36 protein-coding genes (2 of these 36 only partly in view) are annotated in these 57,671 nt (G+C 35.7%); 23 read left to right on the forward strand and 13 right to left on the reverse strand.

Annotation, left to right across the window (positions count from 1 at the left end):
* The 4 genes from EDB96_RS16525 to EDB96_RS16540 form a co-directional block, all read right to left on the reverse strand.
* A protein-coding gene (locus EDB96_RS16525; protein ID WP_134142021.1) for a PQQ-dependent sugar dehydrogenase crosses the window boundary here: on the reverse strand, positions 1-681 show its 5' portion. It extends 552 nt beyond the left edge of the window; only the first 681 of its 1,233 coding nucleotides appear in the window; the start codon lies at positions 679-681; its stop codon lies beyond the left edge, outside the window.
* Positions 682-1,035: 354 nt separating this feature from the next.
* Positions 1,036-1,329 carry a DUF3861 domain-containing protein gene (locus EDB96_RS16530; protein WP_134142023.1) on the reverse strand — a complete coding sequence of 98 codons (294 nt, stop codon included), beginning with the start codon at positions 1,327-1,329 and terminating at the stop codon, positions 1,036-1,038.
* Positions 1,330-1,347: 18 nt separating this feature from the next.
* On the reverse strand, positions 1,348-2,079 hold the full coding sequence (locus tag EDB96_RS16535; protein WP_057116120.1) for a LytR/AlgR family response regulator transcription factor: 732 nt from the start codon (positions 2,077-2,079) through the stop codon (positions 1,348-1,350).
* Positions 2,076-3,125 carry a sensor histidine kinase gene (locus EDB96_RS16540; protein WP_134142025.1) on the reverse strand — a complete coding sequence of 350 codons (1,050 nt, stop codon included), beginning with the start codon at positions 3,123-3,125 and terminating at the stop codon, positions 2,076-2,078. The genes EDB96_RS16535 and EDB96_RS16540 overlap by 4 nt, the downstream gene beginning before the upstream one ends.
* A 264-nt stretch (positions 3,126-3,389) precedes the next feature.
* Between EDB96_RS16540 and EDB96_RS16545 the strand changes: the two genes are divergently transcribed.
* The 3 genes from EDB96_RS16545 to EDB96_RS16555 are packed head-to-tail and all read left to right on the forward strand — an operon-like array spanning position 3,390 to position 9,149.
* Entirely contained in the window at positions 3,390-4,550 is a 1,161-nt protein-coding gene (locus tag EDB96_RS16545) for an efflux RND transporter periplasmic adaptor subunit (RefSeq protein WP_134142027.1), read from the forward strand.
* Between the two features lie 6 nt (positions 4,551-4,556).
* The gene (locus EDB96_RS16550; protein ID WP_134142030.1) at positions 4,557-7,724 is read left to right on the forward strand and encodes an efflux RND transporter permease subunit; all 3,168 of its coding nucleotides are present in this window, start codon (positions 4,557-4,559) and stop codon (positions 7,722-7,724) included.
* A gap of 18 nt (positions 7,725-7,742) precedes the next feature.
* A complete protein-coding gene (locus tag EDB96_RS16555; RefSeq protein ID WP_134142032.1) occupies positions 7,743-9,149 on the forward strand; it encodes an efflux transporter outer membrane subunit in 1,407 nt (468 codons plus the stop codon).
* A 468-nt stretch (positions 9,150-9,617) separates the two neighbouring features.
* On the opposite strand, the gene fucP is transcribed toward EDB96_RS16555, so the two are convergent.
* The 7 genes from fucP to EDB96_RS16590 form a co-directional block, all read right to left on the reverse strand.
* Positions 9,618-10,922, reverse strand: a complete 1,305-nt coding sequence (gene fucP, locus EDB96_RS16560) for an L-fucose:H+ symporter permease (RefSeq protein WP_134142035.1) — start codon at positions 10,920-10,922, stop codon at positions 9,618-9,620.
* Positions 10,923-11,036: 114 nt separating this feature from the next.
* Positions 11,037-11,477 (reverse strand): MaoC/PaaZ C-terminal domain-containing protein, encoded by a 441-nt coding sequence (locus EDB96_RS16565; protein ID WP_134142037.1) that lies wholly within the window; start codon positions 11,475-11,477, stop codon positions 11,037-11,039.
* 109 nt (positions 11,478-11,586) lie between these two features.
* Entirely contained in the window at positions 11,587-12,660 is a 1,074-nt protein-coding gene (locus tag EDB96_RS16570; protein ID WP_134142039.1) for a Gfo/Idh/MocA family protein, read from the reverse strand.
* A 33-nt stretch (positions 12,661-12,693) separates the two neighbouring features.
* Entirely contained in the window at positions 12,694-13,950 is a 1,257-nt protein-coding gene (locus tag EDB96_RS16575; RefSeq protein WP_134142041.1) for an extracellular solute-binding protein, read from the reverse strand.
* Positions 13,950-15,089 carry a CaiB/BaiF CoA transferase family protein gene (locus EDB96_RS16580; protein WP_134142042.1) on the reverse strand — a complete coding sequence of 380 codons (1,140 nt, stop codon included), beginning with the start codon at positions 15,087-15,089 and terminating at the stop codon, positions 13,950-13,952. The genes EDB96_RS16575 and EDB96_RS16580 overlap by 1 nt, the downstream gene beginning before the upstream one ends.
* A complete protein-coding gene (locus EDB96_RS16585; RefSeq protein ID WP_134142043.1) occupies positions 15,086-16,237 on the reverse strand; it encodes a CaiB/BaiF CoA transferase family protein in 1,152 nt (383 codons plus the stop codon). Before EDB96_RS16585 ends, EDB96_RS16580 begins: the two co-directional genes overlap by 4 nt.
* Complete coding sequence (locus EDB96_RS16590; RefSeq protein ID WP_134142044.1) at positions 16,234-17,382, reverse strand: ABC transporter substrate-binding protein; 1,149 nt, start codon at positions 17,380-17,382, stop codon at positions 16,234-16,236. Before EDB96_RS16590 ends, EDB96_RS16585 begins: the two co-directional genes overlap by 4 nt.
* A gap of 400 nt (positions 17,383-17,782) precedes the next feature.
* Here EDB96_RS16590 and EDB96_RS16595 point away from each other — a divergent pair, with 400 nt between their 5' ends.
* From EDB96_RS16595 to EDB96_RS16610, 4 genes are all read left to right on the forward strand, one after another.
* Entirely contained in the window at positions 17,783-18,637 is an 855-nt protein-coding gene (locus tag EDB96_RS16595; protein WP_134142045.1) for a fumarylacetoacetate hydrolase family protein, read from the forward strand.
* Positions 18,638-18,820: 183 nt separating this feature from the next.
* Positions 18,821-19,834 (forward strand): zinc-binding alcohol dehydrogenase family protein, encoded by a 1,014-nt coding sequence (locus tag EDB96_RS16600; RefSeq protein WP_134142047.1) that lies wholly within the window; start codon positions 18,821-18,823, stop codon positions 19,832-19,834.
* Between the two features lie 201 nt (positions 19,835-20,035).
* Positions 20,036-20,833, forward strand: a complete 798-nt coding sequence (locus tag EDB96_RS16605; RefSeq protein WP_134142048.1) for an SDR family oxidoreductase — start codon at positions 20,036-20,038, stop codon at positions 20,831-20,833.
* 6 nt (positions 20,834-20,839) lie between these two features.
* Positions 20,840-21,670 carry an amidohydrolase family protein gene (locus tag EDB96_RS16610; RefSeq protein ID WP_134142049.1) on the forward strand — a complete coding sequence of 277 codons (831 nt, stop codon included), beginning with the start codon at positions 20,840-20,842 and terminating at the stop codon, positions 21,668-21,670.
* A gap of 241 nt (positions 21,671-21,911) precedes the next feature.
* On the opposite strand, the gene EDB96_RS16615 is transcribed toward EDB96_RS16610, so the two are convergent.
* The gene (locus EDB96_RS16615; RefSeq protein WP_134142050.1) at positions 21,912-23,588 is read right to left on the reverse strand and encodes a glycoside hydrolase family 28 protein; all 1,677 of its coding nucleotides are present in this window, start codon (positions 23,586-23,588) and stop codon (positions 21,912-21,914) included.
* Between the two features lie 558 nt (positions 23,589-24,146).
* Between EDB96_RS16615 and EDB96_RS16620 the strand changes: the two genes are divergently transcribed.
* From EDB96_RS16620 to EDB96_RS16635, 4 genes are all read left to right on the forward strand, one after another.
* Positions 24,147-26,609, forward strand: a complete 2,463-nt coding sequence (locus EDB96_RS16620; RefSeq protein WP_243839368.1) for an L-rhamnose mutarotase — start codon at positions 24,147-24,149, stop codon at positions 26,607-26,609.
* 211 nt (positions 26,610-26,820) lie between these two features.
* Positions 26,821-27,885 carry a Gfo/Idh/MocA family protein gene (locus EDB96_RS16625; RefSeq protein ID WP_134142053.1) on the forward strand — a complete coding sequence of 355 codons (1,065 nt, stop codon included), beginning with the start codon at positions 26,821-26,823 and terminating at the stop codon, positions 27,883-27,885.
* On the forward strand, positions 27,882-29,462 hold the full coding sequence (locus tag EDB96_RS16630) for a sodium:solute symporter (RefSeq protein WP_134142054.1): 1,581 nt from the start codon (positions 27,882-27,884) through the stop codon (positions 29,460-29,462). The genes EDB96_RS16625 and EDB96_RS16630 overlap by 4 nt, the downstream gene beginning before the upstream one ends.
* Before the next feature lie 108 nt (positions 29,463-29,570).
* Complete coding sequence (locus tag EDB96_RS16635; RefSeq protein ID WP_166669316.1) at positions 29,571-30,491, forward strand: hypothetical protein; 921 nt, start codon at positions 29,571-29,573, stop codon at positions 30,489-30,491.
* A gap of 44 nt (positions 30,492-30,535) precedes the next feature.
* Here the strand turns inward: EDB96_RS16635 and EDB96_RS16640 are convergent, their stop codons facing one another.
* Positions 30,536-31,744, reverse strand: a complete 1,209-nt coding sequence (locus EDB96_RS16640) for an MFS transporter (protein WP_134142057.1) — start codon at positions 31,742-31,744, stop codon at positions 30,536-30,538.
* Between the two features lie 101 nt (positions 31,745-31,845).
* Between EDB96_RS16640 and EDB96_RS16645 the strand changes: the two genes are divergently transcribed.
* The 12 genes from EDB96_RS16645 to EDB96_RS16700 form a co-directional block, all read left to right on the forward strand.
* Entirely contained in the window at positions 31,846-32,664 is an 819-nt protein-coding gene (locus tag EDB96_RS16645; RefSeq protein ID WP_243839369.1) for an AraC family transcriptional regulator, read from the forward strand.
* Between the two features lie 358 nt (positions 32,665-33,022).
* Complete coding sequence (locus tag EDB96_RS16650; protein WP_134142058.1) at positions 33,023-35,209, forward strand: family 78 glycoside hydrolase catalytic domain; 2,187 nt, start codon at positions 33,023-33,025, stop codon at positions 35,207-35,209.
* A 123-nt stretch (positions 35,210-35,332) separates the two neighbouring features.
* Entirely contained in the window at positions 35,333-37,009 is a 1,677-nt protein-coding gene (locus tag EDB96_RS16655; protein WP_134142059.1) for a hypothetical protein, read from the forward strand.
* A 153-nt stretch (positions 37,010-37,162) separates the two neighbouring features.
* A complete protein-coding gene (locus EDB96_RS16660; RefSeq protein ID WP_134142061.1) occupies positions 37,163-38,287 on the forward strand; it encodes a glycosylase in 1,125 nt (374 codons plus the stop codon).
* A 148-nt stretch (positions 38,288-38,435) separates the two neighbouring features.
* Positions 38,436-41,765 carry a glycoside hydrolase family 2 TIM barrel-domain containing protein gene (locus EDB96_RS16665; protein WP_134142062.1) on the forward strand — a complete coding sequence of 1,110 codons (3,330 nt, stop codon included), beginning with the start codon at positions 38,436-38,438 and terminating at the stop codon, positions 41,763-41,765.
* A gap of 299 nt (positions 41,766-42,064) precedes the next feature.
* Complete coding sequence (locus EDB96_RS16670; protein WP_134142064.1) at positions 42,065-45,463, forward strand: glycosyl hydrolase; 3,399 nt, start codon at positions 42,065-42,067, stop codon at positions 45,461-45,463.
* A 324-nt stretch (positions 45,464-45,787) separates the two neighbouring features.
* The gene (locus EDB96_RS16675; protein ID WP_134142065.1) at positions 45,788-47,221 is read left to right on the forward strand and encodes a sialate O-acetylesterase; all 1,434 of its coding nucleotides are present in this window, start codon (positions 45,788-45,790) and stop codon (positions 47,219-47,221) included.
* Positions 47,222-47,443: 222 nt separating this feature from the next.
* Complete coding sequence (locus EDB96_RS16680; protein WP_134142067.1) at positions 47,444-49,771, forward strand: DUF5703 domain-containing protein; 2,328 nt, start codon at positions 47,444-47,446, stop codon at positions 49,769-49,771.
* Positions 49,772-49,788: 17 nt separating this feature from the next.
* A complete protein-coding gene (locus EDB96_RS16685) occupies positions 49,789-52,248 on the forward strand; it encodes a polysaccharide lyase family 1 protein (RefSeq protein ID WP_134142069.1) in 2,460 nt (819 codons plus the stop codon).
* Positions 52,249-52,423: 175 nt separating this feature from the next.
* The gene (locus EDB96_RS16690; protein WP_134142071.1) at positions 52,424-54,442 is read left to right on the forward strand and encodes a glycoside hydrolase family 127 protein; all 2,019 of its coding nucleotides are present in this window, start codon (positions 52,424-52,426) and stop codon (positions 54,440-54,442) included.
* Positions 54,443-54,664: 222 nt separating this feature from the next.
* Positions 54,665-55,651 carry a pectinesterase family protein gene (locus EDB96_RS16695; protein ID WP_134142073.1) on the forward strand — a complete coding sequence of 329 codons (987 nt, stop codon included), beginning with the start codon at positions 54,665-54,667 and terminating at the stop codon, positions 55,649-55,651.
* Between the two features lie 696 nt (positions 55,652-56,347).
* Positions 56,348-57,671: the 5' portion of a SusC/RagA family TonB-linked outer membrane protein gene (locus tag EDB96_RS16700; RefSeq protein WP_134142074.1), read on the forward strand. Its footprint extends 2,072 nt past the window's final position; 1,324 of the gene's 3,396 nt are visible here — the first part of the coding sequence; its start codon is at positions 56,348-56,350; the stop codon falls past the right edge of the window.

The following is a 57,671-nucleotide window of genomic DNA, read 5'->3' on the forward strand; positions in this document are numbered from 1 at the left end:
AATGCGTACAATTTTACCTAAACTGCTGTTTGCTGCCTGTGCGAGCGGACGAGTTTCTAATACAGATCTTTCGCCAATGCTCACAAATAAATTTCCAGTTTTGTCAAATAATACACGGCCTCCGTAATGTAATGTGCTGTTATTTGGTGTATTAGAACGATAAATTACAGTTGCATTTTCAATTGCTGTATCATTATCTGAGATTCTTCCTTTTGCAACAGCTGTAATATTTCCGCCTGCTACTACTTCAGAAAAAGCCCAATAAATCATGCGGTTTGTTGCAAATGCAGGATCAAGACATATACCTAGTAATCCGCCTTGATCTGCTGGATTTACGGCAGGAACTCCTGTTAAGGCATTACTTATAACTCCAGCTTGTGTAACAATTTTTATTTTACCTGCTTTTTCGGTTACCAAAAGACGTCCATCCGGAAGGTAAGCAACTCCCCAAGGAGCGCTTAAACCGTTGGTGATAACTTTAGATTCAATTTCTGTTGTGGTTTGAATACTTCCTGCACGCGTTTGTCCAGAAAATGCAGGTTTGTAGGTTGTATTTGCCGTACCTGTTTCTACCGGCGGTCCAGTCGGCCCTATATTGGTACTATCATCATTATCATTGTTGGAGCAGCTGCTTAAAGCTAAGACCCCAGCAAGAAGAAAAATACTTTTTTTAATTATCATAATGCTTTCATTTTAATGGTTAAAAAATAAATTTTGCATTATCCAACAATCGAAAAAGAATATTCTTTTTTAGAGATTCATTAAATATGAAAAGGTCAGTTTCAAATGAAATTCTCCGTTTTATCTTCAATTTAGATTTGCCTAAATACTTATGCCATTTTATATGAAGCAAAAGAATTTCAGATAGAAATTAAACTTCTTTTGGAAAAGCATCTAGTGGGACATGCATTATTTTTAACGGAAAATCCCTTCAAATTATTGCCGAGAAGAATTAGATAATCTTTATTTCTATTGAAATTTAACACTATAATTTAAAAGCATAAGGAGTCTAAAGTCTTAATTTTAAAGGAGTTTTTAAAGACTTTTTAGTTTTTTCATAAAAACAGGAAAAACTTCATTTAATTCGTCAAAAAGAGGATTTTTGCGATTTTTTAGTTTAATCTCACTGAATAATTTTAATCCCAAAGCAAATTGAACAGCTTCTGACTGATCGGCAAAAATGTTTTTTTCTTTGATTCTTTCAATGATTCCGAAAATTTCATCGTGATTGTCAAACTCGATTCCAAGCTCTTTTGCTGGTTCTGTTGCACCGTTAGCGTATTCTTTAAGACTTAAAGTCAGGTAATATTTATTTGATCTTTTTTCCATAATTTTTATAATTCTAATTTATTTCAGCCATTTATCGACTACTATTTTAAAAGCTTCTTTGTACTGTTCACCAACCGTAATTTCTATTTTATCAATAAAAATCGAGTTTTTGCTGATCGCACTAATTTTGTCCAGAGATACAATAAAAGAACGATGAACACGCATAAATTTTGATGAAGGAAGTTTTTCTTCTAAAGCCTTAAGTGATATAAGTGACAGTAAAGCTTTCTGAGAATCTTCAAGATGAACTTTTACATAATCTTTTAAACTTTCTATATAACAAATATCTTTTAACGAGATTCTAACCCATTGATATTCTACTTTTAAAAAGATAAATTCATCGTCTGCTGCAATATTTTGAAACTGATTGTTTGCTTCTTCAGATAATTGTAAAACCTTCGTAGAAGCGCGAAGAAATTCTTCGTAACTAAAAGGTTTTAAAAGATAATCTACAGCATTTACTTTATATCCTTCAATTGCATAATGATTGTAAGCAGTAGTAAAAATAATCTTTGGCAGAGGTCCAGGCTGATCTTGTATAAGTCTTGCCAGTTCCATTCCGGTCAAGTTTGGCATATTGATATCTAAGAAAACAACATCAGGTTTTGTTTCCCGAATTAATCCCATAGCCTCAACAGCATTGTCGCAGGTTGAAATTAATTCTAAAAATGGAGTCTGCTGTATAAACGTTTCTACGAGTTTTAAAGCTAAAGGTTCATCATCTACTGCTATGCATTTTAATACGGTCATTGCTCTAAAGTTATTTTCAATTTAATTTTATATGTTCCGTGGTCGGTAACTCCAAAAGTGATGAAATGATGATTTGGGTAAATCAAGTGTAATCTTCTTTTGGTATTTGTTAAACCAATTCCGCCTTCATTAGTAACTGTTGTTTTTTCGAAGAAAGTATTTTCTACTTCAAATTCTAAATCAGTACCATTTTGTGAAAGTTTAATGTGTATTTCGCTTTTATCTGTGGCATGAATACCATGTTTAAAAGCATTTTCTACTAAAGGTAATAATAACATGGGAACAATTGGGTAATCATGAAGTTTTTCGGGAATTTCTGTAGTGATAGTTAATTTTCGGTTCGCACGAAGTTTCATTAAAGCAATAAAATCCTTTAGAAATTCTACTTCTTTTAATAATGTTGTTCGTTCTCCTTCGGTGCTGTAAAGCAAATAACGCATCATACGGCTTAAAGTATGAAGTGCATTTCTCGAATCTTCAATATCAGTATAAGTAAGTGAATAGATGCTGTTTAATGAATTAAAGAAAAAATGCGGATTAATCTGTGCTTTCAGCATTGCTAATTCTGCGGCTGTTTTATCCTGTTCTAATTTCTGTTTGTGCTGTGCGGCTTTTTGCCAATATTGCAGCATTGCCCAGCTGGTACTTATTCCTAAAACCAGAAGCGTAAGCGTAAAAACGTAATTATCGAAATAAGGATTTTTATACTTTGTAAAACCAATAGCTTTACTGATTTGATTATGAAGATCTGTCTGAGAGGTATAAAAATAAGCAATTAGCTGCATGCTGAAAATAGCAAGAAATGCCCAAAGTAAAAAAAGAGAGGTATTGTCTTTAATAATAGTTTTTGGCACAATAATTTTTGCTGTCGAATAAAAAACAACAATCAATAAAAAAAGCACAATACTCTGCCAAAGCCAAAATGCTGACGGAAGCACAACATTCCAAGTTAATGGGATGTAAAACAGCATAATATATCCTAACAAACACCATCCAAGAATGTGTAATCCGGTGAATAAGTAGGGTCTGAAAAAGTTAGGTGTCATTATAATTTATCGTTTTAAGGACAATATTACACTTTATTTAAACATAAATTTTGGGCAATCGTCCAAGACTGATTTAGAGTCTCTAAAAAGCATTTTAGAGTCGATAAGATAAAATTAAACGCTTGTTTAATATTTGGAAAAATTCCATCGGTCGTCAGCTTACCTTTATCGATTCTCTCTCGCTCTTCGTCTATTTGAAAATTTTCGTTAGTTATATTTTAGTTATTTTGTCTACATATAATCGATAATTACACATTTTTCACAATGAATAAGCAATCATTTTTAAGTATTCTCGCAGCATCAATTGTTATCGCTTCTTGCGGTAAAAATGATAAATCGGCTCAGGCTGGGGGCGCACCGCAGATAAAAGAGTATAAAACTGTGACATTACAGCCGGAATCTGCTACATTAAACAGCGATTTTCCTGCTAGTATTCAAGGACAGCAAAATATAGAAATTCGACCAAGAGTTGAAGGATACATTGATAAGATCTTTGTTGATGAAGGAGCTGTTGTAAAAGCTGGACAGCCTTTGTTCAAAATCAGTGCACCAGAATATGAGCAGCAAGTTCGTACTGCAACTGCAAGTATTAAAAGTGCTCAGGCAGATTTAAGTGCAGCTAAATTGGCTGTAAATAAAGTAAAGCCATTGGTAGAAAAAGGTATTATCAGTAAATATGATTTAGAATCAGCACAATATACTTACGAGTCAGCTTTAGCGGCTTTGGCTCAAGCAAATGCGGCTTTAGTAAATGCAAAAACAAATTTAGGATATACAACAGTTACAAGCCCGGTAAATGGAGTTGTAGGTTCAATTCCGTTTCGTTTAGGAAGTTTGGTAAGCTCAAATACTACAGAACCTTTAACAACAGTTTCAAGCATTGGTAACGTTTATGCATACTTCGCCATGAACGAAAAAATGCTTTTAAATTTCACTCAAAACAATAATACGGGAGCTTCTTTAACTCAAAAAATCAAAAGTATGCCGGCAGTTTCTTTACTGCTTTCAGATGGTTCTGTTTATGATGAAAAAGGACATATTGAAACGGTTAACGGATTGATTAATACAGAAACTGGTTCGGTAAATATCAGAGCTCGTTTTCCTAATCCAAAAGGAATTATTAGAAGCGGAAGCAGCACAACAGTAAGAATTCCTACTGATGTAAAAGATGCTATAATTGTGCCGCAAAGTGCCACTTTTGAACTTCAAGATAAAATTTTCGCGGTAGTTTTAGGAAAAGACGGAAAAACGAAAAATGCTAATATCACGATATTAGATAATTCAGCAGGAAATTATTATGTGGTAACAAGCGGATTAAAACCAGGAGACGAAATTGTATTAGAAGGAGTAGCTTCTTTAAAAGAAGGAACTGAAATTAAAGCTCAAAAACAAAAACCAGAAATGGTTTATGCTGACTTAAAATAAAAAAGAATGTTTAAAAAATTTATACAAAGACCCGTACTCTCGACGGTAATATCTGTTATTATCGTCATCTTAGGTGTTTTAGGCCTAATTGAGTTACCGATTTCCCAATATCCGGATATCGCACCGCCTACGGTAAACGTAGCGGCAAGTTATACTGGAGCCAACGCAGACGTTGTACTTAAAAGTATCGTTATTCCGTTGGAAGAGCAGATTAATGGTGTAGAGAACATGACTTACATGACTTCTACAGCAACTAACGATGGTAATGCTTCTATTAAAATTTTCTTTAAAGTTGGAACAAATCCTGATTTAGCAGCGGTAAACGTTCAAAACAGGGTTTCAAGAGCAACAAGTTTACTACCAGTAGAGGTAACTCAGGCTGGGGTTACGGTAACCAAAAGCCAGAGTAGTAACTTATTGATTTTCTCTTTATATAGTGATGACAAAGCTTACGATCAAACGTTTCTTCAAAATTATGCGAAGATCAACCTTGTACCGCAGATTCAGCGTGTCGTTGGGGTAGGAGATGTAACCGTTTTTGGTGCAAAAGATTACTCAATGAGAATCTGGCTGAAACCAGATGTAATGCAGCAATATAAATTGATTCCGAGTGATATTTCAGCAGCTTTGGCAGAGCAGAATATCGAAGCAGCACCAGGTAAATTTGGTGAAAATGGAAATCAAGCATTTCAATATGTAATTAAATACAAAGGACGTTTAACAAGTGCTCAGGAATTTGAGGATATTATTATAAAATCTGTCGGAAACGGCCAAATGCTGAGACTTAAAGATGTGGCTAAAGTAGAGTTAGGATCTTTAAGTTATTCGTCAACAATTAAAACAAACGGTGTAGAATCTGCAGCAATGGCAATCAGCCAGACTCCAGGATCAAACGCTCGTGATGTAATTATTAATTCTAAAAAATTAATTGAAGAAGCCGCAAAGAGTTTTCCAAAAGGAATGAAATATACCATTATGGTTGACGTCAATGAAAATCTAGATGCTTCTATTGAGAAAGTTATTCATACTTTGATCGAAGCTTTTATATTAGTTTTCATCGTAGTATTTATTTTCCTTCAAGATTTTAGATCAACTTTAATTCCAGCAATCGCGGTTCCAGTTGCGATTGTGGGAACGTTCTTCTTCCTAAATTTATTCGGATTTACGATTAACTTATTAACGCTTTTCGCAATGGTTCTGGCCATTGGTATTGTCGTCGATGATGCTATTGTAGTTGTTGAGGCCGTTCACGCCAAACTTGACCACGGGTATAAATCGGCTAAAAAAGCGACCATCCATGCAATGGACGAAATTTCAGGAGCGATTATTTCTATTACTTTGGTAATGGCGGCGGTATTTATTCCGGTAACATTTATTACAGGATCTACAGGGGTTTTCTACAAGCAATTCGGTATTACACTGGCTGTAGCGATTATTCTTTCTGCTGTAAACGCCTTGACATTAAGTCCGGCATTGTGTGCGCTTCTATTGAAACCACATGCTGACGATCATAAACATAAAAGTTATTTACAGCGTTTTTATACTTCATTTAACGTTGCATTTGATAATGTAACACAAAGATACAAGCGTTCGGTAAGTTTCCTTTCTGTAAAAAAATGGATTGTTTTAGCTTCGATTTTGATAGCAGGTTTGGGATTATTTTATATGATGAAAACTACGCCGTCTGCTTTCGTTCCTTCAGAAGATCAAGGGACAGTTTTTGCTAATATCAGTTTGCCGCCATCAGCTTCTATGGAACGTTCTGATATAATGGCTAAAAAAGTAGACAGTATTGCTAAAACTATTCCAGGAGTTAAAAATACACTTCGTATTGTGGGGCAGAACTTTACTGCTGGAGCGGGTAGTGCATACAGTATGGTTATTGTAAAGTTATATCCTTGGGATCAGAGAGATCTTAGTGTAGATGATGTAATTGGACAGCTTTTTGCCAAAACAAGCGGTATTCGCGAGGCAAGTATATTCTTTATTTCGCCGCCAACAATTCAAGGTTTTGGTCAAAGTGGTGGATTCGAATTTCAGCTGCAGGATAAAGGTGGTCACACGACTGCAGAATTCTACAAAGTAAATAACGAATTCCTTGCAAAATTGGCTGAACGTCCAGAAATACAGTATGCGACAACTCCATTTAATCCTGGTTTCCCTCAATATATGATGGATATTAATTTAGCGAAAGCGAAAGATGCGGGAGTTTCTGTAAATACAATCTTGTCAACGATGCAGGGTTATTATGGTGGATTATACGCTTCGAACTTCAATAAATTCGGGAAACAATATCGTGTAATGGTTCAGGCTTCTCCAGAGTTTAGAGCTAATACACAGGGATTGAATAAAATATTTGTACGTAATAGTGCAGGAACAATGGCGCCAATTACAGAGTTTGTAAAAATGACGAGGGTTTTTGGACCAGAATCTATTTCAAGATTTAATTTGTTTACATCTATTTCGATTACGGGAGCACCAAAACCAGGTTACAGTTCTGGAGATGCTATTAAAGCAATTCAGGAAGTAGCGGCAGAAAATCTTCCGGCTGGTTATGGTTATGAATTTTCTGGTTTAACACGTGAGGAATTAGCTTCAGGAAGTGAAACGATTTTCATCTTTATTTTATGTTTGGTTTTCGTTTATTTCTTGTTGAGTGCGCAGTACGAAAGTTATATTCTTCCGTTTGCGGTATTATTCTCCATTCCGTTTGGATTGGCTGGAGCTTATTTATTCTCGATTATTTTCAAATTGAATAGTAACATTTACCTGCAGATTTCCTTAATCATGTTGATTGGACTTCTGGCGAAGAATGGTATTTTGATTGTCGAATTTGCCTTAGACAGAAGACGTAAAGGTCTGCCAATTGTACAAGCTGCAATTGAAGGAGCTGTAGCACGTTTAAGACCAATTTTGATGACTTCTTTCGCCTTTATTTTAGGACTTGTTCCATTGATGTTTGCATCTGGTGCAGGAGCTGTTGGTAACAAATCGATTGGTACAGGAGCTGTTGGAGGTATGTTAATCGGAACAATTTTAGGAGTATTTGTTATTCCAGTTCTATTTATCATTTTCCAGACATTGCAGGAGAGAATAAGCGGTCCAGCAAAAGATGGTTATGATGACGATGACGATGATGAGGAAATTCATTTATTAGAAGCTCACAAAGAGTAAAATTTAATTAAAAAAGAGATGATTAAGAGTTCAAATAAATATATTCTTATGGTAATTGCAGCCGCACTTTTAAGTGCGTGCTCGATTACCAAAAAGTACGAACGACCAACAACGCTGTCGACAGATAAGCTGTATCGTGATCAGGCTTCTGCCGATACGACTACAGTTGCTGATATGCCATGGCAGAGTATTTTTAAAGATGAAAAACTAAATGCATTAATTCAAAAAGGATTAGAAAATAACCTTAATTTGAAGAATGCAATTGAGAATATCATACAAGCGCAGGCTTCATTACGCCAAAGCAAACTGGCTTACTATCCTACGTTAAATTTTGATGCCAACGTAACTAGAAATAAACAATCTCAGGCGGGACTAAACTTTCCAGCTGGAATTAATATTAATACGTTGACAACAACTTACAAACTAGGTTTAAGCACTTCTTGGGAAGCTGATATATGGGGAAAATTAAGCAGTTCTAAAAGGGCAGCTTTAGCTTCATACTTAGCGACAGATGCTGCAAAACAGGCAGTTCAAACGCAGTTAATTGCAGATATTGCCAACAACTACTTTTTATTGTTGTCTTACGATAAATCATTAAAAATCACAGAGGAAACATTAGCAAGTCGTATCAAAAATGTTGAAACAATCAAAGCATTAAAAGAAGGTGCAATTGTAACAGGCGCAGCAGTGGTGCAGAGTGAAGCAAACCAGCATGCAGCCGAAGTTTTAATTCCAGATTTGAAGCAAAGTATTCGTGAAACAGAAAATGCTTTGAACATCTTATTAGGACAAGCACCTGGACCAATTGATAGAGGAGAATTGGGAACGCAGATTATTCCAGAAAATCTTGCTGTTGGAGTACCTTCTCAATTGTTAGAAAATCGTCCAGATGTCCGTCAAGCAGAATTTAATTTCAGAGTTGCATTTGAATCAACAAATTTAGCTAAGACTTATTTTTACCCAAGTTTAACGCTTACAGCAAGCGGTGGATTTTCGAATTTAGAATTGAAAGACTTTTTTAGTAACTCTATTTTCTATTCAATAATTGGAGGTTTAACACAGCCAATTTTTAATCAAGGATTGAATAAGATGAGATTAACTACGGCTCAATCTCAACAATTACAAGCTTATAATAATTTTCAGCAAAGTCTTTTAACAGCAGGTCAGGAAGTTTCAAATGCTTTGTATTCGTATGAAATGGCTGTTGCTAAAGAAGATTCAAGGAAAAAACAAATTGAAGCTTTAGAAAAAGCTGTAGATTATACACAACAGCTGTTAGAATATAGTTCTGCAACCAATTATACAGACGTATTAACTTCAGAACAAAATTTATTAGCTGCGCAGTTAAGCGGTATCAACGACAATCTTCAAAAACTTCAGGCTGTTGTTAATTTGTACAGAGCTTTAGGTGGAGGTTGGAAATAAAAATGCTTTTGATTGAGAAAAAATAACCGTTTGTCGGAATAATTAAGCCTTTCGTCTAATTAATAATTAGTATTAAAAAATTGGACATACCTTTGAACTGGTTAAAAAAAATAAAACATATATAAGTTCCACTGAGATCATAATTCGTAGATCACTTATTTAATAAAAACATGACTCCAAACGCCTCAGAAATGAGGCGTTTTTTTGAATTGTATATCGGCTGAAAGTTTTATTCTTCAATTAGTTTTACACTTCTGTATATCAATGTGAGAACCTTAGTTTATTAGGAGGCATTTGATTTATACAAAAAGACAGCACCATTATTTTAGTCATGTATAGCCCATAGTTTCAACCACGGGAACATATTGTTACAATATTTCTTTCGTTCCGCTGAAGATTTGGTTTTCCATAAAAAAAGGCTTTCTCATTTTTTTTGAGAAAGCCTTTTCAATTATATAATTGATTTTTTTATTCAGAAACCGTTTTTACTTTATGACCAAAAATCCCGAAAGAAAGAATAATCAAAAAGCAAACTAACGGAATAATATATCCCGATTGAATATCATCATGGTTCATATCGATTAAAGTTCCCATTCCGTAAGGAATTATAGCACCGCCAACAATTGACATTACTAACCAAGAAGAACCCGTTTCAGTATTCGATTTTAATCCTTTAATCCCTAATGAAAAAATAGTTGGGAACATAATTGACATAAAGAATCCGATTCCTCCAAGAGCATAAATAACTACAATTCCAGAGCCATAAATAGCAACTAGACATAATAAAACACTCATTACACAGTAGATTGACAATAAAACATAATCTTTTACATAACGTAAAAAGAATGTTCCAATAAATCGTCCTGCCATAAAAAGAAAACCGTAGATTCCTAAATAATATCCTGCCGTTTTTTCGTCTAATCCAGCACCTTGCTGTGCAATTCTGATAAAGAAACTTGTGATACAAACTTGTGCACCAACATAGAAAAATTGAGCAGCAACTCCCCAGCTTAAATGTCTAAATTTTAAAACAGAGAAAAATCCTGGTTTAATTTCAGCTTCGGTATGTGTTGCTTTCATTGACGGTAATTGTACGAAGTAGAAAATAATGGCAACCAAAACCAAAATACTTCCTAATACGATATATGGCATTTTTACAGAAGCTGCTTCTCCTAATAAATAGGCAGCTTTTTCGGCTTCTGGCATCGCAGCCATTTGTTCTGGCGTATGATTCGTTCCAGAAAGAATAAATAATGACCCTACAATTGGAGCAACCATTGCTGCCAAACCGTTGAAAGAAGCGGCTAAATTCAATCGTTTAGAAGAAGATTCAGCTGGTCCTAATATTGCAGCATACGGATTTGCACTTGTTTCTAAAATCGTCAAACCACATCCGATTACAAATAAGGCGAATAGAAACAATTCGTAAGTTCTCGTATTGGCTGCAGGTACAAATAGAAATGCTCCAACAGCAAAAACCAGCAATCCTGTTATAATACTGTTTTTATAACCAAATCTTTTAATCAGCATTCCGGCAGGAATCGCCATAATAAAATAAGCAAAGAAAACTGAGGTATCAATTAAAGTAGATTGGCGGTTGTTTAATTCACAGGCTTTTTTTAGGTGCGGAATCAAAACCGAATCTAAATTATGGGCCATTCCCCAAAGAAAAAATAGGCATGTAACGAGGATAAAAGGCAAAAGATATTGATTTCCTTTTCCGCCTTCTGTCGGCACTTCATGTTGATCGCCGGCTTGGTTTGTAATTTGCATTTTTTAGATAGTTTTTTAGTTTTTTTTTAGGTTCAAAGGTTCAAAGTAACAAATGTTCAAAGTAAAGAAACCTCTGTTCCTCTGCACCTCTGAACCTTTGCAACTTGAGAAAAATCATTTTTTCTTCACCAAAAGTAAGTGATCACAAACCAAAACGACTTCACCGCGTTGGTTGATAATTTCTACATGTTCAGTTACGGTTCCCATTTCTGGATTTTTAGCTTCGCCTTTTTCCGAAATTGTAATTTCTGAGTGAATAGTGTCGCCAATATGAACAGGTTTTACAAAGCGCATTTTGTCATAGCCTCTAGAAAAAGCTTCTGGATTTATTTCAGATGCCGTTAAGCCGATTCCGATGCTGAAAACCATAGTTCCGTGTGCAATTCTTTGTCCGAAGGGTTGTGTTTTACACCATTCTTCATCCATATGGTGCGGGAAGAAATCTCCCGTATGTCCGGCATGAACCACAAAATCAGTTTCTGTGATGGTTCTGCCTAAAGTTACTCGTTTGTCGTCGATTTGATAATCTTCGAAAAAAGTGGATTTAAAATACATAATCTAATTACTTTTTATTCGTCAGACTCTTTCAAATAAATGTCAAAATTACGTTTGTTTTGAAGAGGACTTAAATTTTGTTTTTTGGTTTTGAAATATAGTGTTTTAATTACACTTCATCAAAAGAAATACCGCCATTTTTACTGCTGATATAACAGGCTTCTACCACTTTCATTGTGCCTAAAACATCTTGAACGCTGGCAGATAATTTTTCGTCAGAACCTTCCTTGTAGCGCATCAGATTGGACATTGCGCCAATAAATGCTTCCGGAAACCAAGATCCTTCCAGTTTAACTTCGGTCCATTCGTATTCTTTTTCGTTATCTTTTTTAGCTAAAGCGTATTCAAAAACGTCTGGAAGACCGTCAGGATAATTCATTAATAAGCCCATTTTTGCTCTAATAGCACCTTTTGTTCCTTCCCATTTGATGTAACTTTCTTCATGTTTTGGACCAAAATGATGATCATGATTCGTATTAATAACCACATGCATATCTTCGGCATAATCTAAAATAATAGTCGATCGGCTTGAGGATAATTTTTTCAGCGGATGTTTAGCCGTTTTGGCCATTACACCTTTCGGATTTCCTAAGAAAGATCGAATACAATCAATGTAATGCACGCTATGAAAAAGAATTTCCAATCTCGGATGTTCTTTAATTAAAGGAAATAATTCCCAAGGCGTATTTACAGTAACTTTAAACTCTAAATCGTATAATTGGCCAATAATTCCTTCAGTAATCAAGTAACGTGCAGCGCTGACAAACGAGGCAAATCGAAGCTGGAAGTTGATTGCAGCAACCAGATTTTTTCTTTCGCAAACCGCCACAATTTCCCGTGCCTGAGCCAGATCATTTCCCATTGGTTTCTGAATCAAAACTGCAGCTCCATCAGGAAGCTGTTCTAAAATTTCAATGTATTGGTCAGGTAAAACGGTAATATCGTAAACTGCATTTGACGGAGCATTTTTAACCGCATCTGCTACATTTTCAAAAACATGATCGATTTTGAATTGTTTTTGTAAATCGTATGCTTTAGAAATCGTTCTGTTCGTAATACCAAAAACTTTAAAACCAGCCATTTCGTAAGCAGGAAGATGCGCATCTTTTACGATTCCGCTCGCCCCGATAATGATAATTGGCTGTTCTGTTTCGGGCAGTAAAGGTTTATAGGGAATATTCATTTGTTCTATATTTTGAATTTGAGCCTGCCAAGTTTAATTTTTGACAGAGCTGTGTAATGTTGTTCCTTGACTTAATTCTCTAATTTTTTTCTGAGTTTCCTCTAACAATATTTCAGACGAAATATCAGTTTCAATGGCTTTCAAAACAGTGCTGTCAATCAGTTCTGCTACTTTTGGCCAGATTGGCGTTTGAGGCAGTGTCAATGCATTTTCATGAAGCATTTCCAGTTTATGATAAAACGGGATTAAAGTATTAATTTCTTCATCTTTCCAAGTTGATTTCCTGCATCCGATACCGCCCTCAGTCGTTAATAATTTGTCGCTTTCTGGCGTTGTGGCAAAACGCAAAAAATCGTATGCCAGTTTTTTGTGTTTGCTTCCGGATCCAATGGTATACAGCCAATATACATTCAAAGAAGCTGTTTTATAACCCGGATCGGATGGGAGGGAAGTGATATCGATTTTTCCTTTTACTTTCGAATCTTCAATTACTTCTGCCATAGAAGCAAATCCAAACCAGTTTATGGCCATTGCAGCTTGTCCTTCGGCGAAAGCCAAACCTGCTTCAACCGAACCAAATTCTCTCGATTTTGGATGAACAGCATTTTTATCGGTGACCATTTTTCGATAGAAATCCAATGCTTTTATTGCTGCTTCATTATGAATGTCAATTTGATTTTTTTTGTTTAATAAAGAACCGCCTCTTGTCCATAATTGCAGACAAAAGTCAAAAACCATATTGTGTCCGTCTGGATAATTGGCAAAAACAGAACCGTATAAATTTTGTTCGGGACGATTAAAGAATGTTGCAATTTCTGCAAACTCCTGCCACGTTTTTGGTGTAGAAAGTTCGTAACCAAACTGTTTTTTAAAATTCTCTTTTTCCGTTTCGTTTTCGAATAAATCTTTTCGGTAAATGAGACATTCTGGTCCATCGTGAAAGGGAAGTCCGAAAATTCCATTACTTAGTTTTTGTAAATGCAAAAGCGATTTATGCCATCCAAAAGGATAATTTTCTGGTGGATTTTCTCCAATTAAGGAAAACAAATTAAGAACCGCATTTTCGTTTACAGCATCAAAAATCCAATCGGTATTGATATGGGCAATATCCCATTTTCCTTCTTTTAAGCCTTTTTCTGAAATTGTGGTTTCATACAAGTCATGAAGTTCTAAGGCAATCATTTCTGCTTCCATTTTTATATTGTTTTGAAGGCAGAAAGCATCCCATAATTTTTGAAGTGTACTTTCGAACGGATCGAATTTTCGAACGGCGATTCTAATTTTTTCCATCAGCAGTCTATAAATTCTTTAATAATTTTCTCGTTGTCTTGACCCAGTTTCGGCGAACCTTTTCCTGAAGTCAGATATTCGCCGTCAATTTTTATTGGGCAGCGTGTTGTTTTATAAGTGTAGCCGTCAAGCATTTCGACTTGCTGGGTAAAATTCAACACCTTAAATCCATCTTCAGCAATTAGCTGCTGATAGTTTAAAACTCCTGCACACCAAATATCTGCGGGTTCTAAAATGTCCAGCCAGAACTGTGTTTCCTGCGTTTGCAAATGATCCGCAAGAATATTTTTAATTTCGTCTCTTAATGTGAATTTATTTTCAGGAAACTGTAATAAAGCATCACATTTTAGCAGAGAAGCCAAAACAGGAATAGATCCCATTGCCAATGCTAAATAACCGTTTTTTGTTTTGTAAATTCCGTATGGTGCGCCCAAATAGGCGTGTGCATTATTGGTTTTGGTTCGAACAGGCAATTCGCCTCCGTCATTAAAATAAGTCGTAATCGTTTCAAATTGAAAATCAAATGCCGATTCGAGCATGCTTACCTGAACTTGCGCTCCAATATTATGCGTTGCTTTTCTGTATAAAGCGGCCAAAATTCCCTGTGCCAAATGCGCTCCGGCGAGCATATCAACAATCGATAATCCCATTGGTACTGGACCGTCTTCCTGATTACCGCTCAACCAAGTCAAAGCCGTTAAAGATTGCAAAAGCAAATCTTGACCTGGCAAATCTTTTAAATCAGGATGTTCTCCAAAACCAGAAATAGAAGCATAAATCACATTTGGATTAATGTTTTTTACTTCATCATAACTTAAACCAATACGTTCCATAACTCCAGGTCTGAAATTATGCATGACAACATCAGCTTTCGCTAATAATTTTTTTAATTTTTGAAGTTCCTCAGGCTGTTTAAAATCAATTGCAAATGATTCTTTGTTTCTGTTGATAGTATGAAAAACAGACGATTCGCCGTTCATAATCAAATCAGAAGTATATAAAGTACGGCAGATGTCTCCCGTTCCTGGCTTTTCTATTTTTATCACGCGCGCTCCCAAGTCTGCCAGACGTAAACTCGCCGACGGACCTGAAAGAAACTGACTGAAATCTACAATTAAATAATCTTCTAATGGCTTCATTTCAAATCGTTTAAAAATTGTTCGTGTATATTCAAATTATCCTGACCTACTTTTGGTGCTGCTTTTTCGCTTAGCAGAATTTCTCCATCCAATTGAATCGGACTTCTGGTTGTAACCAAAGTTTCGCCTTCGGCATTTTTTACGGTTTGTTTCAGCTGTAATTCATTTACAAAAGGCTGATTATCCAGTTCTTCGTAGTTGAAAACTTTACCGCACCAGATTCCTTCTTTTTGCAAGTTTGCAATCCAATAATCAGAAGTTTGCGTTTGAATCCTCTCGCTTAAAATCGTTCTGATTTCATCTCGTTTTTCAAACCAAAGATGCTTATCTGTAAATTCACTTAAATCTAAACCTAATGCTTTTCCAATGAAAATCAAATCGCCCATCGCAAGCGATAAATAACCGTCTTGCGTTTGGTAGACACCGTATGGGGCACTTAAAAAAGCATGTGCACTTCCTTTAATATCTCCTCTTTCAGGCAATTGACCTCCATCATTTAGGAAGGAAGTAATGGCTTCGAACTGTACATCGAGAATCGATTCTAATAAACTGACTTCAACCAAAACACCTTTTTTAGTTTTGGCTCTTTTTAAAAGTGCTGCCAAAATTCCCTGTACAAAATGATTCCCGCACATTAAATCGGCTACAGCCAAACCGAAAGGAACTGGACCTTGACTTTTGCGTCCGCTCAGCCAGCTTAATCCAGAAAGCGATTGCAATAATAAATCCTGTCCCGGTTTTTTTGCCCACGGACCTTCATTTCCGTAACCTGTAATAGTTCCGTAAATAATCTGTGGATTTATAGAAAGTGTATTTTCAAAATCTAAACCGATTTTTTCCATCACACCAGGTCTGAAATTATGTGTCATAATATCAGCCTTTTCAATCAGTTTTTTGATTAAAACTAAATCGTCAGGATTTTTTAAATCGGCTGCAAAAGATTCTTTATTTCGGTTTATGGTATGAAAAAGCAAACTGCTGTCATCTACAAATAAATCTTTGATGCTCAATTGTCTGCAGGCTTCCCCTTTTACAGGACGTTCGATTTTGATGACGCGTGCACCCAAATCGGCTAGTTTTAAACCAGCAGAAGGTCCTGCCAGAAACTGACAGAATTCTAAAACAATTAATCCTTCTAAAGGCTTCATATTGTCTGAATTTTTAGAGATTCCGCGTAAAGCGAATTCATTTCTTCCAAGACTTTTAGTTCGTCTCCGCCTTTCATCAGATAATTGCGAACCACATCGCCTGCGTGATCTTGGAAATACATATGTCCGTAATATCTCGGACGAAGGAAGGCGCGTTCTAAAGCGGGTAAAGTGTTTTTGAAATAATCATGCGTTACACCATTAATTCGCTCGCTTTTCCAAGCCTGCAAATGTCCTGGCTGACCGCCATTATCCGTATAAATATTTTGCTGTACTTGAGATGAACCTGTAAATTCAGCATATTTAACCGCTTCATCAATATGCTGGCTGAAAGATGAAACCGCTAATCCAGTTCCGCCTAAAGACGAAATCATCGGATTATCATTCAATTTTACTAAATCGTAAAAATGTAAAAGTTTACGACTGTAGCCAATTCGCGAATAATTAGAATAACCATAAGCAAACGGGCAGTAAGCAATTTCATCTGAATTGACCATTGCCTCATAAACCTGAATTGGGTTTCTGTTAAAGTTAGCGGGATCAATCAATTGTGCCAATTCCCTAAACATTTGAAGCGCTTTAATTCCCGTAGTTTCAGAAATTACTTTTTCTTCAGAAAGAAAAGGAGCTTCGCCTATACTGCAGCAAAACATATAAAAACTCATTAAAACATCTACCGGAATTCCAGCGAAAGCCACTAAGCCTTTTTTAGCCAATGCCAACAAATCGTCGTAAGTTTTAGGCACTTTTAAATTATTTTTTTCTAAAAGATCCAAGCGGGCAGAGGCAACTGGAGTTGCCGCATCTATAGGAAGCGCCCATAATTTATCATGAAAAACATAACTTCCGTATGATTTCCCCACAGTGTTAATTTCTTGATCTTTAATATATTCGTTTGATAAATAATCAGATAACGGAAGAATTGCTTTAGTCTGCGCTCCAAAACCAGTCCAAGGATGATCGATTACCAATAAATCAAATCTTTTGGCTAAATCTTCAATAGAAGCATCTGCGAATTCTTGTAAACTTCTCTTTTCCCATGAAATTTCAACTTCTGGATGTAGTTCAGTAAAACGCTGCGATGTGGCAACCATAGGAAGCAGACCTCTTGTGTGGTTCCAAGTTATGCCTTTTAATTTTATCATTTTATATAGGAATTTTGGGTAGTGAAATCGTTTGAAATAATAAATGTAAAAAATACAATTACAAAAGTAGAAATAAGATTTAAATGAACAAGAAATCCTATGTTTATTGCAGATCTTTTTTTGTATAAAATGATATTTAGTGATATAATTTTTACAAACCATCTAAAAAATGTTATAAAAATTTAAACTTTAGTCATTTTAAGTAATGGAAAATAAAATATATCTCGAATATTAATTTTTAAAAATTACTTTTGTAATTGTAAAATTTACATTTATTATTTTTGCTAGGCCTTTTTTATCAAAATTGAATTGGTAAATAGAAGACTTGACCATAAAAAGATGTGTTTGATGGAGTTCATTCATCAGAAAAAAATAAACTAACAATTAAAAATATACGATTATGAAATTAATACGTTTTGGAGAAATCGGAAAAGAGAAACCAGGAGTTTTAATTGGAGAAAAGAGATATGATGTTTCTTCGATTGTAACCGATTTTAACGAAAGTTTCTTTGAAGAAAATGGATTAGAAAAACTGCAAAAAGCATTAGAAAGCAATCCGAATTTGCCAGAAGTGGATGCTTCGGTACGTTTGGGATCGCCAGTTGCACGACCTTCTAAAATTATTTGTATTGGTTTGAATTATATCGATCACTGCAAAGAAACAAACGCTCCGATTCCGACTGAACCTATTATTTTCTTCAAATCGACCACTTCTTTATGCGGACCAGATGATGATTTGATTATTCCAAAAAACAGTGAAAAAACTGATTGGGAAGTAGAATTGGCATTTGTTGTAGGCAAAAAAGCAAGTTATGTAGAAGAAGCGGAAGCTTTGGATTACGTTGCGGGTTATGCTTTGTTGAACGATTATAGCGAAAGAGCTTTTCAATTGGAGCGTGGCGGACAATGGGCAAAGGGAAAAGGAAGCGACACTTTTGCACCTCTTGGACCATTTTTGGCAACCAAAGACGAAATCGCAGATGTTAACAATTTAAAGATGTGGCTGACAGTAAATGGCAAAAAATACCAAGACAGCAATACCTTAAATTTAGTTTTCAAAATTCCTTACCTAGTGCATTATTTAAGTCAGTTCATGACTTTGCTTCCTGGAGATATTATCAGTACAGGAACCCCTCCGGGAGTTGGTTTAGGAATCAAACCAGATCCAATTTATCTTAAAGCAGGCGATGTTGTAGAATTGGGAATTGAAGGTTTAGGGACAAGTAAACAAAAAGCTGTAGCTTATAAAAAGTAGGATAACTATCTGTTATTATACTAACGAATGATGACGCTGATAAAACGGATTTACTTTGTAAAAACGCGGATTTAAACGGATTTTATATTTAAGGAAATTAATCAAAATCCGTTTAAATCAGTGTCTTTACGATAGCGAATCTGTATCATCCGCGTCTAAATAGAAATTTAAACGAAATAAAAAATGAAATATATTGTTTGCGAAAAACCGCAGGAATTCCTTTTAAAAGAAACCAGTATTCCAGAACCAAAAGAGGGCGAAGTTTTATTAAAAATAAAAAGAATCGGTATCTGCGGAACTGATATTCATGCTTTTGGAGGAACTCAGCCTTATTTTGAATATCCAAGAATTTTGGGACACGAATTGGCAGCGGAATATGTAAAAGGAAATGCAGCAGGTTTTAAACCTGGAGATAAAGTTACTTTTATTCCATATTTCAACTGCGGAAAATGTGTGGCGTGTCGAAACGGATTGACAAATTGCTGTGTAAATATTAAAGTTTTTGGTGTTCATATTGATGGCGGAATGGCGGAATATGTTTCAATTCCTGAACAATATTTACTGCACGGTCAAGGTTTAGATTATGATGAATTGGCTTTGGTTGAGCCTTTGGCAATTGCAGCACACGGAGTAAGAAGAGCGGCTGTTAAGTCAACAGATACGGTTTTGGTTATGGGCGCAGGACCTATCGGAATTGGTCTGATTCAATTTGCTAAAATCGCTGGAGCAAAAGTAATTGTGATGGATATCAACGATTACAGATTGAATTTCTGTAAAACGGAACTAAATGCAGATGAAACGATTAATCCGTTGAACGATGATGTTGCGCAAAAATTAGCTGAATTGACAAACGGCGACATGGCAAATGTGGTGATCGATGCAACTGGAAATCAGAAAGTAATGAACAGCGCTTTCAACTATATTTCGCATGGCGGAAGATTTGTTTTGGTTGGACTTCAAAAAGGAGAATTGAGTTTCAGTCATCCTGATTTCCACAAAAGAGAATCTACTTTAATGAGCAGTCGAAATGCGACGATCGAAGATTTTGAATATGTAATGAAATGCTTGAAAGAAGGCAAAATCGATCCGAAAAAATACATTACACACAGGACAAGTTTTTCTGAAATGATTACTGATTTTGGAAACTTGATTGATCCGAAGAATAATGTGATTAAGGCGTTAATTGAAATTGATTAATTTGTGAAAAGTGAAAAGTGAAATGTAAAAAGTGAAATGTGAAATGTGAAATGTGATTTTCGTTATATAGACATAAAGCGATCGGATTTTACATTTCACATTTCACCTCTTACATTTCACAAAAAGAAAAATCATTTTACATTTCACAAATCACTTTTCACAAAAGACACATTTTACAAATCACATCTAACACAAAAAGAAATGGATTTAAACTTAAAAAATAAAATAGTTGTTGTTTCTGGTTCGGCTGGAAAGGAAGGCAGTATCGGAGAAACGATCGTTAACAGACTGGCTGATGAAGGTGCAATTCCGGTTTTGGTTGACAGAAATGCAAGAGGTTTTCAATACGTGGAAAGACTTCAAAAAAGAGGCGTTAATTCCTTATTTGTGCAGACAGATGTAACCGATCCTGTGGCAATAGAAAATGCTGTAAAAGTAATCGCAGCAAAATACGGCAGAATCGATGCTATTATTAATAATGTAGGTGTAAATGACGGTGCAGGATTAGATTCTAGCTACGAGGATTTTATGAATTCCTTGAAATTGAATGTAGTAAGTTACTTTTTATTGGCTAAATATGCACTTCCATATTTGAAAGAATCAAAAGGAAACATCTTAAATATTGGTTCAAAAGTAGCTTTGACAGGGCAGGGTGGGACTTCTGGTTACGCTGCTGCGAAAGGTGGTGTTTTGGGCTTAACAAGAGAATGGGCAGTGGATTTGATTCAGTTTGGAATCCGTTCTAATGCGATTATTATTGCGGAAAGTTATACGCCTGCATACGAAGATTGGATTAAAACATTGCCAGACGGCGAAACAGTTTTAAATAAAATCAATAAAAGTATTCCGTTAGAAAGCCGAATGACAAAAACAGAAGAAATTGCAGATACGGCACTTTTTATCATTTCAGAAAAATCATCACATACCACAGGACAATTTGTTTTTGTGGATGGAGGTTACGTACATTTAGACCGCGCTTTAATCAGCGATGTTAACTAAGAAATTATGAGTAAAAGAATAGATTCCCATCAGCATTTTTGGAAATTTGATCCCGTTCGAGACAGCTGGATCGACGAAACGATGCAAAATATTCAGAGAGATTTTCTTCCAGAAGATTTACAGCCGTTATTAAAAGCTAATCAGTTTGAAGGCTGTGTGGCAGTCCAAGCCAGTCAGTCTGAAGAAGAAACTCATTTTTTATTGGATTTAGCTTCAAAAAATGATTTCATAAAAGGTGTTGTCGGCTGGGTAGATTTACGAAGTGAAAGTATTGAAGAACGTTTAAACTTCTTTTCAGATCAAAAAAAACTAAAAGGATTTAGACATGTTGTTCAAGGTGAACCAGATGATTTTATGTATGGAGAAGCTTTTAGAAGAGGAATAGCGGCTTTAAAATCATTTGATTATACGTATGATATATTGATTTTCGAACGTCAATTGCCGGCAGCTATAAGTTTGGTGAAAGATTTTCCAAACCAAAAGTTTGTAATCGATCATATAGCAAAGCCAAACATCAAATCAGAAACTATTTATTCTTGGAAAAGCGGCATTGAAGAAATTGCAAAGTACGACAATGTTTGGTGTAAGATTTCTGGAATGGTCACAGAAGCCGACTGGAAAAACTGGAAACCAGAAGATCTAAAACCGTATTTAGATGTTATTTTTGAAAACTTTTCAATCGATAAATTGATGTACGGATCAGATTGGCCGGTTTTAAACGTAGCTTCAGATTATAATGAAGTGGTGAAAACTTTAGAAGATTATATTTCAGGATTTTCCATTGAAGACCAAAATAAGATTTGGTTTGAGAATGCGAATAAGTTTTATGAGTTATGAGTGCATTCAAAGTTACAATACTTCACTCATTGTTTATCATTTAGACGAAGGAGAAATCTTCGTAAGTAGCTCGACAATCAAAGTAAATCTTTGCGGAGTTCTTGCGGAGATTTCTCCTTCGTCGAAATGACAAATAAGACGCAAAAAAAAGAGGATGTTCAACATGAACATCCTCTTTTCTACTTTATAAAATAGCTAACCTTTTACATTTAACATTTTACATTTAACCTTTTACAAAAAATTAAAACTTAACCGCTTTCTTAGGAACATCCTTTCCAATAGTAGTACTTTTCGATAAATTAGAACCACTCAAATCAATATTTTTACTCGCTCCACCATCAATTGTAATCATATTAGAAGAACCAGAATTAAACTCGATGTTTTTTAATGAAAGGTTTTGCGTATTGTAAATTTCAAAAGCATTTTTAGTTTCGATATCCAATTGAGCGTTAGTGATTTTAATTCCGTTTGCATCAATAATAGAAAATCCTTTTTGAGCTTTGGCAATCAAGTTTGAGATTTCAATATTTTCTAAATTCATTTCAGGTAGACCTTGTAAAAATACTGCCTGCTGAGCGCCTTTAATCGTAATATTTTTGATTACAATATTTTTAAACTGAGGTGTTTCCTCATTTACTGGAATCGCTTTAGTACTTACGGTATTTCCACCTTCAGCTAAAGTTTCAGCAATCGATTTTCCTCCGTAATACAAATCAAAAGAAATCGCTTGAGACGGAATGTCAGTCATAAAAACATCTGAGATATAGATGTTTTCAACTATACCACCGCGTCCGCGAGTACTTTTAAAACGTAAACCAACATCAGTTCCCATAAAAGTACAATTAGAAACATGCAGATTTTTTACACCACCAGACATCTCACTTCCAACCGTAACACCGCCGTGGCCGTGATAAACAATATTGTTTTTTACAATGATATTTTCGCAAGGAACGCCTCTGTCACGTCCGTCTTTATCTTTTCCAGATTTAATACAGATGGCATCATCTCCAACATCAAAGCTAGAGTTTTCGATGATTACATTTTTACAAGATTCAACATCAAGACCATCACCGTTTTGAGAAAACCATGGATTTCTAACGGTTATATTTCGAACAATTAAATCTTCAATCATCAAAGGGTGAATGTTCCAAGCTGGTGAATTTTGGAAAACTGGCCCGTCAAACATAACTCTTTTGCTGTTTTGAATACTTACCAAAACCGGACGCAGAAAATCATGAATAGCTTCAAAATCTTCTTTAGTTTTTAAATCAGGACGAACGTTCTGATCTGCACCTTTAGCACCTTTTAAATATTGTTCAGATGGATACCAGCTGTCTTTTTTTTCGTTTAAGACTCCGCCAGAAGCAACGAATTTTTTCCATTGTTCCTCTGTCAGTTTGCTCTTTTTCACTTGTCTCCAAGCTTCGCCAGAACCGTCCCAAACTCCATTTCCGGTAAAAGCAATATTCTCTAGATTTTTACCATAAATAGGAGAGATACAACGCCATGTATTTAGGCCCTCAAAGCTAGTTTCGATAATTGGATATAAAGATTTGTCTGTAGAGAATTTAATTAAAGCTCCAGTTTGAGCATGCAATTCAATATTGCTTTTTAAAATGATTGGCCCCGTCAGCCAGATTCCAGGCGGAATAACTAATTTTCCTCCGCCTTTTTTAGAAAGCCCATCAATGGCATCAGCGAAAGCTTTTGTATTTAAAACATAACCGCCGTTGACTGCTCCAAAATCCTTTAAGTTCACAACATTATTTGGAATAATTGGTTCGTTTACTTTTGGCATTTTGAATTCAACATTAGCATAAGTATCGTAAGAGGTGCTTTGAGCATTTACATTTTTCGACCCCATACAAAGCATAATTGCCATTGCAAGAGAAAAAAGATTTAGTCGGTTGGTTTTCATTGTTAGTAAATTTTTGGTGTTATTTTTATAGATGTGAAAAATTACTTCTCACATTAATAATAATAGTTAAATGTAATCGATTACACAAATCTATTAAAAAAAGTTTAAATGTTTGCCACGAATTACACGAATTGCACTAATTTTTCTTTCTATGTAATTAATAATATGAATATGAATTGCCTCCAGCTTTAGCTGGGGGTTATATTTTAAACATTTCCAGGCTTTATCTAAATTTCAAAATTTGACTAAAGCCTTTACTCTTTAAATTATAAACCTTCATCTAAAGCTGGATGCAATTGGAGTTAATTAAATAAAAAAATTAGTGCAATTCGTGTAATTCGTGGCTAAACCAAAAACACAAACAGGAGGGTACAGGATACATATAACTTTATGTTCAAGTAAATTGGACGAATTATTTGGTAAAAGTGTTAAAAATACATTTATTTGTAAAATTATTAGTGCTTTAAATTAATGCCTGATAATTTTATCCTAAGAAAAAAATCAATACTATAAATAATGCGCTTACTTCCTTTCAACAAATTACTGATCGTTTTTTTAATGGTATTCACTTTTTTTTCAGCGAATGCTGCTGAAATTTGGGTGTCACCATCTGGAAATGATTCCAACATCGGAACAAAATCAAATCCGCTGGCAACGGTTCACATGGCAATGCGAAAAGCCAGAGAACTGCGCCGACTAAAAGATCCATCCATAAAAGACGGAATCCGAATCATAGTAATGAACGGAACGTATTATTTAAACGAACCTTTGTTTGTAAGACCAGAAGATTCGGGAACTCCAGAAAGTCCAACCACAATTGAAGCAGATACAAATGCAAAGCCAATTATTAGCGGTGGAATCGAAATTAAAAACTGGAAAAAAACTACTGTTTTAAATGGTAAAAAAGGAACATTTTGGGTGGCCGATGCGCCTCAAAAAGCAGGTTCAATTATCAATTACCGACAATTATGGGTCAATGGAAAAAAAGCAGTAAGAGCCAAAAATACAACGGGAACTACAATGGAACGAATTTTATCTTGGAATCATCAGGAACAAACTTGCTGGATTCCGTTTAAAGACAAATCGATAAAGTTTGAGCCGGGAATGGAAATGTTTATCGTACAATGGTGGTCGATTGCCAATCTCCGAATCAAAAATATTGAAGTTCAGAAAGACAGTGCCAAACTTTCGTTTGAAGAGCCTGAGAGCCGTATTCAAAGCGAACATCCTTGGCCTGCACCGTGGATTTCTAAAAATAACGGGAATTCGGCTTACTTTTTAAACAATGCTTTTTCACTTTTAAATGAGCCTGGAGAATGGTATTTGGACAAGAAAAATGCTAAAATCTATTATGTTCCGAGAGCTGGAGAAGATATTAATTCGGCAGTTGTAACGGCGCCTGTTTTAGAAAATCTGGTTGAAGTTAAAGGAACAATTGATTCGCCTGTTCATCATTTTCAATTTAAAGGAATTTCGTTTCAGTACAGCAACTGGCTTCGTCCTTCACAGCAAGGTCATGTGCCATTGCAATCTGGTTTATATTTGTTAGATGCCTATAAATTGAAACAGCCGGGAACGCCAAATCAGGCCAATTTAGAAAATCAGGCATGGGTGGGAAGACCTCGTGCGGCGGTTGAAGTAAATTATTCGAATAATATTCAATTTGAATCCTGCCGTTTTGAGCATTTGTCTTCGACAGGTTTGGATTTAAATAAAGGAACGAATCACAATACCGTAAAAGGAAATTTATTTAAAGATATTGGCGGAAGTGCTATAAATGTTGGCATTTTTTCTGAAGAAGCTTTTGAAGCGCATTTGCCTTTAATTATAAAAGACGAAAGAGAAATGTGTTCTGATGAAGTGATTGCCGATAATTTAATCACCAATGTAACCAATGAAGATTGGGGAACTTTGGGAATCAGTGCTGGTTTTGTTAGAAATATTACCATTGAACACAACGAAATTTCGGATGTATCGTATTCCGGAATGGCAATGGGCTGGGGATGGACGCATACGCCAAACGTAATGCAGAACAACAAAATTCTGGCGAATAAAATTCATCATTACGCCAAACATTTGCATGATGTAGCTGGAATTTATACGCTTTCGGCACAACCCAACAGCCGAATTGAAGAAAATTATATCGACAAAGTATACAACAGTCCTTACGCGCACGATCCGTTCTTATGGCTGTATTTGTATACCGATGAAGGTTCTGAAGGTTTTACAATTAAAAACAACTGGATTGCTGAAAAGAAAATCCTAAAAAACCATAACGGTCCAAAAGGAAATATCTGGGAGCATAACGATCCGTATGTAAGTACGAAAATTAAAGAAGCAGCCGGAATCAGAGCGCCTTATAAAGATTTAGAAAAAGAAGTCGTAATCGATGAAAAATGGGGACTGCAGGAAATGCCAAAACCGTATGCAATCGAATTGATAGGTAATGATTTTGACATCGAAAAAATCAAATCGACTTTGGTTGGTTTTAGAATCGTAGGTCAGGAATTGTACCAATGGAAAAATCATTTGGTGATTTACGGAAAAATGAATCAGCCGGAAAGAACAAAGAGAAAATTGGCAGGCGCTTTTCCTTCTTTAGAAATTAAAATCTATGATGATTTGGTTTACGATTTTCAAAACTTCGAAAGATGTAAAGATTCGAAACCAGCATCAGATTGGGAAAATATTGTTTTAACAGCGAATCTTCCTGCCGATGAAAAACTGCAGAAAGAATATGTTGAGTACCACAAAACACAATTTGAAAAATGGCCGGAAGTAGCAAAAGGTTTCTGCAACGCCGATTTCCAACAGTTACAGGTTTTCAAAAAAGACAGGCAATTGATCTTGGTAATCAGTATTCCGAAGGGCGAAAATCTGGACAAACTAAATCCGAAAACAACCCAAAATAATCCACGTGTAGATGAATGGAATGCTTTAATGAAGAAATACCAATCGGGAATTGAAGACGCAAAACCAGACGAAACCTGGATTTTCTTAAGCAAAGTAGAAACGAAATAATTACAGACTAATTATCCTAACAGGTTTCCAAAACCTGTTAGGTATGTGTAAGTTCAAAGTAATACAAACCAAAGATTAAATAATTAAAATAATTTTTTCTAATCTGTGAAAATCCTTTAATCTGTGGCAATAATACCTAACAGGTTTTAGAAACCTGTTAGGATACGTAACAAAAAAATCTAACATCAACAATCTAAAATAACCACACCTCATGTTAAAAATAGCCATTCTAGGACTTGGAGAAGGACGAAGCACCATGTCGGCCGCTATAGAAAGTTCAAAATTAGAGCTTGTAAAAATATGCGACAGAAACGAAGACTTGTGCAAACGGCGCGCAAAAGAATTCGATTTTCATTCGTACACTACCAATTACGAAGATTTATTAAGTGATGACTCAATTGATATAATTGCGATTTACACTCCGGATCATTTGCATGCACAACACGTAAAACAAGCTTTGTTACACGGAAAACATGTGGTTTGTACTAAACCTTTTATCGATGATCTTTCAGATGCTAAAGAGCTGTTAGAATTAAGCAAATCGACTGGAAAGAAAGTCTTTATCGGTCAAAGTTCACGTTTCTTCGAACCAGCTAAAAGACAAAGAGCCGATTATGAAGCGGGTTTAATTGGAGATTTAATTACAATCGAAGCCCAATATCACGCCGATCACAGATGGTTTTTAAAGAAAGAATGGTCGCTTTTGCAGTCGTTTAAATGGCTATATGGAGGTTTGAGTCACCCTGTAGATTTTATCAGATGGTATCTGCCAAACATTCAGGAAGTAATGGGTTACGGAATGATCAGCAGTAACGGACAATCAGCAGGATTGAAAAATGAAGATACGATGCATTTTATCTTCAAAGCAACTGATGGAAGAATTGCCCGTGTAAGTGGTGTGTATACGTCACCAACTCAGCCAGCGCAACGCGACAGTGGCATGAGTACGATTCTAAGAGCAACAGAAGGAGCAAGTCAGGCCGATTATCACGAATTGCGTTATGCAGTTACGGACAAAACGGGCGAAGAAAAAGTAATTACCTGGGGCGACAGCACGATAAAATATTATTTCCGTTTTGAAGGACAAAGCCATCACGGCGGGGAATATCAGAATTATTTAGAATATTTTGTGGACAGCATCGAGCAGGGTTTTGAAGCCTATCCAAACATGGAAGAAGGAATTGGAACTGTGGCTTTATTGCAGGCAATGGACAAATCACTGCAAACTGGAATGCCGGTTAAAATCGCCGATATTCTTAACGAATACGGACTATGAACAGCATCTACGATAAATTAACGACGCTCGATTTTATAATTGTAGCTGTTTATTTGGTGACTTTATTAGTCATTGGTTATGTGGTGAGCGTGAAGCAGAGCAAGAAAAATGAAACGCTTTTTCTGGCTTCCAATTCATTAAACTGGTACAGCATCGGGTTTAATATGTGGGGAACCAATGTTGGGCCTTCGTCCTTATTGGCTTTTGCGAGTATTGGTTATGCTACAGGAATTGTGGCAGGAAATTTCGAATGGTACGCCTTTGTATTTTTACTGCTTTTGGCGATGGTTTTTGCACCAAGATATATTGCGAGTAAAGTCAGTACCATGCCCGAATATATGGGGAAACGCTACGGCGACAGTACTCAGAATATTTTAGCGTGGTATGCTTTGGTAAAAATATTAGTAAGCTGGCTGTCTTTAGGATTATTCAGCGGAGGCGTTTTAGTACGTCAGATTTTAGGAATTCCGATGTGGCAGAGTGTTACGGTTTTAGTAATTTTCTCTGGAATATTTACGTTTGCCGGAGGATTAAAAGCGATTGCAAAAGTCAATGTTTTTCAGATGATTCTGCTGATTGTAGTCTCGCTGACGCTTTCGTTTTTAGGTTTGCAAAAACTAGGCGGAATCGATGTTTTAATTGCTAAAACACCTTCAAACTTCTGGAATTTAATCCGACCTTCAGATGATGCACATTATCCGTGGCCGGCTATTTTATTAGGTTATCCTGTTGCAGCAGTTGCTTTTTTCTGTACCGATCAATCAATGGTGCAGAGTGTTTTAGGAGCTAAAAATCTAGAGCAGGGGCAATTGGGTGTAAACTTTATTGGCTGGTTAAAAGTCATGGCTTTGCCATTGTTTATTCTTCCCGGAATTTTGTGTTATGCTTTATATCCCGAATTAGGAAGCAATTCCGATTTGGCTTATATGACAATGGTTACGAATCTCTTTCCAAGCGGCATGAACGGTTTGGTAATCTGTGTGATGATTGCGGTTTTGGTAGGAACAATAGGTTCTTCTTTAAACGCTTTGAGCACCGTTTTTACCAATGATATTTACGTAAAGAAAATCAATCCGACGGCGACTATCAAAGATCAAATCAAAATTGGTCGTTTAACGATTGCAGCTGGTTGTGTTTTTGCGATTCTGATTGCCGTTGCAATTGACAATATCAAAGGGCAAAATTTATTTAATATTTTTCAGGCGGTTTTAGGTTTCCTGGCGCCATCTTTATCGGTTGTGTTTTTGCTGAGTGTTTTCTGGAAACGCACCACAAAAAAAGCAGTAAATGCAACACTTTCGTGGGGTTCTGCGTTTAGTTTGTTTGTAGGGGTCTTGTACTTATGGATTTTTCCTGCCGATAAATATCCCGGTTGGCCTCACTTTTTATTGATTTCGTTTTACATTTTTGCCTTGCTTTTAGTTGCAGCAGTTATTATTTCTTTAACCGATAAAAATCCTGAAGTTAATTTTTCAGATGAAACGGATATTCCTAAAACTAGTAAAAAGGTGAAACTTTTGTTTGGTTTGCTGGGTTTGACAATTTTGGTTTTGTATTTGGTTTTTAATTTTAATTAATCGGAAGAAAAATAAATAATAAAAAGATTACTTTAATTTAAATGTTTTGTAGTTTTTGTATTACATTTGCATCGCTTTTACGAAATGTTTAATGATAAAAATGTAATTATGTCAAAAAGTATATTAGCAGTTTTAATTTTTTCTTTTATTAGTATTAATAAGATGGCCTCGCAAAATCAAAAGATTTTTATCACGAGCGTCAAAAAAAGTGATAACAGTGTAGAATACAATTATACTAAAGCGGTACCAGGAAATTATTTTATAGAGTTTGATTTAGAAAGTGCTGCAAATGTTGAAAATATCTCTGCATTTAGAAAAACATATAATTTAAATTTAACCGAAGATTCGGGAACACTTTTTAAATTAGAACCTGCTGACAAAGAAAAGCCGATTTATTGTTCTTATACCTATAGCTATAGAAAAGGTTCTATAAAGCCTCAGCTGGATAACTCGATTGTTTATTTTCTTCCATTTAAACAGAATAAAGAGGTAAGAATATATGAAACCTTTAGATTTAATGTTAAACCTGAAATATGGAAAAATTATACGGTGTTTTCTAAGACTAAAGATACCATATGTTCAATGAGAAAAGGTTTAGTTACCGAGATAAGAAAATTTGCTGTCTCAGATAAAGGAAACACTATTTTCAGAACAGAAATCATAGTTGACCATGCTGATGGAACAAATGCATCATATAGCGGTGTGGATGAAAATTTATTAGCGGTTAAACTTAATGATCAAGTTTATCCAGGTTCTATGCTTGGTGTAATGGATAACGTTGTGGATAACGATAAAAATCATGTCTTTAAATTTAATGTTTATTATTTGTCTGATGAAGAAGTAGATGGTTTAGATGGTAAAAAAAATAAAGTAATTGAAAGATCTGTAATGCCAATTTTTTATACTGCTGAAGGTTATCAAAACTTATACAGCGATAAAAAGTATACAGTAAAATATAATGATGAAGTCCTTTTTAGAGAAATGACTCCTCAGGAAAAGGAAAAATACACTTCAAGTAACGTAATGTAAAAAAAATGCTCTAAATATTTTAGAGCATTTTTTTTTAGTATATATTAGTTTTTAATTTTCTTCTCAAGATTTGGTAAAAATCCAGTGATAATACCAATTAAAGGCAGAAATGCACAAATCTTAAATACATATTCAATACTAGTTGCATCGGCAATTTTTCCTAAAATAGCAGAACCTAAACCTCCCATTCCGAAAGCAAATCCGAAGAAAAGACCTGCGACAAGTCCGACTTTTCCAGGCAGTAATTCAGTTGCATAAACTAAAATTGCAGAGAATGCAGAAGAAAGAATTAATCCGATGATCACAGATAAAGTTCCAACCCAGAATAGAGAAACGTAAGGTAACATCAAGGTAAAAGGAGCAACTCCCAAAATAGAAACCCAGATAACATATTTTCTTCCGTATCGGTCTCCAATTGGTCCTCCGATCAAAGTTCCTGCAGCAACAGCACCAGAGAATAAAAATAAATATACTTGTGACTGCTGAATTGTGATGTGAAATTTATCTATCAAGAAGAAAGTATAATAACTTGTAATACTGCTCATGTAGAAGTATTTAGAGAAAATCAATACCAATAAAATAATTAGCGAAGCAATTACTCTGTTTTTAGATAAATGATGCGTTTCGATTTGGTGTGCCGATTTATTAGCCATTCTTTCAGATAAATGTGCCGTGTACCAAATCGCAATTTTATACAAAGCAAAAATTCCAACTAAAGCAATAATACAAAACCAAGCGATATAAGATTGTCCGTGTGGAATAACGATAAAAGCGGCTAATAAAGGTCCGATAGCACTTCCTGCATTTCCTCCCAATTGAAAAATAGACTGCGCCAATCCTCTTTTACCGCCCGAAGCCAAATGCGCCACACGTGAAGATTCAGGATGGAAAATTGAAGATCCAATTCCGATTAAACTTACTGATAATAATAAGTTGATAAAACTCGAAGCGATCGAAACAAAGAAAAGTCCAACCATGGTAAAACACATTCCAACAATCAGCGAATAAGGTTTTGAGTTTTTATCGGTATACATTCCCACAAATGGCTGTAAAATAGACGCTACCATTTGGTAAGTCAAAGTAATAATACCAATTTGTGTAAAATTTAAACTAAAATTGTCTTTTAAAAGCGGATAAATTGAAGGTACTACAGCCTGTAAGAGGTCATTGATTAGATGCGAAAAACTTATAATAAATAAGATCGAGTAGGTGGTTTTTTTAACTATTTCGGGGTTTGCTTTAATAGTGTCCATTTGGTAATTTTTGATTCTTAAATTAGGTTTAAAAACAACAGCTGTATTATTTTTTACAAAGATCAAAAGAATACTAATGTCAGAATTGCTATATTTGGACAATGAATAACCAGATTCGGACATATCGAATGGCGCAGGAGCATGGATATAGAATTGATCCATCTGTACCTGTTATTGGCTATACTGAAATGGTAAACAACGAAATGTGTATTTCGCACTCGCACCCAAGAGGACAGTTGATCTATGCCACGCGTGGCGTAATGAACGTTGTCGTGGGCAATCATATTTGGGTTGTGAATCCGTTGCAGGGCTTGTGGCTTCCGGGCGGAGTAGAGCATCAGGTTACTTTTCAGAAAGACGTTAATTATTACAGTGTTTTTATCGATCCGTCTGCAATGGAAGGGTTGCCAACAAATAGTTTTTCCTTTGATATTCCGATGTTCTTAAAGCAATTGGTTTTTAAAATCATTTCTTTTGGAATAGAAGGAAATCTCACTCCGCCACAAAAAAGAATCATTTCTGTTTTCTTAGACGAATTAGCTTTAATTGAGCCAAGTGCAACTTTTCTGCCAACAACGAATCACGAAAGATTACAAAAAGTAGTCGAACTTTTAATGGACGATATAGCCAGTAAAAATACGATAGAACATTACGCCGAACTTTCCTTTATGAGTACCAGAACTTTATCCCGCTTATTTATTAAAGAATTGGGAATGAATTTCAGCGATTGGCGTACACGCTTAAAATTGCTGGAAGCCATAAAACGTTTGGGCGAAAAACAATCCATAAAAGAAATTGCCTTCAATTTGGGTTACGAAACTACTAGCGCTTTTATCTATATGTTTAAGAAGCATTTGGGTAAGACGCCTTCTAATTATATTTTAGAAGATGAAAATGAGTCTGATAGGATGATTGCTTAGATTGTCACCCTAAATTTAAACGCAGGTAAAACGGATTCGCTATCGCGAAGACGCGGATTGATGCGGATTTTTTCTTTTGTTTCTCTTCAATAGCTTTGTCAAAGTTCAAAACTTTGACAAAGCTTGATACTTATATACATTTAAAATCTGTGTAAATCCGCGTTTTTACGAAGTAAATCCGTTTCATCAGTGTCCCATAAAATTCTAACATCATTTTTTTTAGTACTAAAAAAGTGATAAGCCGTAATTTTTCCCTTAAAAAATTATCAAAAAGTGCTATTTTTTATGAATTAGCAGGATAGTGCAGGTTGTGAAATGTAAAGAGAACACTTATCTTTAGTCCCAAAATAAACTTACTATGCTAAACCGCTTTTCCATTTTTAAGACTTTACTTCTTTTTGTTGCCCTTTTTTGTTTTTCGCTATCATCAGCACAAGAAAAATCAAAAGAGGCAACATGGATCTGGTATCCAGGCGATTTTGAAGTTTGGTTAAGCAATAAAATGCAGGTAAGACGTACAGAACGCGAAGCAGTTTTTCCACCGCTTTGGCAATATTACAGCCCTTATGCCTTGGTAACTTTTCAAGCAGAAGTAGATATTCCGGAACCAGACGAGGCAAAAATCTTTTCGGAAGGCCCTTTTCAATTACTTTTAGATGGTGTTCAAATCTACGGACAGCCAAAATCAATTAAAATTCCTGCCGGAAAACACAAAATTTCCTTTAAAGTTTACAATCAGGAAGTGTTGCCGGCTATTTATATTAATGGTAAATATGTTAAATCTGATGCTTCTTGGAAAGTGACCAATGAAGATAAACTCTGGATCGATGAAATTGGAAAAGCACAGCAATCGGGAACACCTTGGGTACCTGTTGGCTCTTGGAATTTTAATTCGCCAGAAAACAAACCTTCTGAGTTTAAACTGACGACTAAACCTTTAAGCGCAAAGAAAACAGAAAAAATAGGAGCTGGCCAGTTGGTAGATTTTGGTAAAGAAACTTTTGGTTACATTAAAATTCATGGCTTAAAAGGAAAAGGTAAAGTAGCATTGTATTATGGAGAATCCCGTGAAGAAGCGCTGGATTCTGCTAAATGTGAAACCTTAGATCATTTATCTTTTGATGGAAAACAGCCTGAAACCTATACACACGACGGATCGAAAGCATTCCGATATGTTCAGGTTCAAGCAGATGCAGGTGTAAAATACGATTCGATTTCGATGCTTTATGAATATTTGCCATTAGATTACCGTGGTGCATTCAAATCATCGGATGAACAACTGAATAAAATTTGGGATGTGTCGGCTTACACTATGCATTTAACCTCTCGCGAATTTTTTATAGATGGAATTAAACGGGACCGCTGGGTTTGGTCTGGCGATGCCTATCAAAGTTATTTAATGAATTATTATTTATTCTTTGATTCGGCTTCTGTAGAACGAACGCTGTTAGCCCTTCGCGGAAAGGATCCTGTGACCGCTCACGTAAATATCATAATGGATTATTCGCTGTATTGGTTTGTAGGTGTTTACGATTACTATTTACACACGGGCGATACGAAATTCATCAAAACTTTTTATCCAAGAATGAAATCACTTATGGATTTCTGTTTAGAAAGAAGAAATAAAAACGGATTCCTTGAACCATTAGAAGGCGACTGGGTGTTTATTGATTGGGCTGACGGATTACCAAAAACGGGTGAGGTTAGTTTTGAGCAAATGCTTTTGGCTAGAAGTCTTGAAGCCATGGCGGTGAGTGCTGAAATTGCTGGTAAAAGTGAAGACCAAAAACAATATCAAAAATTAGGAGATGATTTGAAAACCAAATTATTTGATGTGTTTTGGGATAAAAAAGAAAATGTGATGAAGCACCAGCGTATTGATGGTAAAATGCAGAATATTGTAACCAGATATGCTAATATGTTTGGTATTTTTTTCAATTATTTTAATGAAGAACAAAAACAAAGCGTAAAAAATAAGGTGCTGCTTAATAAAGATGTTCTTCAAATCACAACTCCATACATGCGTTTTTACGAGTTAGAAGCATTGTGTGCGATGGGCGAACAGGATTATGTTTTAAAAGAAATGAAAGACTATTGGGGTGGAATGCTGAATGAGGGTGCGACATCTTTCTGGGAAGAATACAATCCAAACAAAAAAGGAACGGAACATTTAACGATGTATGGTCGTCCTTACGGAAAAAGTCTTTGCCACGCTTGGGGAGCCAGTCCGATTTACTTATTAGGGAAATATTATCTAGGTGTAAAACCTTTAAAACCGGGTTATGCTGAATATGAAATCAAGCCAAATCTGGGAGGTTTAAAATGGATGGAAGGAAAAGTTCCAACACCAAACGGAGAAGTTGCCATCTATTGCAGTACCAAAGAAATTAAAGTTAAAGCAGGTGAAGGAGAAGGGAAATTAATTTTTGAAAGTGTCAGCAAACCCAAAACAAATTCAGGAACGATTACGGAATTAGCAAAAAATAAATATCAGTTGATTGTAAAACCGAATGTGGAGTATAAAGTGAGTTATAGGGCTCTCTAATTATTCATCCAGTATGTCATTGCGAGAAACGAAGCAACCTCACTAATGATTACGCAAAGTTTAATATAGCAAATGTGATTGCTTCGTTCCTCGCAATGACAAGAACAAAAAAATAAAAAACCAATGTTTTCAAAAAGTAAAAAATACAATTTCAAATTAAAAACAGCTTTCCTAATGCTGTTAACTGTCTGCATCCAACTTTCAGCACAAAATACTGCATGGAAACCAGCATCATTTGAAATTGTAAAATCCAATTACAAAACTTTCAAAACCACACAATACGCTCATGTATTTTCAGGAAGTAAACATAATATTGTTCGTTTAGCGCCGGAATTACAAGGATTAACAGGTGTTGAACTTCCTTTAGACAAATATAAAAACGGAACCAATTCTCCATTACAATTAAAATTCAAAGAACCAGTAACTGTTTTGGTTGGTGTTTTTCAAGATAAAAATGCGGAATATCTGCAAGTAAATCAAATAGGGAATAATAATGAAATCCTTTCAAACGGAGTTACCATTACAGGTTTACCGCCTGTTGATGTCTATGCAATTCCTTACGGAAAAGGAACTCACACTATTTTACCAAATCAAAAAGGATTATTTGCTGTTTTGGGAGTTTTAAAAATCGATCAGCAGTTGAATGCAAGAGATGCCAAATTACCAGACGGAAAACTTTGGAATCCAACTTTTATAGTCGAAGGATTTTCAGATGAAAAACCACTTTTCGAAATTATCGGTGGAGAAAACAAACCCGTTATTGACGAAGGAATGTCTGGAACAGATGGAATTCAGGGTGGATTTGAAGGCGGACGTGTAGTGAAAGTCGGTGATACCTATCATATGTTTCCAACCGAAAGAGCAGGAGAAAAAGGTGTAGATTATTACTACGATCGTGTAAAAACAAGAATAGGGCATTGGACAAGTAAAGATGCAATTACCTGGAAAAGAGAATCCACAATCTACCAAGCCAGCGGAACTTATGCCGTAACTGAAGATGATAACCCGATGAACGATCGACGTGCCGCTATTTGGTCTTACATGCCTGTTTTTAACGAAAAAGCAAACAAATGGTATGGCTATTATTTGGCATATACCGTAAGTAAAGAAATAGAACCCAATCATTCATTTGGAAGAATTTGGAGATGCGAATCAACTGTTGAAGGTATCAACGGAATTGGCGGACCTTATAAAGATATGGGAATTATCATGGAGCCGGGATTGGATTCTCAGCCGTGGGAAGGCCGTCAGGGAGTTGCTTCGTTTTTTCCGTATCAAGTCGGCGATAAATATTTCGGGTTTTACAGTGGTGCGTATCCGTTTAATTCTTGGGCCGATTATCCGAAAAAATCGGGAAAAGGCTGGTTTGTAGCTTTAGCCGAATCTAAAAGTTTAGAAGGACCTTGGACAAGAATGAACAAAGGTTTGGAACCTATTAAAACCATGCATCCGCAATTTGTTGAAAATCCAATCGTAAGTCAGCTACCAAACGGTCTGTACATCGCTATTTTTGACGGAGGACCAGACGGATGGGGACATCATTTACCTAATATGATTGCCTATTCATTATCAGCAGACGGAATAAATTGGGCAGAAGCGCATTATCTTCCAATAGAAACCAAAGTCGATAAATGGTGGGATATTATGAGAACACCTTTATGTTTGATCCCAGAAGGAAATGATGTTTACACAATAGTGTACAATGCAATCGATTTAAAGAGGAGATTTCATCCAACAGGAATGGTAAAAGTAAAACTGAACAAAGACGTGATGGAGTCGCGTTTGAAAGAGTTGAAATAATAGCCCACAGATTGTACGGATTAAACGGATTGACGCAGATTATTTAATTTAAAATCTGCCAAAATTCTTTTTAAATCTGCGTGAAACAAAAAATAAAACCAGTGTAAATCAGTTTAATCCGCGTCATCCGCGTGCCATAAACACACATAAAAAATGAAACTTAAGTACCTAATTCTAACTATTTCAGCACTTGCCATAACCAGCTGTGCAACCAAATACAAGAAAAGAGAAATTACAGAGACCGTAATGAAGGAGATTTACGAAGAAATCAAAACACCTTATAAATACGGTTTGGTAATGGTTCCGACTGACAACTCCTATAAAATGGATTGTCCAAGTGTATTCAGAAAAGACGGAAAATGGTATATGACGTATTTAATTTACGATGGAAGAGGTTATGAAACTTGGTTAGCAGAAAGCGATAATTTGTTAGACTGGAAATATTTAGGAAAAGTAATGTCGTTCTCAGAAAACGAAAAACATTGGGATGTCAACCAAAAAGCAGGATATATTTCGTTGCAAGATCCAACTTGGGGCGGAAGCTACGAATGGGAAAAATACGATGACAAATACTGGATGAGTTATTTTGGCGGAGACAGCAAAGGGTATGAAGCAGGTGTTTTATCAATCGGAATGGCGTATACCAAAGAAGCGCCGACAAAACCGCACGAATTTCAAAGATTAGAAAACCCGGTTTTAACGCCAAAAGACAAAGATGCAAAATGGTGGGATAATAGCACGATGTATAAAAACAGTGTGATTCGTGATAAAGATAAACTGACAGGACACAATTTTATCATGTATTATAATGCCCGTGGCGACAGTATAAATCCTGCTAAAGGCGCTGAACGTATTGCCATGGCTGTATCAAACGACATGAAAACATGGAAACGTTATGGGGATAAACCATTAATCAATCATCATAAAGGAATCTCAGGAGACGCCTATATTCAACGTATAGATGATACTTGGGTAATGTTCTATTTTGGAGCTTTTTGGACAGGTTGGAACCAAGGTGCATTTAACCGCTTCGCAGTTTCAAATGATTTAGTAAACTGGACCGACTGGAAAGGTGATGACTTAATTAAATCCTCAGAACCTTACGATGATATGTTTGCGCATAAATCGTTCGTAGTAAAACATGATGGCGTTGTTTATCATTTTTACTGTGCCGTTAATAAAGCAGAACAGAGAGGAATCGCAATCGCAACTTCTAAAGATTTAGGAAAAAGCAAATTGAATTTTGTGGCTCCGCCGGAGAAAAAGAAGAAGAATTAAGTACAGAGTATTAAGTATTAAGATCCAGTTTGTCATTTCGACGAAGGAAAAATCACACTCGTAACGACAAAGGTTGTCGATTATAGTTGCGGAATTTCTAGTGCGATTCCTCCTTCGTCGGAATGACAAAAAAACTAAAAATAAAATAATGTTTCAGCCAATTCAAAATAATCACTTTTCAAGGTTTCGACTTTCGATACCAAAATCGGTATTCACATTTTACATTTTACTTCTATCATCTTACACAACTCAAGCCCAATCCGTTACAGGAGAGCCGGCAGGAGTTCCAGAATTGCATAAAAAATACCAATTTGCACCTTGGGAAGACCCAACGGTTACGAGCATCAACAGACAGCCTTCGAGAGCAACTGCTTATTCGTATACTTCTGTTGAAGACGCTCTAAAAGGCGACAGAACCAAAAGCCGAATCCAGATGCTGAACGGCGATTGGGATTTTAAATATGCTGTAAACCTTAAAGAAGCGTCAAAAGATTTCTATAAAAATACCGTTTCGGGATGGGATAAAATCGAAGTGCCTTCAAACTGGGAAATGAAAGGCTATGACAATCCAATTTACAAAAGTGCCGTTTATCCGTTTCGACCAATAAATCCGCCTTATATTCCTAAAGATTATAACGGAATTGGTTCTTACCAGCGCAGTTTTACCGTTCCGGCAAACTGGAAAGACATGACGGTTACACTGCATTTTGGAGCCGTAAGTTCAGGTTTTCAGGTTTGGTTAAACGGAGAATTTTTAGGTTATGGAGAAGATAGTTTTCTGCCATCAGAATTTGATATTACGCCTTATTTAAAAGAGGGAGAAAATGTCGTTTCGGTTCAGGTAATTCGTTGGGCAGATGGTTCTTATCTGGAAGATCAGGATCACTGGCGCATGAGCGGAATCCAGCGTGAAGTTTTCATTATGGCAGAGCCAAAATTACGCATTCAGGATTTCTTTGTTCAAACCAAATTAGACAAACAATACACCGATGCCATTTTCAAACTGCGTCCGAAAGTAGAAAATCTTACAGGAGAAAAAGTCAAAGATTACACGATGAATGTTCAGTTGTACGATGCTAATAATCAGGCAGTTTTCAAAGAACCGCTTCAAAGACCCGTAATCGATTTAATCAACGAAAGTTATCCTCGTCTGGACAATGTGCGTTTTGGATTCTTTCAGGAAACCATCAAAAATCCGAAAAAATGGAGTTCAGAAGAACCGAATTTATATACGATGGTCATTTCCATCAAAGATAAAAACGGCACTATTACCGAAGTCAAAAGCTGTAAAGTAGGTTTCCGTTCGATTGAATTCTCAAAAGAAAACGGTAAAATGCTCATCAACGGAAAAGAAACTTATGTGTATGGCGTAAACCGTCACGATCATCATCCAACAAGAGGAAAAGCCGTTACTAGAGAAGATATCAAACAGGATATTACAACGATTAAAAAGTTCAATTTCAATTTTATACGTACAAGCCATTATCCAAACGATCCTTATTTTTATGAATTATGCGATCAATATGGAATCATGGTCATGGACGAAGCCAATCAGGAAACACACGGAATTGGCGGTAAATTAAGCAACGATCCGCTTTGGACAAATGCTTATATGGAACGTATGATCAGAATGGTCGAAAGAGATAAAAACCATCCGTCAGTTGTGATGTGGAGTTTAGGTAACGAAGGCGGAAAAGGACCAAATCATGCGGCCATGTCAGGCTGGGTTCACGATTTCGACATTACGCGTCCGGTGCATTACGAACCAGCGCAGGGAAATGCAAAATTAGACGGTTACATCGATCCGCTGGATCCAGGCTATCCAAAAACAATCGATCACGCTTACCGATTCGAAAATCCGCAGGATGATTCGTATGTTGATATGGTCAGCCGTTTTTATCCGGGTGTTTTCACTCCGAAATTTTTAGTTGATCAAAAGAAAGATACTCGACCAATTATTTTCGTTGAATATTCTCATGCAATGGGAAATTCAGTTGGAAATTTAAAAGAATTATGGGATGAATTCCGTTCACTTCCAAGAGTTATCGGCGGTTGCATCTGGGAATTTAAAGATCAGGGATTGGTAAAATTCGATTCAAGATCAGGTCAGAATTATTTTGCTCACGGAGGAGATTTTGGCGAAAAATACCATGACGGAAATTTCAATACAAAAGGAATTGTAGATTCTAACGGAAAACCAAAAGGATCCATTTTTGAAAATAAATGGGTCTATCAGCCAGCAGTTTCCACTTTAAACGGAAATCAGTTAGAAATTAAAAATCGTCAGGACGTTAAATCTTTAGAAGATTATATTCCAGTTTTAAAAGTTTTGGAAAACGGAAATGTAATCAAAACACAAATATTAAAACCATTCAAAGTAGAAGCAGGCCAATCTACAACTTTAAATGTAAGTCCGTATCTACCAAAAATGAAACTCGATGCGGAGTATATTTTAAATATAGAATTCCAGCTTTCAAAAGAAGAACTTTGGGCTTCAAAAGGTTACGCTGTCGCGGAAGATCAATTTCTGCTGCAAAAGAAAGAAGCGGTTTCGCCTGAAACTAAAAAGGAAGCTTTAAACGTTTCAGAATCTGATTCTGATTTTAAAATCAAAGGAAAAAATTTCGACATTAACATCAACAAAGGAAACGGAGCTTTGAGTTCGTATATTTTTAATGGTGAAGAACAGGTTTTTGCTCCATTGCTTCCGAACTTCGTGAGACCGCTTACAGACAACGATAAACGAGGTTGGAAATCGCAAAAGCTGTTGAAACAATGGTACAAAGCAAAACCAAAATTGGTAAATATTACAATCGACAAATCGGCTTCTGAAATTAAAATTACAAGCGATTACGAAATTATAAAAGACAGTGCTAATGTAAATGTGGTCTACAATATCTTACCAAACGGATTGATAAAAGTAGATTACAGTTTAAAAGCCTCGAATAAACTGCCAAACATTCCAAAAATCGGAATGCAGATGGGAGTTCAAAGAAAATTCGATCAGATTTCGTGGTACGGAAAAGGAGAATTGGAAAATTACAGCGACAGAAGTTTTGGCTCATTTGTTGGGAAATATTCACTGCCAATAAATGATTTTATCGAACATTACCCAAAACCTCAGGAAAACGGAAACCGATGCGATGTAAGATGGATGGCGTTGACAACTCCGCAGAAAAACAACGGATTTTTAGTGGTAAACGATACCAAAGTTTTAAGCATGAGCGCATGGCCGTATACACAGGAAAACCTAAGTGCATCAGGTCATACGTACGATCTGAAAGATCCAGGATTTTTAACGCTGAATATTGATTTAATGCAGATGGGAGTGGGAGGAAATGACAGCTGGACATTGGTTGCACAGCCTTTGGAACAATATCAAATTAAGTCAGGAGATTATCAGTATAGTTTTTATTTGACGCCTTTCAGCGGTTCAAAAAATGAATTAGAAAATAGTTTGAAGAAGTTTAAGTATTAATGTATCCTAACAGGTTTTCAAAACCTGTTAGGTATTTTGTATTATAGATAAAGTATATTTTAAGTATAGTACAATTATAGTTTATAATATACAGTTTGTCATTTCGAGGAACGAGAAATCTTCGCAAGTAACTCCGCAAAGAAAAGCCAATCTTGTCGAGCTTCTAACGAAGATTTCTCCTCCGTCGAAATGACAAAAAAAGAAAAATTAAAAAAAATCCGCTTAATCTGCCAAATCTGCGAGAGTAAATTTTTCCCGCAGATTAAGCAGATTAAGCAGATTGTAATAAAACAATAAAAATGTTTCAAAAAAAATACATCTTTTTTATCCTTCTCCTTGCGAGCTTCGTCTCAGCACAGGAAGTCCATAAAAAAGAAAACAACTTTTTTCAGCCAACAATCGAATTCTCAAAACCTTGGGTATATTGGTATTGGATGAAATCGGCTTATTCTAAAGCAGGAATCACAGCCGATTTAGAAGCGATGAAACAAGCTGGAATTGCGGGCGCTTATTTAATGACTATTAAAGGGACAGTAAATCCGCCATTGATAGATCCGCCGGTTTTACAGCTGAGTCCTGAATTTTGGGATATGATTCATTGGGCTTTTAAAGAGGCAGATCGTTTAGGATTAAAACTAGCTTTTCACGGAGCAGACGGATTTGCTGTTGCAGGTGGGCCGTGGATTACACCTGAAATGTCGATGCAGAAAGTAGTCTGGTCAACTTCAGAAATCTTAGGAGGTAAAAAGGTAACTTCAAAACCCCCAGTTCCAGAACATTACAAAGACTATTATAAAGACATTGTAGTTTTTGCCCTTCCGATTAAAGAATATCAAATTACTTCGCAGATGCAACTGCCAAAAGTAACGACATCAAACAGTACCGATGCTTCGTTTTTGGCTGATCCTAAAAAAGATGAAAATTTCAAGTTTGCAGAAAAAGGATGGATTCAATACGAATTTGCACAGCCTTTTACCTGTAAATCTATTGTCATAGAAACCAAAGGAAGAGATTTTCAGGCACAGCGCCTGATTGTAGAAGTGAGTGATGACGGCATAAATTTTAGATTTCATGAAAGAATGACTCCGCCACGTCACGGCTGGCAGGACATGGATTTTTCTAACACACATGCTATTGCGCCTGTTACGGCAAAATATTTCAGATTTGTTTATGATCCAACTGGAACAGAACCGGGAGCAGAAGATTTGGATTTTGCTAAATGGAAGCAAAATCTGAAAGTGAGTAAAATAACACTTTCTAATCAGTCATTAATAAATAATTACGAAGGAAAATCAGGTGCAATTTGGCGTTTGACTCCACAGACTACAGACAAACAGATTCCGAATTCCGAATCATTTAAAAAATCAGAAATCATTAATATTTCCAAATTTGTTGATGCTGATGGAAATATGAACTGGAAAGCGCCAAAGGGAAAATGGAAAATTATCCGAATGGGACACACTTCTACAGGACATGAAAATGCAACAGGCGGAGCAGGAAAAGGGTTGGAAGTAGATAAATTTAATCCCGAATTAATTCGTTTTCAGCTAGATCATTGGTTTGGTGAAGCGGTTCGTTCGGCTGGTCCTGAACTGGCTTCAAATGTTCTGGAAATCCTGCATTTTGACAGCTGGGAATGTGGAAGCCAAAACTGGTCTTCGGTTTTTCAGACTGAGTTTAAAAAGAGACGTGGTTATGATCTTGTAGAATATCTTCCAGTTATGGCAGGAATCCCGATAGAAAGTGCCGATTTCTCAGAGAAAGTTTTATACGATGTCAGAAAAACCATTGCCGATTTAGTAGCTGATAATTTCTACGGAACCGTCGCTCAGATTGCAAAAGAATATAACGTTAAGTTAAGTTCAGAAAACGTTGCGCCAACCATGATGAGTGATGCTTTACTGCATTATAAATATGTCGATTATCCAGGTGGTGAATTTTGGCTGAAAAGCCCAACTCATGATAAACCTTTTGATATGGTAGATGCCATTTCGGGCGGACATATTTACGGAAAAGATATTATTCAGGCAGAATCTTTTACAGCTTTGCGAATGGATTGGGATGAACATCCCGGAAATCTGAAAACAACTGCAGACCGCAATTATGCTTTAGGAATCAACCGTTTGTTTTACCACGTTTTTGTTCATAATCCGTGGACAGACAGAAAACCGGGAATGACTTTGGACGATATTGGAACTTTTTTCCAAAGAGACCAAACTTGGTGGAAACCTGGAAAGGCTTGGTTTGAGTATTGTCAAAGAGTGCAGTTTCAGTTGCAGAAAGGAAAACCTGTGATTGATCTTGCAGTTTTTATTGGCGAAGATTTTCCTTCACGTTCTTTTGTGCCGGATCGTTTGGTGCCTTTTATTCCAAATGTGTTTGGTGCAGCAAGAGTGGAAAGCGAGAAAATCCGATTAGAAAATGAGGGTCAGCCAACGGCTAAAATGCCAAAAGAAGTTACCTATTCTAAAAACATAACCGATTTATCACAATGGATTAATCCGCTAAATGGCTATCAATATGATTCTTTCAACGCCGATGTTTTAATTAATCGTGCGAAAGTGGTAAACGGAAAAATTTCGTTTGATGGCGGAATTGAATACGGAGCTTTATTCTTTCCGGGAAGTCATAAAATGGCACCAAACAATATTTTGTCTTTGGCTTCCGCCGAAAAAATATTGCAATTGATTAAAGACGGAGCGATAATTTTTGTAGATGAAAAACCAAATATTCTACCAGGAGTTCAATCAGAAGCAGATCAAAAGAAATGGCAGAATGTAATTGATGAAATCTGGAATAATACTAATTCATCAACATGGAAAATTGGAAAAGGAACGGTGATTAAATTACCATATTTAGGAAATGATTTTGCTTCCATCGGCATTACACAAGATATCTATTTTCCAAATTTAAACAGAGCAGATTCTGAGACAATTGCATGGGCACATCGCAAATCGGATACTGAAGATATTTATTTCATTTCTAATCAAAAAGAAGAAAAAAGAGCATTTGATGCTTCTTTTAGAATAGCTGGAAAAGTTCCACAATGGTACAATCCTGTTACTGATAAAACTTCGAAATTAACCAATTGGAAAATCGAAAATGGAAGAACGATCGTTGCATTGACTTTAGATGCCAATGAATCTGGTTTTGTGATTTTTAAAGGAGAAGCAAAGGAAGTTTCTGCAAAATCCGATCAAAAGAATTTAGAATTTGAAACGGTTCAGACTTTAGATGAAAACTGGAATCTGCAATTTGATCCAGCATTTAAAGGTCCGAAAGAAACGATCAAAATCGATAAGCTTTTTGACTGGAGTACTTCTGCAAATGAACAAATTAAATATTATTCAGGAACTGTCAGCTATAAAAAAGATTTTATTTGGAAAGAAAAAACATCAGATAAAATCTGGTTGGATTTAGGTGAAATTTCTAATATCGCCGAGATTTCAATCAACGGAAAAGATTGTGGGACATTATGGACTTTCCCTTTCAAAACTGATATTTCAAAAGCTTTACAAAAAGGAAAAAATACAATCGAAATTAAAATCACAAATACTTGGGCAAATAGATTAATTGGCGATCAAAAATTGCCAAAAGAAGAGAGATTGACATGGACAACAGCACCATTTCGTTTAGAAGGAGAACCATTGCTTAAAGCAGGATTATTGGGTCCAGTTATGATTTTGAAAGAAAAATAAAATCAATTGCCTCAAGCTTTAGCTGGAGGCAATTGAAAATGGCAAAAAAGCATTTTTAGTTGTTTTGAAATCAGATAAAGATGTCGCTCCGCTGGAGCTTTTGTGTGATGATAAAATTTATTCTATAAATATTTCGTCCCTCTGGGACTCGTTTAGGAAGGATAGAATATTTAAAGACATGTTTTTATTTTAAAAAAGACATGACTTTTTTCGAGACAAAGACAAGCTCTGGAAGAGCGAAATATTTATAGAAAATAATATATAGGAATAGTTTAGCTCCAGAGGAGCGACACAAATTTTTTAGAATTAAAAGCATAAAGTAAAATGAAAAATTTAAAGAACATTTTTTTTGTTGTAATTGCCTTTGTGGCAACCCTTCAAATGAATGCCAAAATCAAACTGCCGGCATTGTTTACTGATAACATGATGTTACAGCAAAAGTCAAATGCGCCAATTTGGGGCTGGGCAGAAAAGAACGCGAACATTGTAATCAAAACTTCTTGGGATTCTAAAACCTACAAAGTAAAAGCAGACAATTCTGGAAAATGGAAAACCGAATTGAAAACAGCTTCTTTTGGCGGTCCTTACACGATTGAAGTTTCGGAAGGAAACGAAAAAGTAACGATTAAAAATATTTTGCTGGGTGAAGTTTGGTTGTGTTCCGGACAATCCAATATGGAAATGCCTTTGAAAGGTTTTCAGGGACAGCCCGTTAAAAACGGAAACGAAATCATCGTAAAATCAACCAATAAAAATATTCGGTTAATCACCATTCCGCGTGCGACTGTTTTAGAACCTTTGCAGGATTTTGAAGGAAAATGGGAAGAAGCTTCTCCAAAATCAACTTCTAATTTTAGTGCCACGGCATGGTATTTTGGTTCGCTTTTGCAGGAAGTTTTAGACGTTCCAATTGGTTTAATTCATGTTTCTTATGGAGGATCAAGTATGGAAGCGTGGATGAATCAGGAAATGCTGAAAGATTTTGCCAGCGCTAAAATTCCGACCACAAAAGAAGAATTGGCAAAAGATCCAAACCGTGTTCCAACGACTTTGTTTAATGGAATGCTTTCGCCTGTAATAGGTTACGGAATAAAAGGCTGTATCTGGTATCAGGGAGAATCGAATTACGAAAGAGCATCTGAATATACCGCTTTAATGAAAAAAATGGTTTCCAGCTGGCGAGCTTTATGGAAACAAGGAGATTTTCCTTTTTACTATGCTCAGATAGCGCCGTTTAATTATGCCTCTTTCCATCCAAAAGATTATTTGGAGAAATACAATTCGGCTTATTTGAGAGAGGCGCAGTTTAAAGCTTCAAAGGAAATTCCGAATTCAGGAATGGCTGTTTTAATGGACGTTGGAGAAGAAAATAACATTCACCCAATGGACAAAGAAAAAGGAGGAAACCGACTGGCTTTTCAGGCTTTGGTAAAAACGTACGGAATCGAAGGTTTCGAATTCGAAAGTCCGAAATACAAATCGATGGAAATAAAAGACGGAGCGGTTACGGTTTCTTTTGATGATGTAGCCAACGGAATTACGTCTTATGACAAAGAAGTAACAGGTTTTGAAATAGCGGGAGAAGACAAAGTTTTCTATCCGGCAAAAACGGTAGTGAGAAGAAAATCAGTGGTTTTAACTTCGGATAAAGTAAAGAAACCAGTTGCTATTCGTTATTTATGGAAGGATTTTGCAAAAGCGGAATTGTTTAGTGCAGGCGGTTTGCCGGTTTCTTCTTTTAGAACAGATGAATGGTGATTTATAATTGTGAATTGTGAATTGTGAATTGTTAATTGTGAATGATCAATTATTAGTTTAAAGTTTAGTTTGTCATTTCGACGAAGGAGAAATCTTCGCAAGTAGCTCCGCAATCTTTGTCGATCATGCAACGGAGATTTCTCCTTCGTCGAAATGACAAAAATGAGAATAAATCTGCGAGAGAAAATTAAAAATTTGAAAACCTTGCAGAAAAGAAAAAAAATGAAATACATAAAATACATACTTCTCTTCACAACGTTTTGCCTTAAAGCGCAAATTCCTGTGCTCGAAAATTACAATCAGGTTTGGACAACGCAGAGCAATAATTCATCAGAATCAATGCCTCTGGGAGGTGGTGATATCGGCATGAATGTGTGGGTAGAAAAAGGCGATTTGTATTTTTATTTTTCACGAAGTGGCACTTTTGACGAACACAATACTTTATTGAAATTAGGAAGAGTAAAAGTAACATTAACGCCGAATCCTTTTGCTAAAAAAGAAGGTTTTCATCAAGAATTGAAACTGAAAGACGGATATGTTTTAGTTGGGCAGAATGATACTAAAATCAAACTTTGGGTAGATGTTTTTAAGCCGATAATTCATTTGGATTTAGAAAGTAAAAATGCATTAAAAATGACTGCTTCTTATGAAAGCTGGCGTTATAAAAACCGAGATTCAAAAGGAAAAGCTAATAATGCCAATTCTTATAAATGGGCGCCTCAGGGTGATATTATTACTTATAAAGATTCTATTTCATTTGAAAATAATGGAGTTAAATTCTATCACAAAAACAGGGAAAATACCGTTTTTGATGTAGCGGTTAAACAGCAGAAAATGGAATCGGTTAAAGAGCAAATGCTGAACCCGATTGCCAATTTAACTTTTGGTGGATTTATGACGGGCGATAATCTAAAAACTGATGGAACTTATCTGGGAAAATACCAATCGACAGATTTTAAAGGTTTTAATTTATCGAGTATAAAACCATCCAAAAAACATGCTGTAACAATTTATTTGAATACAGCTCAATCAGATTTAGATAATTGGAATAACGGTTTAAAAAATCAGATTTCATCAAATAAAAATTCTTCAAAACAAGCAGAAAAAAACACGATAAAATGGTGGAATACTTTCTGGAACCGCAGTTTTATTTTTACTCAGAAAAAGCAATCGAATGCCAAAGATTCGGTTTATCAAATCGGACAAAATTATCAGTTGTTTCGATATATGCTCGGCTGTAATGCTTACGGAAAATATCCAACAAAATTCAACGGCGGATTGTTTACCGTTGATCCCGTTTTTACGAATCCTGATTTAGATTTTACGCCTGATTTCAGAAATTGGGGTGGAGGAACCATGACGGCTCAAAATCAGCGGTTGGTTTATTTTCCGATGGTAAAAAGCGGTGATTTTGATATGATGAAATCACAGCTGGATTATTATTTGAGTTTACAGAAAAATGCCGAATTAAGAAGCAAAGTATATTGGAATCATAACGGCGCATCATTTACAGAACAACTGGAAAATTTCGGTTTACCAAATCCCGCAGAATACGAATGGAAACGTCCTGCAGCTTACGATCCAGGAATGGAATATAATGCGTGGCTGGAATATGAATGGGATACGGTTTTTGAATTCTGCCAAATGATGTTGCAGCAAAAAGAATATGCTGGAGAAGATATTCAGAAATATAATACTTTCATAATCAGTTGTCTTCGTTTTTTTGATGAACATTATCAGTATTTAGCGAAGCAGAGAGGAAGAAAAGCTTTGGACGGAAACGGCAAACTGGTTCTTTTTCCAGGCTCGGGAGCAGAAACGTATAAAATGGCAAATAATGCCAATAGTACCATTTCGGCTTTACAAGTTATTACAGCCAATCTTTTAAACCTTTCTGCAAAAGAATTGTCCAAAGAAGAAGCCGAATATTTAAAAGGATTTCAAAACAGAATTCCGCCTTTAAATTTTGGACAGATTGAAAACCATAAAGTTTTACTTCCTGCAAAATCTTGGGAAAGGGTGAATAATTCAGAAGTGCCGCAATTATATCCAGTTTATCCGTGGGGAATTTACGGAGTGGGAAAACCTGATTTGGAAACGGCTTTAAATACATGGAAATACGATGCAGATGCTTTAAAATTTAGAAGTCATATTGGGTGGAAACAAGACAATATTTTTGCAGCACGTTTGGGATTAACAGAAGAAGCTGCGAAATACAATACCTCAAAAATGGCGAATTCAGACCGACGTTTCCCCGCTTTTTGGGGACCAGGATTTGACTGGGTTCCAGATCATAATTGGGGCGGTTCGGGAATGATAGGCATGCAGGAAATGCTTTTGCAGGAAACTGACGGAAAAATTTATCTTTTCCCAGCCTGGCCAAAGGATTGGAACGTTCATTTTAAATTGCATGCGAAACAAAATACAACGATTGAAGCTAAACTCCTGAATGGAGAATTGAAGGTTTTAAAAGTTATTCCGGAAGAAAGAAAAAAAGACATTATAAATCTGCTTGGAAAATCTGAAGCAGCAAAAACAAAATTAAACTAACTATTACCAAACAAAAAATGATAAAGAAATTAATAAGTGCTGCTTTTTTGTCCCTGATTTTGACCACAAACGGACAAGCACAATCAGCGCAGAACACAGATAAACAAATAGTAAAAGTCGATTTTGACTTTTTTCAAAGAAGACTGGAAGAAGTTCATGATCCGAGTTATGATTCTTGGGTAATCAACGAAGGAAAAGAAGCCGAAAAATCATTTAATAATGTATCATTTAAGTTAAAAGGAAATTTTACTTCTAAGTGGTACAAAGTTGGAATGAGTGCACCGCATTACAACAAATTAGGAAGCGACGGCTTGGTAACTTCTGAAAATTTAGAATTGAAAATCAGCGGATTGAAAGCAGGAAAACATACACTTTTAACTTTTCATAACGCTTTTGATGTCATTACAGGAAAAACTTTTTCTCCGATAAAAATATTCGTAAACGGAAAACTTCAGGAAACTGTAAATGCGAGCCAGAGAGCCAATGCTAAAATTGATGCAGCGATGGCGTATATCACTTTTAATGCAGAAAAAGGCAAAGATGTAATTGTTCGTTTTGAAATCGATCCGACTTTAAATCCTGATGTCGTAAAACAAATCGTGATCAATGGTTTTGAAATTGATACGCCAAACCTGATGAATCAGGCGCGTACTCCAGAACCAAAAAATCGTGATGAACATGTAGAAGTAGGTAAAACATTAACTCTAAAATGGGATGCTGTAAAAAATGTGGCAGCTCATAAGTTGTATTTTGGTGAAGATAAAAATACGGTAGAAAATGCAACAGAAGCTTCAAAAGAATTCAAAGGAAAATTAACAGATAAAAGTTTTACGGTCTCTAATTTATATTCAGGAACAACGTATTACTGGAGAGTGGATGAAGTTGATGCAAATGGAGAAGTAACTTTAGGAAATGTATGGTCGTTTAAACCTACACAATTGGCTTTCCCGGGAGCAGAAGGTTACGGCCGCTACGCTGTTGGAGGACGTGGCGGAAAAGTAATCGAAGTAACCAATTTAAATGATGACGGACCAGGAAGTTTACGTGATGCGATCAATCAGGAAATTGGACCTAGAACAATTGTTTTTACTGTTTCAGGAAATATAAAACTGGAATCGCGATTAGTAGCAAATCAGCCTTATATCACTATTGCGGGTCAGACAGCGCCGGGCGAAGGAATTACCATCAGCAGAGCTCCAATTGGATTGACTGGAAATGATGGTGTTGTGCGCTTTTTGAAAGTTAGAATTGGAGGCGGAACTACTTTTGACGGAATGGGATTAACAGGTGCAGATTACAGTATTATTGACCACTGTTCCATCAGCTGGACGATAGATGAATCGTTTAGTTCGCGTGGTGCACATCATATTACGTTACAAAGAACTTTAATTTCTGAAGCGTTGAATGTGGCGGGACATGATAAATATCCAGCTGGAAAAATGCACGGATTTGCTGCTACAATTGGCGGTGATATTGGAAGTTTTCACCATAATTTACTGGCTCATAATTATGGCCGTAACTGGAGTATTGGCGGTGGTTTAAACGGTGACGGTTATTATACCGGCCGATTGGATATAACCAATAATGTGGTTTACAACTGGGGACAGAGAACTACAGACGGCGGTGCAAACGAGGTAAATTTTGTAAACAATTATTACAAACCTGGAGCTTCAACTAAAATATTTGTGGCTTTAAATGCACAGCATGAAGGCGTTGGAAAAGGAATGCAGCGTTATTACTTTAACGGAAATATTATGCCGGGTTATTTTGATGAAAAATCTCAGGATAAAGGAAGAAAATCTACTATAAGCCATAATGAAAAAGTAGAATATGAAACTTTCGTAGATAAACCATTTTTCCCTTCGTATGTAGACACGCAGTCAGCGAAAGCGGCTTATAAAAATGTACTTTCTGATGTTGGGGCAAATCAGCCGTTTTTCGACAAACACGATAACCGAATTGTTGACGAAACTTTAAAAGGAACTTTTACTTATAAAGGAAGTAAAAGCGGTCTTGGTGGTATGATTGATAACGAACAAGATGCAGGAGGATGGCCAAATTTTGCTTCAGAAACACGTCCGTCTGATTGGGACACAGATCATGATGGATTACCAAACTGGTGGGAAAAAGCTTTTGGTTTAAACGAAAATTCAAAAGCAGGAGATTTTTCAGATGCAAATCAGGATAATGATAAAGACGGATTTACGCAATTAGACAATTATCTGGATTGGTTGTCAACACCTCATTATTTTGTGAATTCAGGAGACAAGAAAGTTTTAAATGCAGGAGATTTTTTCAAAGGTTACGAAAACAAACCGGTGTACACTTTCTCTGATCTTACAAATGGAAAAGTAGTTTTAAAAGGAAAAGAAATTCAGTTTACAACCGTTGAAAAAGGTTTTGCTTCTTTCGTAATAACCGTAAAAGACTCCGATGGAGATTCAATGAGCAGAACAATTAATTTCTTTGTAAAATAAAAAAAGGGTTGCCACGAATTACACTAATTTTCACTAATTTTTTCGTACTTACTATAAAAAAATAATTCGTGGAAATTAGTGTAATTCGTGGCAAAAGAAAAAATCCGCATTCATCTGCGTTTTTACGAAGTAAATCCGTTTCATCAGCGTTTTCAATAACACAATACAAATCAAAATGAAAAAGAACATCATCCTATCCTCTTTATTTCTTTCAACCGTAATCTTTGCACAAAACAAAGGTTTGGTTGCGAATTCAGAAAGTCCGTATTCAAAACTGCAAAGCATTGGTTTACAAGATGTAAAATGGACAAATGGTTTCTGGAAAGAACAATTTGATGTAGAAACCAAAAACACTCTGCCTTATATGTGGGATTTGTATCATAACGATGAGATTTCACATGCTTACAAAAACTTCGAAATTGCAGCAGGCGTAAGCAAAGGAACGTTTAAAGGGCCTTCGTTTCATGATGGTGATTTCTACAAAATTTTTGAAGGAATGGCGGCAACTTATGCCGTTACAAAAGATAAAAAACTGGATGCTGAAATGGACAAAGCTATTGCGCTTTTCGCGAAAGTACAGCGCAAAGACGGTTACATTCATACACCCGTTTTAATCGATGAACGCTGGGGAACTTTAGGGCCAGAAGAAGTAAAAAAACAATTGGGTTTTGAGAAATACAATATGGGACATTTAATGACTGCTGCCTGCATTCATTATCGTGCTACAGGAAAAACCAACTTTTTGAATATCGCAAAAGGAGTTGCCGATTTCTTATATGATTTCTACAAAAAAGCATCACCGGAACTGGCTCGAAATGCAATTTGTCCATCACATTATATGGGAATTGTCGAAATGTACAGAACGACTAAAAATCCGAAATATCTGGAACTTGCCAATAATTTAATTGATATTAGAGGAACTACAAATGACGGAACAGATGATAATCAGGATCGCATTCCGTTTAGACAGCAGACTACTGCCATGGGGCACGCCGTAAGAGCGAATTATCTTTATGCTGGAGTTGCCGATTTATACGCCGAAACGGGAGAAAAAAAATTGTTAGACAATCTGGAATCGATTTGGGATGATGTAACATATCGTAAAATGTACATTACAGGAGGCTGTGGTTCTTTATACGACGGCGTTTCACCAGATGGAACTTCTTATGATCCAACTGTAGTTCAGAAAATTCATCAGGCTTACGGTCGCCCTTTTCAATTGCCAAACGCAACGGCTCATACCGAGACCTGTGCCAATATTGGAAATGTGTTGTGGAACTGGAGAATGCTTCAAATTACCGGAGATGCCAAATATGCTGACATTGTAGAGTTAGCACTTTATAATAGTGTACTTTCTGGAATGGATTTGGAAGGAGAAAAATTCCTTTATAATAATCCGCTGAATGTTTCTAATGATCTGCCGTTTCACCAAAGATGGGGAAATGAACGTGAAGGTTATATTGCCTTATCAAACTGCTGTGCGCCAAACGTAACGAGAACAGTTGCCGAAGTTGGAAATTATGCTTACAATCTTTCAAAAGAAGGTTTGTATGTAAATTTATACGGAAGTAATTCTTTGAAAACAAAGTCGCTAAACGGAGAAGAAATCGAAATCGAACAGCAAACCAATTACCCTTGGGATGGAAAAATAACGTTGAAAATTGTAAAAGCTCCAAAAGATTTACAGAATTTCTTTTTAAGAATTCCGGGCTGGAGTCAGAATGCTTCGGTTTCAGTTAATAACGTAAATAGTAATGACAAAATCGTTTCCGGCACTTATTTAAAATTAAATCAAAAATGGAAAAAAGGAGATGTGATTGAATTAAATCTCCCAATGCCGGTTGAATTAATGGAAGCTAATCCGTTGGTGGAAGAAGTTAAAAATCAAATCGCTGTAAAAAGAGGACCGCTGGTTTATTGTTTAGAATCAGATCAGCTTCCTGTGAAAACGAGTGTAAATGATATTGCATTAAATGTGAATTCTAAATTTACGACTAACAATTTCACCCTTAATAGTAGAAACTTAGTAAGCATTGATGCAGAAGCGGTCATAAAATCTGATAATTCATGGAATAAAACTTTGTACAAACCGCTTAATTCCAAAGATGCAACTGCAGTACCAGTGAAATTGATTCCGTATTTTGCATGGGGAAATAAAGGAAAAGGGGAAATGACGGTTTGGATGTCGCATTAAGTTTTGGACACGGATGAAACGGATTTACTTCGTAAAAACGCGGATTGTAAACGGATTTTCTCCACAAAGTTTGTCATTTCGATCCCGAGGCTTCGGGAGAGAAATCTACACGAGAAGCTCGACAAAGGTTGACGATTTACTGTCAGGAGTTGCTTGCTAAGATTTCTCTCCCGAAGCCTCGGGATCGAAATGACAAAAACAAAATGAATAAATAAAAAAATTATGAAATATATTCTAGCATTATTTTTAATCACAACACTTTCAATTTCAGCCCAAACGCTTGATAATGAATTAGCTTTAACCGTTGCGCAAGACGGTTCGGGAGATTTTAAAACCATTCAGGAAGCGGTTAATAATGTTAAAGACAATTCAGAGAAACGTGTTGTAATAAATATAAAGCCAGGAGTTTATAAAGAGAAACTGGAGATTTCAACTTCAAAAACGTTTATCACTTTAAAAGGAACTGATCGAAACAAAACGATTATTTCATTTGATGATTATTCTGGAAAACCGCTTCGAGAAAAAGATGCATCTGGAAAAACAGCTTTTGGAACGGGAACATCTTATTCATTTTTGATTAAAGGAAACGACTGTACGCTAGAAAATCTTACTGTAGAAAATACCGCAGGAAGAGTAGGGCAGGCGGTTGCACTTCATATTAAAAGTGATCGTGTTATGTTGAAAAACTGCAATCTTCTTGGTAATCAGGATACACTTTATTTATCTGAAGAAAAAACGCGTATCTATTTTGAAAATTGTTTTATCAATGGTACAACCGATTTTATTTTCGGTGCAGCAACGGCTTATTTTTACAAATGTACTATTGAAAGTCTTGTGAATTCTTATATCACAGCAGCTTCAACTCCACAAGGTCAGACGTACGGATTTGTTTTCGTTGATTGTAAACTTACGGCTAAAGATAAATCCGTCGATAAAGTATTTTTGGGAAGACCTTGGAGACCTTATGCTCAAACTGTTTTTATCAATACAGATTTAGGTTCGCATATTATTCCAGAAGGCTGGAATGCATGGATTGACACAAGATTTCCGGATAAAGACAAAACAGCTTATTATGCAGAATTTGGAAGTAAAGGTTTAAGTGCTAAAGGGATTTCTCAACGAGTTTCTTGGTCGCATCAATTGAAGAAAGAAGATATTAAAAAGTATGATCGAGATTTAGTCCTAAACGGATGGAATCCGAATAAATGATATGCATTATAAAAGGTAACGGTTAAACACAACGAAATTTATTTTAAAAAACCCGCTAAACATAGATGTTCAGCGGGTTTTTTGGCGATTTCTGTTAAATGAACAAATAAAAAATAAGCATTTAAATTTTGTTGGTCAGAATTTACTTTTAAAAAAAAGAAATTTTTTATAAAAAAAATTTAAACTTTTTATACTGTCCTGTAACTATCCAATGTGTTTTTTTGTAGGTTATGTAGTATAAAATAAATATACTATTAGTATTTATCTCTATCGTTTTCGTAAAAAAATCGCTTGCTATAAGCTCTTATTTATCAGCCATAATGGTTGTTATTTTGCAGATTATATACTATATGTTTATTTTTGATATTAATCTTGTAGAATTTTAATCAAATTAAGTTTGTAAATTTTGTTTTAAGCAAACATTTGTCTTAAATATTTTGGTTCGTCTATTTTTTCCATTCGTTTTTTATTAATATTGTTTTTTTAGTCGCATTTTTTTTGACATTCCTCGATTAAAACAGGATAGAGCAGGACGGTTCTAATGTATCATCATCATATTTTTGGAATATTAAAATAAATGTGTTTTGGACATTTAATCTTCTTTGTTAAGATTTCTTTAAGTAAAGTTTATTAAAACTAAAACATGTTTAAAACATGACTAACTAACAATTAATAACCTAACCAAAAAAAACATTTATGAAACAAGCACTTATAAAGAGATGTAGTTTTCTTTTGTTTACACTGATGAGTGTACTGAGTTATGCTCAAAACTCTACTCAAGTTACAGTAACAGGAACTGTTACGGATAATTTAGGAGGACTATTGCCTGGAGTTAACGTTACTGAAAAATCAACTAAAAATTCAGTTACAACAGATTACAATGGAAAATACCAGATTAAAGTAAAAAGCGGTTCAACATTAGTTTTTTCTTTCATTGGAATGAAAAAAACAGAAATACCACTTAACAATCGTTCTATAGTTAATGCAAAAATGGAAGACGATTTTAATCAACTTGAAAATATTGTTGTAGTTGGTTATGGTAGTCAGAAGAAAAAAGAGCTTACTGGAGCGATTGCTACAATTAAACCAGATGATGTGATGGATTTGCCTGTGACAAATTTATCTGATGCATTGAAAGGATTAGTTCCAGGAGTTAATGTTACTAGTGGGACAGGGCGTCCGGGTGAATCAGGAACTATTCAAATTCGTCAAACTTTTAGTTTATCTAAAGATGGAGGTTTTAGTATTCCTTTGATAATCATTGACGATATGATTCAAGTTGACCCGAGTAACGGTAAACCTACAATGGAACAATTTAATAGATTAGATCCTTCTGAGATTGAAAGTATTACTGTATTAAAGGATGGTTCTGCTGCAATTTACGGTTCTCGTGCTTCACAAGGTGCGATTGTGGTAAAAACCAAACGTGGTAAAGCTGGTAAAGCAAAATTTTCTTACAACAGTCAATTTGCTGTTAACGATGCAGTTAGCCATAGTAAGGTATTGAATGCTTATGAGTTTGGAGTTTTCAGTAATAGATTTTTTAATTCAAGAGTGGCTGCTCCAGCTGTGATTGATCCTACAACTATATATTCAGCTTCAGAATTGGAGCAAATGAAAGGTTTAAATTATAACTGGTTAGATGAAGCTTGGAAACCAGCTATTCAACAAAAACACTCTTTCAACGTGAGTGGCGGTAATGAAGATATTACGTATTTTGCAGGTGCAACTTATTTAACACAAGATGCTAATTTAGGAAACCAAAAATATGATAAATGGAATTTCCGTACAGGAATAAATGCAAAAATTGCTAAGAATTTAGATTTTTCTGCTTCTGTTTCTGGGAACGTAGGAACAGTTGATAAATCATTTACCAAAGCCTCGTCAAATATTAGTGACGGAAGTTATGCTTCTGCTTCTGGTGGAGAACAAGCAGATTATGGATTCTTGCTGCATATGCCGCAACATGTGCCTTGGGAAACAACTATAGATGGTAAAAATTATTATGTTTCTCCATTTC

This window comes from Flavobacterium sp. S87F.05.LMB.W.Kidney.N (genome assembly GCF_004366435.1).
Lineage (GTDB): Bacteria > Bacteroidota > Bacteroidia > Flavobacteriales > Flavobacteriaceae > Flavobacterium.

What these genes read in the sequence shown, in the direction of transcription:
- EDB96_RS16530 (WP_134142023.1), bottom strand. Translation starts at nt 1,329, where the DNA reads ATGGAAAAAAGATCAAATAAATATTACCTGACTTTAAGTCTTAAAGAA.
- EDB96_RS16535 (WP_057116120.1), bottom strand. Translation starts at nt 2,079, where the DNA reads ATGACCGTATTAAAATGCATAGCAGTAGATGATGAACCTTTAGCTTTA.
- EDB96_RS16540 (WP_134142025.1), bottom strand. Translation starts at nt 3,125, where the DNA reads ATGACACCTAACTTTTTCAGACCCTACTTATTCACCGGATTACACATT.
- EDB96_RS16545 (WP_134142027.1), top strand. Translation starts at nt 3,390, where the DNA reads ATGAATAAGCAATCATTTTTAAGTATTCTCGCAGCATCAATTGTTATC.
- EDB96_RS16550 (WP_134142030.1), top strand. Translation starts at nt 4,557, where the DNA reads ATGTTTAAAAAATTTATACAAAGACCCGTACTCTCGACGGTAATATCT.
- EDB96_RS16555 (WP_134142032.1), top strand. Translation starts at nt 7,743, where the DNA reads ATGATTAAGAGTTCAAATAAATATATTCTTATGGTAATTGCAGCCGCA.
- fucP (WP_134142035.1), bottom strand. Translation starts at nt 10,922, where the DNA reads ATGCAAATTACAAACCAAGCCGGCGATCAACATGAAGTGCCGACAGAA.
- EDB96_RS16565 (WP_134142037.1), bottom strand. Translation starts at nt 11,477, where the DNA reads ATGTATTTTAAATCCACTTTTTTCGAAGATTATCAAATCGACGACAAA.
- EDB96_RS16570 (WP_134142039.1), bottom strand. Translation starts at nt 12,660, where the DNA reads ATGAATATTCCCTATAAACCTTTACTGCCCGAAACAGAACAGCCAATT.
- EDB96_RS16575 (WP_134142041.1), bottom strand. Translation starts at nt 13,950, where the DNA reads ATGGAAAAAATTAGAATCGCCGTTCGAAAATTCGATCCGTTCGAAAGT.
- EDB96_RS16580 (WP_134142042.1), bottom strand. Translation starts at nt 15,089, where the DNA reads ATGAAGCCATTAGAAGATTATTTAATTGTAGATTTCAGTCAGTTTCTT.
- EDB96_RS16585 (WP_134142043.1), bottom strand. Translation starts at nt 16,237, where the DNA reads ATGAAGCCTTTAGAAGGATTAATTGTTTTAGAATTCTGTCAGTTTCTG.
- EDB96_RS16590 (WP_134142044.1), bottom strand. Translation starts at nt 17,382, where the DNA reads ATGATAAAATTAAAAGGCATAACTTGGAACCACACAAGAGGTCTGCTT.
- EDB96_RS16595 (WP_134142045.1), top strand. Translation starts at nt 17,783, where the DNA reads ATGAAATTAATACGTTTTGGAGAAATCGGAAAAGAGAAACCAGGAGTT.
- EDB96_RS16600 (WP_134142047.1), top strand. Translation starts at nt 18,821, where the DNA reads ATGAAATATATTGTTTGCGAAAAACCGCAGGAATTCCTTTTAAAAGAA.
- EDB96_RS16605 (WP_134142048.1), top strand. Translation starts at nt 20,036, where the DNA reads ATGGATTTAAACTTAAAAAATAAAATAGTTGTTGTTTCTGGTTCGGCT.
- EDB96_RS16610 (WP_134142049.1), top strand. Translation starts at nt 20,840, where the DNA reads ATGAGTAAAAGAATAGATTCCCATCAGCATTTTTGGAAATTTGATCCC.
- EDB96_RS16615 (WP_134142050.1), bottom strand. Translation starts at nt 23,588, where the DNA reads ATGAAAACCAACCGACTAAATCTTTTTTCTCTTGCAATGGCAATTATG.
- EDB96_RS16620 (WP_243839368.1), top strand. Translation starts at nt 24,147, where the DNA reads ATGGTATTCACTTTTTTTTCAGCGAATGCTGCTGAAATTTGGGTGTCA.
- EDB96_RS16625 (WP_134142053.1), top strand. Translation starts at nt 26,821, where the DNA reads ATGTTAAAAATAGCCATTCTAGGACTTGGAGAAGGACGAAGCACCATG.
- EDB96_RS16630 (WP_134142054.1), top strand. Translation starts at nt 27,882, where the DNA reads ATGAACAGCATCTACGATAAATTAACGACGCTCGATTTTATAATTGTA.
- EDB96_RS16635 (WP_166669316.1), top strand. Translation starts at nt 29,571, where the DNA reads ATGTCAAAAAGTATATTAGCAGTTTTAATTTTTTCTTTTATTAGTATT.
- EDB96_RS16640 (WP_134142057.1), bottom strand. Translation starts at nt 31,744, where the DNA reads ATGGACACTATTAAAGCAAACCCCGAAATAGTTAAAAAAACCACCTAC.
- EDB96_RS16645 (WP_243839369.1), top strand. Translation starts at nt 31,846, where the DNA reads ATGAATAACCAGATTCGGACATATCGAATGGCGCAGGAGCATGGATAT.
- EDB96_RS16650 (WP_134142058.1), top strand. Translation starts at nt 33,023, where the DNA reads ATGCTAAACCGCTTTTCCATTTTTAAGACTTTACTTCTTTTTGTTGCC.
- EDB96_RS16655 (WP_134142059.1), top strand. Translation starts at nt 35,333, where the DNA reads ATGTTTTCAAAAAGTAAAAAATACAATTTCAAATTAAAAACAGCTTTC.
- EDB96_RS16660 (WP_134142061.1), top strand. Translation starts at nt 37,163, where the DNA reads ATGAAACTTAAGTACCTAATTCTAACTATTTCAGCACTTGCCATAACC.
- EDB96_RS16665 (WP_134142062.1), top strand. Translation starts at nt 38,436, where the DNA reads ATGTTTCAGCCAATTCAAAATAATCACTTTTCAAGGTTTCGACTTTCG.
- EDB96_RS16670 (WP_134142064.1), top strand. Translation starts at nt 42,065, where the DNA reads ATGTTTCAAAAAAAATACATCTTTTTTATCCTTCTCCTTGCGAGCTTC.
- EDB96_RS16675 (WP_134142065.1), top strand. Translation starts at nt 45,788, where the DNA reads ATGAAAAATTTAAAGAACATTTTTTTTGTTGTAATTGCCTTTGTGGCA.
- EDB96_RS16680 (WP_134142067.1), top strand. Translation starts at nt 47,444, where the DNA reads ATGAAATACATAAAATACATACTTCTCTTCACAACGTTTTGCCTTAAA.
- EDB96_RS16685 (WP_134142069.1), top strand. Translation starts at nt 49,789, where the DNA reads ATGATAAAGAAATTAATAAGTGCTGCTTTTTTGTCCCTGATTTTGACC.
- EDB96_RS16690 (WP_134142071.1), top strand. Translation starts at nt 52,424, where the DNA reads ATGAAAAAGAACATCATCCTATCCTCTTTATTTCTTTCAACCGTAATC.
- EDB96_RS16695 (WP_134142073.1), top strand. Translation starts at nt 54,665, where the DNA reads ATGAAATATATTCTAGCATTATTTTTAATCACAACACTTTCAATTTCA.